The organism is Mycolicibacterium palauense, assembly GCF_002592005.1.
In the GTDB taxonomy this organism is placed as follows: Bacteria; Actinomycetota; Actinomycetes; order Mycobacteriales; family Mycobacteriaceae; genus Mycobacterium; species Mycobacterium palauense.
Window position 1 is genome coordinate 1 of sequence record NZ_NVQF01000017.1, and the last position, 56,367, is coordinate 56,367.

55 protein-coding genes (1 of these 55 only partly in view) are annotated in these 56,367 nt (G+C 70.6%); 24 read left to right on the plus strand and 31 right to left on the minus strand.

Features of this window, described 5'->3' with window-relative positions; genetic code table 11:
- Positions 1-81: 81 nt before the first annotated feature.
- The 4 genes from CSR00_RS09250 to CSR00_RS09265 all read right to left on the minus strand — a co-directional run bounded on the left by CSR00_RS09250 (position 82) and on the right by CSR00_RS09265 (position 4,182).
- Positions 82-801, minus strand: a complete 720-nt coding sequence (locus tag CSR00_RS09250) for an SDR family NAD(P)-dependent oxidoreductase (protein ID WP_218014453.1) — start codon at positions 799-801, stop codon at positions 82-84.
- Positions 802-904: 103 nt separating this feature from the next.
- A complete protein-coding gene (locus CSR00_RS09255) occupies positions 905-1,846 on the minus strand; it encodes an antibiotic biosynthesis monooxygenase (RefSeq protein WP_099022103.1) in 942 nt (313 codons plus the stop codon).
- A 33-nt stretch (positions 1,847-1,879) separates the two neighbouring features.
- Entirely contained in the window at positions 1,880-2,275 is a 396-nt protein-coding gene (locus CSR00_RS09260) for a RidA family protein (RefSeq protein WP_099022104.1), read from the minus strand.
- A 152-nt stretch (positions 2,276-2,427) separates the two neighbouring features.
- Positions 2,428-4,182, minus strand: a complete 1,755-nt coding sequence (locus CSR00_RS09265; RefSeq protein ID WP_245905915.1) for a hypothetical protein — start codon at positions 4,180-4,182, stop codon at positions 2,428-2,430.
- On the opposite strand from CSR00_RS09265, the gene CSR00_RS31225 reads away from it, so the two are divergent.
- Both CSR00_RS31225 and CSR00_RS09270 read left to right on the plus strand, forming a co-directional pair.
- A complete protein-coding gene (locus CSR00_RS31225; RefSeq protein WP_245905916.1) occupies positions 4,160-4,651 on the plus strand; it encodes a hypothetical protein in 492 nt (163 codons plus the stop codon). The genes CSR00_RS09265 and CSR00_RS31225 overlap by 23 nt on opposite strands.
- Positions 4,652-5,283: 632 nt before the next feature.
- Entirely contained in the window at positions 5,284-5,433 is a 150-nt protein-coding gene (locus CSR00_RS09270) for a hypothetical protein (RefSeq protein WP_099022105.1), read from the plus strand.
- Between the two features lie 78 nt (positions 5,434-5,511).
- Here the strand turns inward: CSR00_RS09270 and CSR00_RS09275 are convergent, their stop codons facing one another.
- Positions 5,512-6,723, minus strand: coding sequence for a hypothetical protein (locus CSR00_RS09275; protein ID WP_099022106.1), 1,212 nt, complete (start codon positions 6,721-6,723; stop codon positions 5,512-5,514).
- A gap of 127 nt (positions 6,724-6,850) precedes the next feature.
- Between CSR00_RS09275 and CSR00_RS09280 the strand changes: the two genes are divergently transcribed.
- The 6 genes from CSR00_RS09280 to CSR00_RS09305 all read left to right on the plus strand — a co-directional run bounded on the left by CSR00_RS09280 (position 6,851) and on the right by CSR00_RS09305 (position 10,806).
- The gene (locus CSR00_RS09280; RefSeq protein WP_099022107.1) at positions 6,851-8,437 is read left to right on the plus strand and encodes an allophanate hydrolase; all 1,587 of its coding nucleotides are present in this window, start codon (positions 6,851-6,853) and stop codon (positions 8,435-8,437) included.
- A gap of 183 nt (positions 8,438-8,620) precedes the next feature.
- Positions 8,621-8,902, plus strand: a complete 282-nt coding sequence (locus CSR00_RS09285; protein ID WP_099022108.1) for a hypothetical protein — start codon at positions 8,621-8,623, stop codon at positions 8,900-8,902.
- Between the two features lie 60 nt (positions 8,903-8,962).
- Entirely contained in the window at positions 8,963-9,322 is a 360-nt protein-coding gene (locus tag CSR00_RS09290; protein WP_099022109.1) for a heme-binding protein, read from the plus strand.
- Positions 9,323-9,533: 211 nt separating this feature from the next.
- Positions 9,534-9,842, plus strand: a complete 309-nt coding sequence (locus CSR00_RS09295; RefSeq protein ID WP_099022110.1) for a hypothetical protein — start codon at positions 9,534-9,536, stop codon at positions 9,840-9,842.
- Between the two features lie 99 nt (positions 9,843-9,941).
- Complete coding sequence (locus CSR00_RS09300) at positions 9,942-10,301, plus strand: heme-binding protein (protein WP_099022111.1); 360 nt, start codon at positions 9,942-9,944, stop codon at positions 10,299-10,301.
- A gap of 253 nt (positions 10,302-10,554) precedes the next feature.
- Positions 10,555-10,806: a heme-binding protein gene (locus tag CSR00_RS09305; RefSeq protein WP_099022112.1), complete on the plus strand. Its 252-nt coding sequence runs from the start codon at positions 10,555-10,557 to the stop codon at positions 10,804-10,806.
- Between the two features lie 32 nt (positions 10,807-10,838).
- Here CSR00_RS09305 and CSR00_RS09310 read toward each other — a convergent pair whose 3' ends face one another.
- Positions 10,839-11,522, minus strand: coding sequence for a GAF and ANTAR domain-containing protein (locus tag CSR00_RS09310; RefSeq protein ID WP_099022176.1), 684 nt, complete (start codon positions 11,520-11,522; stop codon positions 10,839-10,841).
- 297 nt (positions 11,523-11,819) lie between these two features.
- Between CSR00_RS09310 and CSR00_RS09315 the strand changes: the two genes are divergently transcribed.
- Both CSR00_RS09315 and CSR00_RS09320 read left to right on the plus strand, forming a co-directional pair.
- Positions 11,820-13,355, plus strand: a complete 1,536-nt coding sequence (locus CSR00_RS09315) for a carotenoid oxygenase family protein (RefSeq protein ID WP_099022113.1) — start codon at positions 11,820-11,822, stop codon at positions 13,353-13,355.
- Between the two features lie 128 nt (positions 13,356-13,483).
- Positions 13,484-13,933 carry an Hsp20/alpha crystallin family protein gene (locus tag CSR00_RS09320; RefSeq protein ID WP_099022114.1) on the plus strand — a complete coding sequence of 150 codons (450 nt, stop codon included), beginning with the start codon at positions 13,484-13,486 and terminating at the stop codon, positions 13,931-13,933.
- 10 nt (positions 13,934-13,943) lie between these two features.
- Here the strand turns inward: CSR00_RS09320 and CSR00_RS09325 are convergent, their stop codons facing one another.
- Genes CSR00_RS09325 through CSR00_RS09335 form a run of 3 tightly spaced genes read right to left on the minus strand, consistent with a single transcriptional unit; the run spans position 13,944 to position 16,591 of the window.
- Positions 13,944-14,543: a GNAT family N-acetyltransferase gene (locus CSR00_RS09325; protein WP_099022115.1), complete on the minus strand. Its 600-nt coding sequence runs from the start codon at positions 14,541-14,543 to the stop codon at positions 13,944-13,946.
- Complete coding sequence (locus tag CSR00_RS09330) at positions 14,540-14,980, minus strand: hypothetical protein (protein WP_245905917.1); 441 nt, start codon at positions 14,978-14,980, stop codon at positions 14,540-14,542. The genes CSR00_RS09325 and CSR00_RS09330 overlap by 4 nt, the downstream gene beginning before the upstream one ends.
- A gap of 6 nt (positions 14,981-14,986) precedes the next feature.
- A complete protein-coding gene (locus tag CSR00_RS09335) occupies positions 14,987-16,591 on the minus strand; it encodes an ABC-F family ATP-binding cassette domain-containing protein (RefSeq protein ID WP_099022117.1) in 1,605 nt (534 codons plus the stop codon).
- Between the two features lie 164 nt (positions 16,592-16,755).
- On the opposite strand from CSR00_RS09335, the gene CSR00_RS09340 reads away from it, so the two are divergent.
- On the plus strand, positions 16,756-17,196 hold the full coding sequence (locus CSR00_RS09340; protein WP_099022177.1) for a cupin domain-containing protein: 441 nt from the start codon (positions 16,756-16,758) through the stop codon (positions 17,194-17,196).
- On the opposite strand, the gene CSR00_RS09345 is transcribed toward CSR00_RS09340, so the two are convergent.
- Both CSR00_RS09345 and CSR00_RS09350 read right to left on the minus strand, forming a co-directional pair.
- Positions 17,193-17,915 carry a 3-keto-5-aminohexanoate cleavage protein gene (locus tag CSR00_RS09345; protein WP_099022118.1) on the minus strand — a complete coding sequence of 241 codons (723 nt, stop codon included), beginning with the start codon at positions 17,913-17,915 and terminating at the stop codon, positions 17,193-17,195. The genes CSR00_RS09340 and CSR00_RS09345 overlap by 4 nt on opposite strands.
- Positions 17,916-17,962: 47 nt before the next feature.
- Positions 17,963-18,724 (minus strand): VOC family protein, encoded by a 762-nt coding sequence (locus CSR00_RS09350; RefSeq protein ID WP_099022178.1) that lies wholly within the window; start codon positions 18,722-18,724, stop codon positions 17,963-17,965.
- 166 nt (positions 18,725-18,890) lie between these two features.
- On the opposite strand from CSR00_RS09350, the gene CSR00_RS09355 reads away from it, so the two are divergent.
- The gene (locus CSR00_RS09355) at positions 18,891-20,591 is read left to right on the plus strand and encodes an NAD-binding protein (RefSeq protein WP_099022119.1); all 1,701 of its coding nucleotides are present in this window, start codon (positions 18,891-18,893) and stop codon (positions 20,589-20,591) included.
- A gap of 12 nt (positions 20,592-20,603) precedes the next feature.
- On the opposite strand, the gene CSR00_RS09360 is transcribed toward CSR00_RS09355, so the two are convergent.
- Complete coding sequence (locus CSR00_RS09360; RefSeq protein ID WP_099022120.1) at positions 20,604-20,993, minus strand: phage holin family protein; 390 nt, start codon at positions 20,991-20,993, stop codon at positions 20,604-20,606.
- Between the two features lie 60 nt (positions 20,994-21,053).
- Here CSR00_RS09360 and CSR00_RS09365 point away from each other — a divergent pair, with 60 nt between their 5' ends.
- Positions 21,054-21,704, plus strand: a complete 651-nt coding sequence (locus CSR00_RS09365; RefSeq protein WP_099022121.1) for a response regulator transcription factor — start codon at positions 21,054-21,056, stop codon at positions 21,702-21,704.
- Positions 21,697-23,286, plus strand: coding sequence for a GAF domain-containing sensor histidine kinase (locus tag CSR00_RS09370; RefSeq protein ID WP_099022122.1), 1,590 nt, complete (start codon positions 21,697-21,699; stop codon positions 23,284-23,286). The genes CSR00_RS09365 and CSR00_RS09370 overlap by 8 nt, the downstream gene beginning before the upstream one ends.
- 36 nt (positions 23,287-23,322) lie before the next feature.
- On the opposite strand, the gene CSR00_RS09375 is transcribed toward CSR00_RS09370, so the two are convergent.
- Genes CSR00_RS09375 through CSR00_RS09405 form a run of 7 tightly spaced genes read right to left on the minus strand, consistent with a single transcriptional unit; the run spans position 23,323 to position 31,287 of the window.
- On the minus strand, positions 23,323-24,594 hold the full coding sequence (locus tag CSR00_RS09375; protein ID WP_099022123.1) for an SAM-dependent methyltransferase: 1,272 nt from the start codon (positions 24,592-24,594) through the stop codon (positions 23,323-23,325).
- On the minus strand, positions 24,591-25,028 hold the full coding sequence (locus CSR00_RS09380; RefSeq protein WP_099022124.1) for a type II toxin-antitoxin system Rv0910 family toxin: 438 nt from the start codon (positions 25,026-25,028) through the stop codon (positions 24,591-24,593). The genes CSR00_RS09375 and CSR00_RS09380 overlap by 4 nt, the downstream gene beginning before the upstream one ends.
- 4 nt (positions 25,029-25,032) lie before the next feature.
- On the minus strand, positions 25,033-25,290 hold the full coding sequence (locus CSR00_RS09385) for an antitoxin (RefSeq protein WP_099022125.1): 258 nt from the start codon (positions 25,288-25,290) through the stop codon (positions 25,033-25,035).
- A 34-nt stretch (positions 25,291-25,324) separates the two neighbouring features.
- Entirely contained in the window at positions 25,325-27,766 is a 2,442-nt protein-coding gene (locus CSR00_RS09390; RefSeq protein WP_099022126.1) for an HAD-IC family P-type ATPase, read from the minus strand.
- Positions 27,763-29,391 (minus strand): serine hydrolase, encoded by a 1,629-nt coding sequence (locus CSR00_RS09395; protein WP_099022127.1) that lies wholly within the window; start codon positions 29,389-29,391, stop codon positions 27,763-27,765. The genes CSR00_RS09390 and CSR00_RS09395 overlap by 4 nt, the downstream gene beginning before the upstream one ends.
- A gap of 21 nt (positions 29,392-29,412) precedes the next feature.
- Positions 29,413-30,552, minus strand: coding sequence for an MBL fold metallo-hydrolase (locus CSR00_RS09400; RefSeq protein WP_099022128.1), 1,140 nt, complete (start codon positions 30,550-30,552; stop codon positions 29,413-29,415).
- A complete protein-coding gene (locus tag CSR00_RS09405; protein WP_099022129.1) occupies positions 30,553-31,287 on the minus strand; it encodes an enoyl-CoA hydratase in 735 nt (244 codons plus the stop codon). It lies immediately after the preceding gene.
- Between the two features lie 73 nt (positions 31,288-31,360).
- Between CSR00_RS09405 and CSR00_RS09410 the strand changes: the two genes are divergently transcribed.
- Positions 31,361-32,848, plus strand: coding sequence for a carboxyl transferase domain-containing protein (locus CSR00_RS09410; protein WP_099022130.1), 1,488 nt, complete (start codon positions 31,361-31,363; stop codon positions 32,846-32,848).
- A gap of 25 nt (positions 32,849-32,873) precedes the next feature.
- Here the strand turns inward: CSR00_RS09410 and CSR00_RS09415 are convergent, their stop codons facing one another.
- From CSR00_RS09415 to CSR00_RS09430, 4 genes are all read right to left on the minus strand, one after another.
- Entirely contained in the window at positions 32,874-34,562 is a 1,689-nt protein-coding gene (locus CSR00_RS09415; RefSeq protein WP_099022131.1) for a GAF domain-containing sensor histidine kinase, read from the minus strand.
- Between the two features lie 69 nt (positions 34,563-34,631).
- Positions 34,632-37,052 carry a plasma-membrane proton-efflux P-type ATPase gene (locus CSR00_RS09420; RefSeq protein WP_099022132.1) on the minus strand — a complete coding sequence of 807 codons (2,421 nt, stop codon included), beginning with the start codon at positions 37,050-37,052 and terminating at the stop codon, positions 34,632-34,634.
- A gap of 75 nt (positions 37,053-37,127) precedes the next feature.
- The gene (locus CSR00_RS09425) at positions 37,128-38,969 is read right to left on the minus strand and encodes an ABC transporter ATP-binding protein (RefSeq protein WP_099022133.1); all 1,842 of its coding nucleotides are present in this window, start codon (positions 38,967-38,969) and stop codon (positions 37,128-37,130) included.
- Positions 38,947-40,932 carry an ABC transporter ATP-binding protein gene (locus CSR00_RS09430; RefSeq protein WP_099022134.1) on the minus strand — a complete coding sequence of 662 codons (1,986 nt, stop codon included), beginning with the start codon at positions 40,930-40,932 and terminating at the stop codon, positions 38,947-38,949. The genes CSR00_RS09425 and CSR00_RS09430 overlap by 23 nt, the downstream gene beginning before the upstream one ends.
- A gap of 210 nt (positions 40,933-41,142) precedes the next feature.
- Here CSR00_RS09430 and prrA point away from each other — a divergent pair, with 210 nt between their 5' ends.
- Positions 41,143-41,853, plus strand: coding sequence for a two-component system response regulator PrrA (gene prrA, locus CSR00_RS09435; RefSeq protein WP_099022135.1), 711 nt, complete (start codon positions 41,143-41,145; stop codon positions 41,851-41,853).
- Positions 41,854-41,883: 30 nt separating this feature from the next.
- A complete protein-coding gene (locus CSR00_RS09440; protein WP_099022136.1) occupies positions 41,884-43,227 on the plus strand; it encodes a HAMP domain-containing sensor histidine kinase in 1,344 nt (447 codons plus the stop codon).
- Positions 43,228-43,372: 145 nt separating this feature from the next.
- Here the strand turns inward: CSR00_RS09440 and CSR00_RS09445 are convergent, their stop codons facing one another.
- A complete protein-coding gene (locus tag CSR00_RS09445; protein WP_099022137.1) occupies positions 43,373-43,735 on the minus strand; it encodes an FKBP-type peptidyl-prolyl cis-trans isomerase in 363 nt (120 codons plus the stop codon).
- 51 nt (positions 43,736-43,786) lie between these two features.
- Here CSR00_RS09445 and CSR00_RS09450 point away from each other — a divergent pair, with 51 nt between their 5' ends.
- Together CSR00_RS09450 and CSR00_RS09455 are read left to right on the plus strand one after the other, a co-directional pair.
- The gene (locus CSR00_RS09450) at positions 43,787-44,050 is read left to right on the plus strand and encodes a DUF2630 family protein (protein ID WP_099022179.1); all 264 of its coding nucleotides are present in this window, start codon (positions 43,787-43,789) and stop codon (positions 44,048-44,050) included.
- The gene (locus CSR00_RS09455) at positions 44,047-45,630 is read left to right on the plus strand and encodes a phytoene desaturase family protein (protein WP_099022180.1); all 1,584 of its coding nucleotides are present in this window, start codon (positions 44,047-44,049) and stop codon (positions 45,628-45,630) included. The genes CSR00_RS09450 and CSR00_RS09455 overlap by 4 nt, the downstream gene beginning before the upstream one ends.
- Here the strand turns inward: CSR00_RS09455 and CSR00_RS09460 are convergent.
- From CSR00_RS09460 to pdxH, 5 genes are all read right to left on the minus strand, one after another.
- Positions 45,627-46,055 carry a MarR family winged helix-turn-helix transcriptional regulator gene (locus CSR00_RS09460; RefSeq protein WP_099022138.1) on the minus strand — a complete coding sequence of 143 codons (429 nt, stop codon included), beginning with the start codon at positions 46,053-46,055 and terminating at the stop codon, positions 45,627-45,629. The two genes, CSR00_RS09455 and CSR00_RS09460, sit on opposite strands and share 4 nt — an antisense overlap.
- Complete coding sequence (locus CSR00_RS09465; protein WP_407662411.1) at positions 46,033-47,508, minus strand: MFS transporter; 1,476 nt, start codon at positions 47,506-47,508, stop codon at positions 46,033-46,035. The genes CSR00_RS09460 and CSR00_RS09465 overlap by 23 nt, the downstream gene beginning before the upstream one ends.
- Before the next feature lie 97 nt (positions 47,509-47,605).
- The gene (locus CSR00_RS09470; protein ID WP_099022140.1) at positions 47,606-48,922 is read right to left on the minus strand and encodes a citrate synthase; all 1,317 of its coding nucleotides are present in this window, start codon (positions 48,920-48,922) and stop codon (positions 47,606-47,608) included.
- Positions 48,923-49,011: 89 nt separating this feature from the next.
- Entirely contained in the window at positions 49,012-49,662 is a 651-nt protein-coding gene (locus CSR00_RS09475) for a TetR family transcriptional regulator (RefSeq protein ID WP_176561981.1), read from the minus strand.
- A 91-nt stretch (positions 49,663-49,753) separates the two neighbouring features.
- On the minus strand, positions 49,754-50,425 hold the full coding sequence (pdxH, locus tag CSR00_RS09480) for a pyridoxamine 5'-phosphate oxidase (RefSeq protein WP_099022142.1): 672 nt from the start codon (positions 50,423-50,425) through the stop codon (positions 49,754-49,756).
- Positions 50,426-50,516: 91 nt separating this feature from the next.
- Here pdxH and CSR00_RS09485 point away from each other — a divergent pair, with 91 nt between their 5' ends.
- From CSR00_RS09485 to CSR00_RS09500, 4 genes are all read left to right on the plus strand, one after another.
- Positions 50,517-51,635 carry a citrate synthase 2 gene (locus tag CSR00_RS09485; RefSeq protein WP_099022143.1) on the plus strand — a complete coding sequence of 373 codons (1,119 nt, stop codon included), beginning with the start codon at positions 50,517-50,519 and terminating at the stop codon, positions 51,633-51,635.
- A gap of 11 nt (positions 51,636-51,646) precedes the next feature.
- Positions 51,647-52,321 carry a maleylpyruvate isomerase N-terminal domain-containing protein gene (locus tag CSR00_RS09490; protein ID WP_099022144.1) on the plus strand — a complete coding sequence of 225 codons (675 nt, stop codon included), beginning with the start codon at positions 51,647-51,649 and terminating at the stop codon, positions 52,319-52,321.
- 225 nt (positions 52,322-52,546) lie between these two features.
- Positions 52,547-53,032 (plus strand): NADPH-dependent FMN reductase, encoded by a 486-nt coding sequence (locus tag CSR00_RS09495; RefSeq protein WP_099022145.1) that lies wholly within the window; start codon positions 52,547-52,549, stop codon positions 53,030-53,032.
- Positions 53,029-53,526 (plus strand): flavin reductase family protein, encoded by a 498-nt coding sequence (locus CSR00_RS09500; RefSeq protein ID WP_099022146.1) that lies wholly within the window; start codon positions 53,029-53,031, stop codon positions 53,524-53,526. The genes CSR00_RS09495 and CSR00_RS09500 overlap by 4 nt, the downstream gene beginning before the upstream one ends.
- Positions 53,527-53,572: 46 nt before the next feature.
- On the opposite strand, the gene CSR00_RS09505 is transcribed toward CSR00_RS09500, so the two are convergent.
- Both CSR00_RS09505 and CSR00_RS09510 read right to left on the minus strand, forming a co-directional pair.
- Positions 53,573-54,811: a 3,4-dihydroxy-2-butanone-4-phosphate synthase gene (locus CSR00_RS09505; protein WP_099022181.1), complete on the minus strand. Its 1,239-nt coding sequence runs from the start codon at positions 54,809-54,811 to the stop codon at positions 53,573-53,575.
- Positions 54,808-56,037: an MFS transporter gene (locus tag CSR00_RS09510; protein ID WP_099022147.1), complete on the minus strand. Its 1,230-nt coding sequence runs from the start codon at positions 56,035-56,037 to the stop codon at positions 54,808-54,810. Before CSR00_RS09510 ends, CSR00_RS09505 begins: the two co-directional genes overlap by 4 nt.
- Positions 56,038-56,332: 295 nt before the next feature.
- Here CSR00_RS09510 and CSR00_RS09515 point away from each other — a divergent pair, with 295 nt between their 5' ends.
- On the plus strand, positions 56,333-56,367 hold the beginning of the coding sequence (locus CSR00_RS09515; protein WP_099022148.1) for an ABC transporter ATP-binding protein. It continues 1,039 nt past the right edge of the window; the window shows 35 of its 1,074 coding nt (coding positions 1-35); it begins with the start codon at positions 56,333-56,335; its stop codon lies beyond the right edge, outside the window.

A 56,367-nucleotide genomic window follows, 5' to 3' on the forward strand; every position in this document is an offset into this window, starting at 1 on the left:
GGACGGGCGGGCCTGACGAAGAACACTGGTTCTCGCACGGATAAGAAATATACAGCGCCCTATATTTCTGGAGGCGACGGCTCAGAGTCCGCCGGACGCGGTGAGAGTCTGGCCGGTGATCCAACGGGCCTGCGGGCCGGCGAGAAACGCGACGACATCGGCGACGTCGTCGGGTCGGCCGAACCGCCGCATCGGGGTGGCGTCGGCGATGCGCTCCCGTGTCCGGGGATCGGGGTTGGCGGCACGCTGCATGTCGGTGTCTGTCGGCCCGGGCCGCACCGCGTTGACCGTCACATCGTGGGGACCGAGTTCTATCGCCGCGATGCGGGTGAGCTGTTCGAGAGCGCCTTTCCCGGCGACGTAGGCCGCCACACCGGCGGCCGGCTGTGTGCTGGTGTTGATGGTGGAGATGTTGATCATGGCGGCACCGGGCCGCAGGTGCGCGATCGCATGTTTGATGATGAGAAACGGTGCGGTCGCCGCGATGGTCAGGTTGTCGCGCCAGGTGTCGAGCGTCGTCTCGGCGATGGGCGTCACCGGCGTCGCGATGGCGGCGTTGTTGACCACCACATCCAGGTGCGGAAGCCGCGGTCCGGGGATGGTCGCCAGCAGTGCCTCGATCGAGGCGAGATCGGTCAGGTCGGCCCGCACGGCGTGGGCGACACCGCCGCCGGCCTGCGCGCGCCGTTCGGTGTGCTCGGCGGAGCGCTCGTCGTTGACGTAGGTGAAGGTCACCTCGAAGCCCTCGGCGGCCAGCCGCTCGACGATGGCCGCCCCGATGCCGCGGGATCCCCCGGTCACGAACGCGAATCTGGTATCTGCTGCCACAACCGTCATCCTCCCGCGTTGCCCCTCGCCCCGCCCCGGGGATTCACTCTCAGCGAGCACGTGGCGCCTCGGGGGTTCAGCGGGTGACCAGCGCCCAGAATCCGAGGAGCAATCCGTAGAGGGCCACGACCAGGGCCGTGCCCCGCACCGTGGTCCGTCTCGGCGCGCCGGGATTGAGCCAGAAGCTCAGGGCCCGGGTGGCCAGGGGCATCAACACGAACCCGAGGGTGACCGTGCTCAGCACGTTGGAGGTGAAGGTCCGCAGGAACAACGGCGTGCCGAGGCCCTGCAGATAGGAGATGAGGTAGTTGATGCACATGATCGTGGGGTAGAGCATCAACAGCACCGTCATCGACTGTTTCCAGTTCGGGGTGTTCGCCCCGTCGACCTCGTTGAAACTGAACCAGCTGCCGAAGGCGCTCGGCACCGTGCGCACGGTGTTCCGTTCGGTGTGCTCGCCGAGATCATCCAGCAGCCCGGCGCGTGTGTCCGACGTCAGCCATGCGTCGGCGTAGCGCGGCTCGGCGAAGCGATACAGACTGGTCCACGCGCCGCCCTCGTGAGCCGGTTCGAGCAGCTCGTAGCCGGTGAAACCGTCGAAGGACCGCGCCGCCGTCTCCAGCGCCTTCTCTGCGGCCTGGAACTTCGATTCCCGCCCCGGCAACGGGGTCGCGCTGGCGACAACGGTGACCGAGTGCGGAGGCGGCCGCCCACCGACCATGGTGTGTTCGTCTGCGGGTGTTTCCAGCAGCCGGTCGCCCCGTTCGATCAGCTCGCGGCGCCGCTCGGACCGCATCCACAACGCCAGGTTTTCCCGGCAGTCGAACCGGAAGATGATCACCCAGTCGTCATGGACACCCGGCACCGGGGGAATCGTTTCGGTTCCGATGAACCCGGGGCTTTGTCTCGTCGCAGCGTCGATCTCGGATTGCCAAGCCCGGTAGGCCTCGACGTGCTCGGCACGTACCGTGCGGGCGATCACCGCCGTCGCGACGGCATCGCCGCCGGACGCGCTCATCTCCTGGCCTTCGGCCGGTGCCGGGCAGCCCGGCTACGGCCTGCGGGCAACGAAGTCGACCTCGACCAAGGCGTCCAGCGCGAGCGCGGTGACACCGATACAGGTTCGAGCGGGCAACTTTCCGGGTTCGAAGTAGGTCTCGTAGACGGCGTTGAAGGCGGCGTAGTCGCGTTTGAACTCGGTGAGGAAGGCGCGCGTCTGCACGACGTTGCCCAGACCGATCCCCAGCTCGCCCAGCACGATTCCCAGATTGTGCATGACGTTGCGGGTCTGGGCCTCGATCCCGTCCGGGAGCGGCTTCGTGTGATCGTCGGGATAGTTGGGCATCTGCCCGGTGATCCACAGCCATCCGTCGCTTTCGACAGCGTGGCTATAGGGCGCACACGCCTCGGGCGCCGCGTCGAACATCATGAATGTTGGAGTACCCATAGCCTTCGCCTCCGCTGCGCTATGTCAAAGGGGTGCAACTCTGGTGGGTACGCGTCAGGGTAACAACCGGACACGGACCGAATGGCCGGATTCTTGTGCCTCGGTGGTTGCGCCCACTGCCCGCCGACTGTGTCGAGGGTGGCCCGCCGGGATCACGCCTGCGGGTACGGCGCCCACCGCCGGTCGTAGCCGGCCTTACGAACGGCGAGCTGCTCCGCGCGCTCCGCGGGAGTCAGGTACACCGTGCCCGCCGGCAACTCGGCGGGAAGATCTTCGAGCTTGACCACCACCGACGCCACGGTGGGCAGGTCCATCGACTGCGGATCCAGGTTCTGGAACCGCATCGAGATGATGCCCTGATTCAGCCCACCGGTCGAAATCCAGTTGGCGACAGCGGGATCGGCGATCGACACCACCATGGTGTAGGTGCCGTCCGGGTTGGCGATCGCCTGGTCGTTGTTCAGGCTGGTCTGCTCATTCCAGTAGTCATCGGTGATCGTCCAGTCGTTGTACACCGGGACCGTCACGAACCCGGCATTGCCCGGGTCGATGGTCAGCACCAGCGCTTCGTCGTCGGCGAGCTGGAAATAGCCGTTGCTCTGCAGCTGATTGGCGAGGAATTCGGCGTTGCTGGCCGGCGGCGTCATCACGTTGGGCGGCCGCGGTTCACCGGTGTCGGGGTCGGTGGTGGCCAGCGCCATGTACTTGGCCTCCTCGGCACCCCGGACCGCCATGAGCAGCGCGGTCAGCGCGCCCCGCACCGGACGCGACTCGGCGATGCGCAGCGGCGGGATCACCGAGGCCACCGAGGTCAGAAACGGGCTGTCGTTGACCAGCCCACCGAGCAGCACGAACCCACCGAGCTGGGCGAACAGGCTGTTGCGCGGCCCCTCGACGCGGTGCACCGCGAGCTCCATGGGATCTTCGGTGTTCCAGTCCCCCAGGGTGTTTCGGGCGGCGATCAGGGTGGAGTGGGAGGTCAGTTGCAGATGGTTGGTCTGGCCGGGCGCCGCGGGGTCACCGCTGACGGTGATGACGAACGAGCCGTCGGGGTTGATGTCGAGATCCTGCAGACTCAGGATGGTCGACGTCGTGCCGGCGGTTCCCTCCAGCACGCTGAAGGTGGTGTCGGCGGGGATTCCGTCGTAGATCCGGCCGGTGAGCACGTACTCCGAGGTCTTGTTGACCGGGACGAAGCGGTAGATGGTGTCCGGGTTGTCGTAGAGCAGGCGTGAACCGTCGACGTCGATGCCGTACCAGCTGTGCGGGGGCGCGACCTGGGTGACCACCGCCGGGTCCATCGGGTTGAGGATCTGCTGCTGGAACGCTGCGGCCATCGCGTATTCGTCGACCGCGTTGGCCAGCGCCTCCCGGTTGGCCGCGTCGGGCCCGCCCACGAGGGCGAACTGCTGCCTGGCGGCGGCGAGGAAGCTGAGGCGGAGGAAGAACTTCATGAAGGCCACCGGAAGCGAGTGGGCGGTCTGCATGGCGATCCGTTCGCGGGCGATCTGCTGCGGGGTGCCCAGCGGACTGACCTCGTTGCTCAGCACGGCCTCGTCGACACCGACACCGGGCTGTGCCGATACCTGGTCCGCGGCGGCCCGGGCGGTGGGGTCGGCGGCGGCCTGGCGCCGCGGAGCCACCATCGCCGGTTCCATCGGCACGGTGTCCGGAGCCGGCTGCGGGTCGGCGTCCGCCGGCGCGGGATCTGATGGCGCCGGATCGGACGGTGCCGGATCTGACGGTGCGGGATCGGACGGCGTCGCGTCCGCCTCGGTGGCCGTGACGGCCACGGTCTGCACCGGGGAGTCCACGACGACGGCGGGGTCGTCGGCCGAAGCGCCCGCGGGGTCCGCATCGTCGTCGGAGGGAGCCGCCTCAGCGGTGTCGGAGACACCCGAATCCACGGTGTCGGCGACACCCGAATCCACGGTGTCGGAGACACCCGAATCCACGGTGTCGGAGACGGCACGTCTGCCGTCGTCCTCCGGTGAGCCGGACTTCTCGGCGCCGTCGCCATCGCTGCCGGCGCCGGCAGTGCCGCTGGTGTCGTCGCTCTCGGCCCCGTCGTCTCCGGTGCCGCCGCCGCGGGCGTTGTCGTGGTCTGCCCGCTCGGCGCGCCGCTCGGCCGCCGTTTTCCTGCCGGCCGGAGACCTCGACGGCGCTGACCGGGAGATGCCAGCGGAGGTGCCGGCATCCGCCGACGACGATCTCGTTGCCGGGCCGGATCTGCTTGTCGAGGAACTGCTCGACGACGACGAAGACGAGGAGGAGGAGGTGCCGTCGGTGTCGGCGTTCGCGGCCGGAATGGCCAGCATCGAGCCGACGCCGAGGAAAACCGCCAGGGCGCCGACCCGGCCGATGAACCGTGCGTAACCGGTTGCCGGGCGCGACGCCTCCTGTTCCACCGACTCCACCGGACGTCGCATCCCGCCTCCTGAAATGTGGGCTAGATCACTATGCCTACCAGGTGTAGCAGGCGCGATGTCGATAAAGCAACAACTGAGACCATCTGCCTTATCCATGCGACAGGAATGCGTTCGTGTATCGACGCCGGTCGTGGCACCCCGGCGGCCGCGGAGTGGGCCTGCACACGAAAGCCCCGACCCGGGACCGGCCGCCCCGGCCGGATATCGACACCGGATACCGACGGGGCCAGGCGGATCGGGCGACGGCGGCCGAGGCGCACCCCGGCTTTCGCCGCCGGCCCACCCACTCGGTGTGACCTCCACGGCAACGGCGGGCCCTGCCGGAGGCGATGCCCGCCGGCGTGGCGCCGTGGCAAAGCCGTCCGCCCTCGCACACGGGGCGCGGTCGGCGGTGTGAGGGAATCCGCGACCCACCCGCACCACCCCGGTGCTGTATCGAAACTCACACTAAAAAAGTTGATTTACCCAGAATTAACGTGGAGCATCGAGGCGTTGCACTCGTCGGGTGATCCTCGGCAGTGGACACCGTCAGCAAACAACGCCCCGCAATCCGGGGCGCATCTTGAGGAGTTGAGAGGAATGTCCTTCGCGCAGTTTCGCGCCGATCTGAAGCGCGCCGGCAACCGGCGGCGCCTCTATGCGCGGATCAATGCACTACCCGATTCGACCGTGCGTGACGAGCTGATCGCCGTCGCCCAGCGGTACGAGCGCGAGGGTGCAGATCACTGACGTCAATCATGACGTCGTCGAACGACCTGCCGACAGAGCCGGCACCCCACGGGGTGGCCGGCTCTGTCGCTTCCGGCGTCAGGTCAGGTCGTCCTCGTCGAGATCGCCCCGGGCCACCGCGTCCTGCACCACCGTCACCCGGTAGTGGTCACCCAGATCGTCGATGGCGACCAGCGCCTCATCGGTCAGCGACGCCCGGATCCCGCTGTGTGCATGCGCGAACGGCACGTAGGCGCCCAGCAGCTCCGGCAGATCCAGCTCGCACTCGAGGGGCAGCAGATGGTCGGCGCCGACCACCGACGCGTCCAGCAGCTGCTCCAGACGCGGGGCGCTCCACCGCAGCGGGTCCCCGGTGCCCTCGGCGATGCACAGTTCCAGCAACTCGCGGTGATCGAAGTCGTTGAACGCCTCGCCGGCCGGTGAGCTGAAGAACTCCTCGAGCAGTGCCGTGGTGTCCCCCGATGACGACGGGCCGACCTGCAGCACACCGCCATCGGGCAGCAACCCGATGAGCCACCGCACCAGCGCGTAGCCGCTGGGCCACGTCTCGGAATCCCCCGCCGGCGGCAGCCGCAACGACTGGTCCAGGCCGTGGCCGATGACGGCCCGCGCATCGGCCGGATCGAGATCGGTGAACCGGGTGTCGGGGTCGTCGTTGTTCTGCTCGGCCACGGCCAGCACCGCATCGATACCGTCCGGCACGAAGAAGGCGTCCTTGACGTCGGAGACCATCAGGTGGTCGATGTAGGCCACGCAGGTGAACTCCCGTCCGTCGGCCAGGCGGACACCGAGAATCACGTCGTCACCGTCGCCGAGGATGTGGGACATCCGCACCGCGCGGTACACGGTGGTCTGCGCCAGCCCGGCCAGCCACGCCGGAAGCGGATCCTCACGCGCCTCCGCGGCGCGGCGGCACCGGCTCCGCGGCCCGTCCTCACCCCCGTCGTCGTCGGTGAGCAACGCGGCCAGCACCGCCAGCAACGCGGTGGTCTCGCGAACCTCGAGGCCGATGAATCCGGCGACCAGCTCGTCCAGACCCGCCAGCTCCTCGTCGTCCGCGGCGCCGCGAACGGCGCGCAACGCCTCGTACCGCGGGTCGGTCGCCACGATCATCATGCTGACCAGGGACAGCAGGTCCAGCGGATGCCCCTCGTCGAGCATCTGCGCCACCCCGTCGATCAGACCGACTTCCTCGGGCGCCTCGGGAACCTCCTCGAGGGCCCGCGTCCTTCTCCGCCGGGCGTCACGGCGGGACTGTTTGGCGCGGCGGCGGTGGTGCCGATCGGTCATGGCTGCACACTACGGGCGCCGCCCGACACCGCGGCTCATCGCCGCGTCCGTCGTGATATACGAGGTGGTATCCGGCGGCTCATGCGTCGACGGGCACGTTGACCATGAGCCAGGAGGACCGCCGACCATGACGGTGTGGATCAGCAGACGCCCCGAAGCTCAGGTGAGCGCCGAGATCGCCGCCGCCGTGGGGCCGCTGGCCGGTCTGCGCGTGGCGGTCGAGGACAACGTCGACGTCGCCGGGCTGCCGACGTCGGCGGGCTGCCCGGAGTTTTCCCGCCGGCCCGACCGGGACGCCGCCGCAGTCGCCGCGTTGCGGGCCGCCGGTGCGGTGGTGGTCGGCAAGACCAACCTCGACCAGTTCGCCACCGGGCCGGTGGGTACCCGCTCCCCCGACGGTCCCGTCCCGGACAGCCGGCGCCCCGAATACGTCAGCGGCGGTTCCAGTTCGGGATCGGCGGTCGCGGTTGCCACCGGCACCGCCGATATCGCGATCGGCACCGACACCGCCGGTTCGGGCCGCGTGACCGCCGCGCTGCGCGGCATCGTCGGGATCAAACCCACGATCGGGGTGATCAGCACCGACGGCGTGGTGCCCGCGAGTGAATCCTTGGACTGCGTCACCGTTTTCGGCCGCGACCTGCACCTGGCGAACCGCGCGATGGCGGCGTTAGCGGCCGGGGCGCCCGACCGCCCCTGGCCCGCCGACACCAGGCTGGCGGCGTCGCCGCATCCCGTCGTCGCGATCCCCGACCGGCTGTCCGGCCTGGACCCGGCCTGGTCGGCCGCGTTCGACGCGGCCGCAGCGGAGTTGACACGGCACGGCGTGACACTGCACCGCGTCGCCCCGGAGCCGTTCCTGCGTGCGGGAGAGCTTCTCCGCAGCGGTGCTCTGGTCGCCGAACACTTCGCCGCGATAGTCGATCTCGTCGCCGGCCACCCCGACGCCACCCTGGATCCGAGCGTGCGCGAGGTGGTCGCCCGCGCCGGCGCCGTCCCGGCGCGCCGGCTCGCCGGGGATCGGCGCCGCCTGCGGCAGTGGCGCCGAGCCGCGCTGGCCGCACTCGACGGCACCGACGCGCTGCTGATGCCCACCGTGCCGATGCACACGCGGTTCGCCAACCTGCTCGACATGTGCGCGGTGGGCATGCCCGCCGGCACGGCCGGTGACGCCCGGTTCGGGGTGACGGTGCTCGCCAGAGCATTCGATGACGCCGTCGCCCTCGACATCGCCGCGCTGCTGGGCCCCGCCCCGATCTCCGACGCGGTCTGGCCGGCCGCGGCCGCCGACGCCGTCGAGCTCGTCGTGTTCGGCGCGCATCTGCGCGGCGGGCCGCTGGTGCACCAGCTGACCGACCGGGGCGCCCGCTTCGCCGGCGAGATCACCACCGCCGCGCGCTACCGGATGACGGCGTTGTCCACGACGCCGGCCAAACCCGCGGTCACCCGGGTCCCCGACGACGCACCGGGGGCCGCGCTGACCGGGCACCGCTGGCTGCTCTCGCCGGCCGCGCTGGGCGCATTCCTGGCGGACCTGCCGGCGCCGATGCAGCTGGGCAAGGTCGAGTTCGCCGACGGCAGCTGGCGCACCGCCTTCGGGTGCGACGCCGCCAGCGCGGCCGCCGGAATCGACATCAGCGGCTACGGCGGATGGGCCGCCGCGCTGGCCCGCGTTCCCGGGCTGGGCAGCGTGCCCACCGCCCCCGACATGTGAGAAATCTGGGTGGATCTGCGTCTTTCGGCCCGAACACCCGCCAAATAAATTTACGATGGCGTCAGCACAGCGTCGTGCCCCGTCGCCCGCGACCGGTGGTCCGGGACACGAACGATGTCCGCGACGGGGCAGGAGGCGACGATGCCACAGTCTTATCGATGCGCATATCACGCATATCAACGGGTGATTCCGATCCTGGCGGCGGGCACCGCCGCCGCGGTCGCGGTCGTTGCCGCGCCAGTGGCCGGCGCACAACCGCTGGCTCCCACGTCTCCCATGTCGCTGCCCGGGTCAGTGGCACCGCTGCCCACCAACAGCACGTTCTGCGATCTGGGCGTGTATTGCGACGACGACGAGATCGGCTCGGTGGTGGGGCCCAGCGGTAGTGGTAGTAGTAGTCGGCGGGGGGTCGGCCACGACTCCGCCACCGGCCCCGCGGCAGTTCCGCAGGTGCCCGGTTCGTGAGCGGCTCACAGCCGGACAAGTGATCGACCGTGTGCGTCGAGGCAACGTAGAGGAGTGGGAATGTCTGGAATCATCCGATCGGCAGCCATTGCGGCCCTCGCCGGCGCGGCCCTGCTGGGCAGCGCGGCCACCGCCTCGGCCGACGACCCACCACCACCGCCGAACTGCACCCTCGCCGACATGAGCGGGGTACTGGCCGGCGTCTCCACGGCCATGTCGGCCTACATGTTCACCCACCCCGAGGTGAACAACTTCATGACCGGCCTGGCCCACGAACCCTCCGAGGTCCGCAAGGCCGCCATCGACACCTACCTGGACGCCAACCCCCAGGTCAACGCCGAGATCGCAGCCATCCGCCAACCGATGAAAGACTTCCGCACCCGCTGCGGAATGTCCCAACCCGACGAGCCCCGACTCTGACGACGACTCTCCAACGCCACGGTGCGACACCGCGAATCCGGCTGCCCGATCCACCGCTCGCCACAAGCGCGAAAGCCCCCGAGCACACCAGCAGCTAGGATGGGGCCAGCCGAACGACGTGGCCCCGCACTCCCCTCCGACGGTTCGGAATGGATACCTCCCTCCGACGGTTGGGAATGAATGTTGTTCCCGACAGGGACAGGAGAGTGTGATGTCGAACTTCTATCAGCGCGTAATCCCAACCCTCGCGGCCGGTGTGGCCGCTGCCGGTGTGGGCGCTGCCGCCGTGCTGGCCGCGCCCGTGGCCGCTGCCGCCCCGCAGCCCGGCGCCCCCACGTTGACCGCCCCCACGTCGTTGACCGCCGTCGCGGCGCCGGCGCCCACCAGCAGCATGTACTGCGATCTCGGCTTCTACTGCGAGGACGACGAGATCGGCTCCATGGTGGATCCCAGTGCGCCCAGCACCAATCGACCCGGATTCGGCAAGGCGAGTCCGTGGGTTCCCGACTATGGCGACTAACCGGCGACGAGCTGGGGACAAGACGCCAAGACTGAGCGCGACCGGCGACACCGGTTGTCGGGCCTAGAGGACCCAAGAGGGCAACGTAGAGGAGTGGGAATGTCTGGAATCATCCGATCGGCAGCCATTGCGGCCCTCGCCGGCGCGGCCCTGCTGGGCAGCGCGGCCACCGCCTCGGCCGACGACCCACCACCACCGCCGAACTGCACCCTCGCCGACATGAGCGGGGTACTGGCCGGCGTCTCCACGGCCATGTCGGCCTACATGTTCACCCACCCCGAGGTGAACAACTTCATGACCGGCCTGGCCCACGAACCCTCCGAGGTCCGCAAGGCCGCCATCGACACCTACCTGGACGCCAACCCCCAGGTCAAAGGCGAGATCGCGGCCATCCGCCAACCGATGAAAGACTTCCGCACCCGCTGCGGAATGTCCCAACCCGACGAGGCCGGGCTGTAGTCCCGAGTCCCTGACGCCGACCCCTCCACCTCGAGGGGCGCCGAACCTCAGCCCCGGATGCGTGAGCGCGCACTCAGGTACGGTGTGGGCCCCTTTTCTCGTACCTGACTGTGCGCTGGTGACGGCTCGCCGCGGTGTCCGTTGCGCGGCTCGCCGCGGTGTCGCTACGCAGCTCGCCGCGGTGTCCGTTGCGCAGAGTGGACACCGCCGCCCACGCGCGCGCACCTGACCGGGGCAGCCCCCACATGCTGACATGAGCGGTGTGCTCGGCAATGTATCGACCTCGATGTCGGCCTATCTGTTCACCCACCCTGACGTGAACGACTTCATCACCGGCTTGGCCCACGATTCGGCCGACGACCGCAAGAAATCCATCGATGGCTACATGGCCGACAATCCCCAGGTCAACGACGAGATGAACGCCATCCGGCAGCCGCTGAAGGACTTCCGCACCCGGTGCGGCATGTCCGTACCGGCCCCGCTGCCGCCCGGCGAAGGCGGGTGACGGGAAGCTGCTGATTGCGGACCCGCGGCGGCTCAGCTGCCGCGGGTCTCGATCACCCGCTTAGCGATCTCGACGAGCTTGACGTTGGCCGACTGCGACAGTTCGCGCAGCATCTCGAAGGCGCGCACCGCGTCGACGTTGTAGCGCTCCATGATGATCCCCTTGGCCTGGCCGATCAGGTCGCGGTTGCTCAGGGCCGACTGCAGCTGCTCGCCTTCGCGGCTGGCGACGATGGCCGCCGCGGCGTGCGCGGCCAGCACCGAGCCCACCGCCTCGTCCTCAGCGCTGAACGCCTGGGGCTCGAAGCCGAAGATGTTCAGCGCCCCGGCGTTGCGCTGGGTGGTGTAGAGCTTGAACGACAGTGCGCTGCGCAGACCGAGCTTGAGGGCCTCCGCGGAGTAGTGCGGCCAGCGTTGTTCACGCTGAAAATCGTCGGTCCGCACGATCAGCTCGTCCACGGCGGCCTCCAGGCACGGCCCTTCCCCGTGCTTCACCTGCAGCGCGTCCAGCTTGAACATCAGGTCCGACGTGGGCGCCTGGGTCTCGTACTTGCCGGCCTTGGTGAACAACAGGAAGCCGGCCGCGTCGGCGCCGGGAAGCAGTTCGATGACACTCTTGGTCACCCCGGTCAGGACATCGGACAGGCTCAACGGCGCGGCGAGTTCACGGGCCAGTTCGGCCATCCGTGCGGCCAGGTCGGCTGAGGGCTCAGAGATCACGTGACAAAGATGGCACACCGACGCGCCGAAGGTGGCGGCGTTTGTGGGGCCGCGCCGACGGTTATGCACGGTGCACGTGAATACGGTGGTCGGCCACCGAGTTCACCAGGTCTCGTCGGTTCAGTCCCAGGAGCCGGCGGGACCGCCCGTCGAACACCCCGGTCGACACGCCGCGGCGGGGTACCGTCGCGATATGACCGGTGTCTGGATCCTCGGCGCATACCAGAGCGACTTCGCCGTCATCCTCACCCGGGAGAACCGTGGCCTCGCCCGGCCGGGGGAACGGGGGCGGCGGTGACCGGCTTTCAGACCGACGTCAACGTCGTCGGCAGGTTCCTGTCCACCCTGCCCGACGATGACGACCATCCCTACCGGACCGGGCCGTGGCGACCCCAGACCACCGAATGGGATGCCGACCACCTGGCGCCGGTGGCCGGGGAGATTCCCGCCGACCTGGACGGGGTCTACCTGCGCAACACCGAGAACCCGCTGCACCCGGCGCTGAAGTTCTACCACCCGTTCGACGGCGACGGAATGGTGCACGTCGTCGGGTTCCGCGACGGGAAGGCGTTCTACCGCAACCGGTTCGTACGCACCGACGGGTTCCTCGCCGAGAACGCCGCCGGCGGTCCGCTGTGGCCGGGTCTGGCCGAGCCCGTCACGCTGGCCCGGCGCGAGCACGGCTGGGGTGCGCGCACCCTGATGAAGGACGCCTCGAGCACCGACGTGATCGTCCACCGCGGTGTCGCGCTGACCAGCTTCTACCAGTGCGGTGATCTGTACCGGCTGGACCCGCTGACCGCCGAGACGCTGGGCAAGGAGGACTTCAACGGCGGGTTCCCGTCGGACTGGGGCGTCTCGGCGCACCCGAAGGTCGACGAGCGCACCGGCGAGCTGCTGTTCTTCAACTACAGCAAGCAGGCGCCCTACATGTCGTTCGGGGTGGTCGACGCCGACGACACCCTGGTACACCACACCGAGGTCCCCCTGCCGGGGCCACGGCTGCCCCACGACATGGCGTTCACGCCGAATTACGTCATCCTCAACGACTTTCCGTTGTTCTGGGATCCCGAACTGCTCAAGGCCGGCGTTCACCTGCCCGGTTTCCACCCCGACATGCCGTCGCGGTTCGCGGTGGCACCCCGCCGCGGTGGGCCCGGCGACATCCGCTGGTTCGAGGCCGCGCCGACGTTCGTGCTGCATTTCGCCAACGCCTACGAGGACGGCGACGAGATCGTGCTCGACGGGTTCTTCGAGGGCGACCCGACGCCCGCCGAGAGCGCGGACGGCTCCGACAGGTGGCAGCGCGCCTTCCGTTTCCTGGCGCTGGACCGGCTGCAGACCCGCCTGCACCGCTGGCGGTTCAACCTGGTGACCGGCGCCGTGCGGGAGGAAAGCCTGACCGACAGCATCACCGAGTTCGGGATGATCAACGCGGACCATGCCGGGGCCGACTACCGCTATGTCTACGCCGCCACCGGCAAGCCGGGCTGGTTCCTGTTCGACGGCCTGGTCAGGCACGACGTCAAGACCGGCGCCGAGGACCGGTACGCGTTCGGCCCCGGGGTGTACGGCAGCGAGACGGCGATGGCGCCGCGGCCGGGCTCGACCGCCGAGGACGACGGCTATCTGGTCACGTTGACCACCGACATGAACGCCGACGCGTCCTACTGCCTGGTCTTCGACGCCGCCCGGGTCGGCGACGGGCCGGTGTGCACACTGGCGCTGCCGGAACGCATCTCCAGCGGAACCCACTCGACGTGGGCACCGGGAAGCTCCCTGCGGCGCTGGCGATCCGCGGATTCTCCGGCCGCGGCGATCGGGCTCTGAACCCGGCCGGAAATCGCCCCGGAATTTTCTGGCACTCTCTTGCCGAGAGTGCTAAATTCGGGGTTGCACAGTGATTGGCTGCCCGCCAGGGTGGCGGGCTCTGGAAGCGATCTAGGAGGTGGATTGCTGTGCTTCGCTTTGATCCCTTCAGTGATATCGACGCTCTGACCCGCGGCCTGCTCACCAACCAGGCCGGATCGAATCGCAGTCCCCGGTTCATGCCGATGGACCTCTACAAGGTCGACGACCACTACGTGCTGACCGCCGATCTGCCCGGGGTGGATCCGGGTTCGATCGACGTCAACGTCGACAACGGCACACTCACGCTGACCGCGCACCGCTCGGCCCGTTCCGAGGAATCCGTGCAGTGGCTGGCCAGCGAGAGGTTCTTCGGCACCTACCGCCGCCAACTGTCCCTCGGCGAGGGCATCGACACCACCGGCATCAACGCCACCTACGAGAACGGCGTGCTGACGGTGACCATCCCGATGTCCGAACGCGCCAAACCCCGCCGCATCACGGTGTCGCACACCGGAAACGAACGCTCCATCGAACCGACCACCGTCGAGGCGGACTGACCCGCACCGCTCAGCCGTGCCGGGCCAGCCGGAACTGAAGGTTGGCCCGCACGGCTGGCCACTCGATGTCGAGGACCGAGTAGACGGCGGTGTCGCGGCGCGAGCCGTCGGCCAGCAGTTGGTGGCTGCGCAGCACGCCGTCGAGCTTGGCGCCCACCCGTTCGATCGCCGCGCGGCTGGCCGTGTTGAGGAAGTGCGTGCGGAACTCCACTGCGACACAGCCCAGCACATCGAAGGCGTGGCCGAGCATCAACAACTTCGTCTCGGAGTTGACCCCGGTACGGCGCGCCGATCCGACGTACCAGGTGTGCCCGATCTCGAGCCGTCGGTTGGGCGCGTCGACGTGAAAGAAACTCGACGAACCCACCAGCGCACCGCCGTCGAGGCGGCGCACCACGTAGGTGACGCCCTGGTCGCGGGATTGGATGTCCAGCAGGCGGTGCACCCAGGACGCGGCGGTGTGCGGCGAGGGCGCCGAGGTGAACCACAGCGCACCGGGGTCGCCGTCGGCGGTGGCCCCGGCGATCTCGTCGATGTGCTCGGCGTGCAGGGGCTGCAGACGCACCCAGCGTGATCCGGTGAGCTCGACCGGCTCGACGAACCGGCTCACCGCCGGGCCCGCACCCGCGCGCTGCGGGCGGTGTCGGCGAGCGCCCAGACGGAGAACCCGACGGCGCCCAGGGCGCCGGCCGCTCCGATGTACCAGCCGTAGCCCGCCGACACCGACGCCGAGACGTTGAGGTAGTAGTACCACCCGGTGAGCACCGCGATGAGCAGCGAGATCAGCAGCGCGGCAACCGAAGCCCAGCGCACCGACAGGCCGCGGGCGCTCATCGCCCCCGCGACGAGCAGCGTCGAGGACAACAGGACGATCAACTGACCCAGGTCGAACCGTGCCGGCAGCACCAGGCTGCCCACGGTGCCCCCGATGGCCGAGGCCCGGCCGCCACCGTTGACCGTGGTGGTCAGCCACGGCAGCCATGCGCTGACCACCAGCACGGCCGCGCAGAACGCGACCAACCAACCGGGACGCAGGCGGGCCATCACCTAAACCTAGCGTGCTTCACCGATTTCTCCGCGCCGTGTCATCGTCAGTGTCCGGTGCGGGCCGAGCCGGCCGAGGAACTCCTCGTCGTGGCTGACCACCAGCACCGCCCCGCGGTAGGCCGCCAACGCGTCGACGAGCTGCCCGGCGCTGGTGATGTCCAGGCTGTTGGTGGGTTCGTCGAGCATCAACAGCTCGGGCGGCGGTTCGGCCAGCAGCAGCCGGGCCAGCGCGACCCGGAAGCGTTCCCCGCCGGAGAGTGTCCCGACGGCGCGGTGCACGTCCTGTCCACGCAGCAGGAACCGCGCCAGCTGCCCGCGTACCCGTTCCGGTGGGGACGACGGCGCCGCGGCACGCACGGTGTCGAGCACGCTGGCGGTGTCGTCGAGACCGTCCAGCCGCTGCCGCAGATAGCCCACACGCCCGGTCAGCAGGCGCCCCGCCGCGGGGTCTCCCGCCAGCAATCCGTCGAGCAGCGCCGTCTTGCCGACACCGTTGGGCCCGACCAGCGCCACCCGCTCGGGTCCCGCCACCACGATCGTGCGGTCGGTGCCGCGAATTTCGACCAGCCGGCGTCCGGCACCGACGCGGGGATCGGGCACGTCGATGCGGATGTGCTCGTCGTCGCGGACCCGGCCTTCGGCGGCCTCGAGCGCGGCTCGGGCCGTGCGGACCCTGTCGTCGAGGCCGGTACGCAGCCGGCCGGCCGAGACCTGCGCGGCCGAGGCCCGCAGTCCGGCAGCGATTCTGGGTATCCGGTTCTCGGCGACGGCCCTGCGCCCGGCGCGGTTGCTCCGGGCGATCTTGACCTCGGCCTCGGCCCGTTGCCGACGCTGCACTCTGAGGTCCTGCTCGGCGGTGCGCACGGCCCGGGCCGCGGCCTCCTGTTCGCCGGCCAGGTGGGCGCGCCAGGCGGTGTAGCTGCCGCCGAAGACCCGCAGCTCGCCGCCGTGCAACTCGGCGGTGCCGTCGAGCCGGTCGAGCAGCGGGACGTGGTGGCTGACCACCACCAGCGTCCCGGGCCACCGGTCCACCATCCGGGTCAGCGCCGCCAGGGCGTCCCGGTCGAGGTTGTTGGTCGGCTCGTCGAGCACCGAGATGGGCGGCCGGCTCAGCCACAGCCCGGCCACCGCGATCAGCATCGCCTCCCCACCGGAGAGCGTCCGGACCGGCCGCTGCAGGCCGATGTCCAGACCGATGTCGGCCAGCGCGGCGCCGGCCCGCGCCTCCACGTCCCAGTCCTCACCGACGGTGTCGAAATGCACCGCGGCGGTGTCGCCGGACTCGATGGCGCGCAGCGCACGGATCACCGGGGCGACGCCGAGCAGTTCGGCCACGGTCGTCTCACCGGCCAGGGTGAGGTTCTGCGGGAGGTAAGCCACCGGGCCCGTGGTGGTGAGCGTGCCGGCCGTCGGTGTCAGCTCGCCGGCGATCAGGCGCAGCAGGGTCGACTTGCCCGACCCGTTGGCACCCACCAGTCCGGTGCGCCCGGTCCCGAAGCTGCCGTTGAGCCGGTCGTGCACCACCGATCCGTCGGGCCAGTGGAAACCGAGATCGTGCAGGACGACGGCCGGTGTGCCGGAAGAAGAAGGGCAGGAAGAGGACACAGGCATGGGGGTCTCCGGGGTTCGACGGGATACGCGCCGGACCGGAGCCGAGAATGCGACGGGCCGGTCAGCGCGCGAAGTGCGGCACGGAACCGTGATTGCCTGTCATGGCCGCCACGCTAATGACGGAGCTCGCGGGATGCAACGGAATTTTCACCTACGCTGAGGCGATGACCGAGCTGCCGGACTGGGCCCGCGAACTCGACCTCGAACCGCACCCGGAGGGCGGCTGGTACAAGGAGACCTGGCGCAGCGAGCTCACCATCGCCCCGGGTGCGCTGCCCGTCGACTACGCCGGCCCCCGCAGCGCCGGCACCGCGATCCTGTTCCTGTTGATGCCGGGTCAGCAGTCCGCCTGGCACGCGGTGCGCAGCGCCGAGGTGTGGCTCTACCACCGCGGCGGGCCGCTGCTGCTGGAGATGGGACCGGGAACCGACAGCGCCGCAGAGCATCTGCTCGGCAGCGATGTCGGCGCCGGCGAGCAGCCGCAGATCGTGGTGCCGCCCGGGCACTGGCAGCGGGCCCGTCCCCGCGACGACGAGCCCTGCCTGGTCAGCTGTGTCGTGGTGCCCGGATTCGACTTCGCCGACTTCACGATGCAGGCGCCCTAGCTCAGCAGCTTGACCGCGGCGGCCACCAGTTCGGCGTTGCCCGGGGCCGTGGAACCGTCGGGCAGCCTGAGGGTGTCCTCCATCCCGATGCGGGTCTGCACATTGCACCGGCCGGCGTGCTCGAGCAGCGGCCAGCAGCTCTCGTCGAGACCGTGCAGCAGGATGGGCGCCGGCGAGCCCGCCGAGCGCACCCGCTCCAGCAGGTCGTCGGCCAGAGCGGTGTCGGCGTCGGCCTGCAGCTCGATCATCACCCGCATGCAGTGCTGGGCGATGTCGGAGGCCGCCCAGGATTCGGCGGCCTCGGCATGGAAGATGCCGACCTCGACCCCCAGCCCCTTGCCCAACAGCACCTCGGCCAGCTCGGGGGAGCCCGGCTCGTGCCAGTTCAGCGACGCGAAGTCGGGGAGCACCGTCCAGGACCGCACGGCCGCCAACCGTTCGGCGGCATCGGGCAGCGCCCAGTATCCGGTGGTGACCCCCAGGGGCAGGCCCGGCAGGGTGCGCCGCACCGCGGTGACCGCGGCGGCGACCGTCTCGGGCAGCAGGGAGTCGACACCGTCGGCGGTCTTGGGGTGCATGTGCACCGCGCTGGCACCGGCGCGGTGCGCGGCCACGGCCTCGGCGGCCAGCTGGTCGGGGCTGACGGGCAGGTTCGGGTGCTCGGCCGGCGTGCGCGCACCGTTGATACAGGCCTTGACGAAGATCTTGGCTCCACTCATGGGGTCCATCTTCGCGCAGACGCCGGCCGGGCACCGCCCCCATGTGCTTACACGGAACAGAGGTTGAACCCGGCGCCGGTGGGGTCGGCGGCCGCGGCCAGCCGGCCGTAGGGGGTGTCCTCGGGGGCGCGGAGCACCGACCCGCCGTTGTCGGTGATCACCTCGAGTGTCCCGTCCACGTCCTCGACGCCCCAGAAGCACGTCCACTGCGACGACTCGGCGGGCAGCACGCTGCCGTCCATCACACCCAGCAGCGGTTCACCGTCGAATACCGCGTTGCTGTAACGGAAGTCGTCGGTATCGGACTCCACGGCGGTGTCCCAGCCGAAGACCTGCCGGTAGAACGACAACGCCGCCGGATAGTCGCGGGTGGTCAGCTGATGCCACACCGGGGCGCCGGGCGCCCCGGTGAGTTCGAACCCCCGGTGGCCCCGTGGCTGCCAGAGTCCCACCATCGCCCCGGTCGGGTCGGCCAGCATCGCCATCCGGCCCTTCCCCTCGACGTCCATCGCGCCACCGCAGCAGGTGCCGCCCGCGGCTTCCACGGCCGAAAGGGTGGCGTCGACGTCGGCGGTGTGCAGGTAGGTGCTCCAACGGTCCGGGCTGTTCCACTGCGGATCGTTGGGCATCAGCCCGGCCACCTGCAGTCCTTCCCGAGTGGCGTTGAGGTACCCGCAGTCGCGGGGTCCGGGCGTGCTCACCGTCCAGCCGAACACGGCGGTGTAGAACCGTGCGGCCCGATCGATGTCGGTCGTGGCCAGGTCGACCCAGACGGGTGCTCCCAGTGGTGTGGTGGGTCGGACTGCCATGGTGGTCTCCTCTTCGACGGTGGTGACGGTGGTGACGGCGGTAGAGCGTCTCCGGGTTCGACTCCCCGGTTCACCGAAACTCATCGCCGACTCATCGCCGACTCGTCGCCGTGCCCCGATCGCCGCTCGGTGGCGGCGCCGGGGCACCCTCAGTAGCCTCCTCAGAATGCAGGGACACACCATCGTTTGCGGCGACGATGGCCTGGCCGTGCGCATCGCCGAGGAACTCGCCGGCACCGGCACCCCGGTGGTGCGGCTGAACGAGCCCGCCGAGCTGGCCGGCGCCGAGATCGATACCGCCATCGCCATCATCTGCGCCGGTCCCGACGACGCGGTGAACCTCGAAATCGCTCTGCTGGCACGACAGCTCAGTGCGGACGTGCGGGTGGTCGCCCGGGTGGCCAACAGTGTGCTGCGCGAGGCGGTGGCGGTGGGCAACGGTCCGGGCGCAGTCCTCGACGTCGCCGACCTGGCGGCCCCGCTGGTCGTGGAGGCGCTGCTCTCGCGCACCACCCACACCATCTCGGCCGCCGGGGTCGACTTCGTGGTCTCCGGGACCGACACGCCCCGGGACGGCACGCTGCGCGACGTCTACGGCGACCTCGCCCCGGTGGCCGTCGTGCACGGCCAGGACTCGCCCGTACCGGGCGAGGTGATCGCCTGTCCGGGACGGGACCTGCAGGTCCGGCGGGGCGACTGGACCGCGGTGATCGGCACGGCGAACCAACTCGCCGACCACGGTATCGCCGTCAGCGCACCCACCCGGGCGCCCAGTTCGCGTCGCCCGGTCCCGGCCCGTGCGGTCAACATGGTGCGGGCCCTGCGCGACGACCTCAACCCGAACTTCTTCAAGGCGATGGCGGTCTCGGCCTCGCTGTTGCTGTTCGCGACGGTGCTGCTGCGCTTCACCTACGTCAAACCGGGCATGAGTTTCGTTGACTCGCTGTACTTCTCCACCGAGACCATCGCGACGGTGGGCTACGGCGACTTCAGCTTCGTCGATCAGCCGACCTGGTTGCGGCTGTTCTCCATCGGCCTGATGTTCGCCGGCGTCACCACCACGGCGATTCTGGTGGCGTTCATCGCCGACCTGCTGTTGTCCCGCCGCCTCGCGGAGTCCCGGGCGCGCCGGCAGGTGCGGTATCTGTCGGGCCACATCATCGTCGTCGGACTGGGGACCTTCGGTATCCGGGTGGTCGGCGATCTCAAGGCCGCCGGCTATGACGTGGTGGCCGTCGAACGCGACGGTGACAACCGGTTCCTGTCCTCGGCGGCCGAGTTGGGCATCCCGGTGATCGTGGGTGACGCCACGCTGCGCCAGACCCTCGACGACGCCCGGGTCGACAAGGCCGCGGCGGTGGCGGTGCTGACCCAGGACGACATGGTCAACATCGAAACGGGGATCGTGCTGCGCGAGGTCCTCGGCGAGCGCTGGATGGGCACACCGGAGTGCCCCGGGGTTCCGGTGGTGCTGCGCATCTACGACCGGGCGCTGGGCTCGGCGGTGGCGCAACGGTTCGGTTTCGCCAACGTCCGCTCCACCGTGGAACTGGCCGCACCGTGGTTCATCGGCGCGGCGATGGGCCTGCAGGTGTTCGGCACCTTTTCGGTCGGGCAGCGGTCGTTCATGCTCGGCGGCGTCCGCGTCGAGCCCGGCAGCGAACTCGACGGGCTGAGGATGGCCGACCTGGACACCCGGGTCCGGGTGGTCGCGCTCAGCGGCGCCGACGGCGAGAAGGTGCTACATCCGCGCCGCGCCACCACGATGTCGGCGGGCGATACCGCCTATCTGGTCGGCCCGTACCGGGAGCTGCTGGAGACACTGCGCAAGGGGCAGCGCCTGCCGGCTCCGGGACGCCGCGCCTAGCCGTTCCGGCGGTCACGCCGAGTCGGGCTTCTTCTCGTTCCGGTCGAAGACCACCAGCGGCAGCAGCACCGTCGCCAGTGCGGTGACCAGCCACACCACCACCGTCGCCGCGATCCACGACCCGATCCCGGTGATGGTCAGGCCCTCGGTGAGCACCGAGGCCAGGATCAACGCGACCAGCGTCGAGACCACACCGATGCCGCCCAGCAGGGCCGAGGCGTACCGGTCCGCCATCCGGGCGAACAGCGGGGAGAGCAGGGCCTGGGCGAGGGCGAACACGACGACGACGAAGACGAACCCCGTCACCGAGACCGACACCCCCGGCACCAGCAGGGCCGCGGCCAGCAGCCCAAGCGCCGACGAACCCAGGAACACCGCGGTACTCAGCAGGAATCGGACCACGGCAGAAGCCTAACGTCCCTCGTCCCCGGATCGGGAGTAATACCGCACTAGTCTGGGTACGTGATTTCTGTGTTCCTGGTGGACGACCACGAAGTGGTGCGGCGCGGGCTGGTTGACCTGCTCGGCGGCGATCCGGAGCTGACGGTCGTCGGTGAGGCCGGCACCGTCGCCGAAGCCAAGGCCCGGATCCCGGCGGCGCGCCCCGATGTGGCGGTGCTCGACGTGCGCCTGCCCGACGGCAACGGCATCGACCTGTGCCGTGACCTGTTGGCCACCAACGACGCATTACGCTGCCTGATCCTGACCTCCTTCACCGACGAGCAGTCGATGCTCGACGCGATCCTGGCCGGGGCCAGCGGCTATGTGGTCAAGGACATCCGCGGCATGGAACTGGCCCAGGCGATCAAGGAGGTCGGTGCGGGCAAGTCGCTGCTGGACAACCGGGCGGCCGCGGCACTGATGTCCAAGCTGCGCAAGGACACCGACGAGGAGACCGAGGACGTTCGGCTGCGCGATCTGTCCCCGACCGAGCGGACCCTGCTGGAACTGCTCGGCGAGGGCCTGACCAACCGGGAGATCGGCGAGCGGATGTTCCTCGCCGAGAAAACGGTGAAGAACTACGTGTCGCGACTGCTGGCGAAACTGGGCCTGCACCGACGCACCCAGGCCGCGCTGCTGGCGGCCGAACTCCGACAGAAGCGCGATGACTGACCGGACGTCGTCCGAATCCCGCCAGGTCCACATCCGTGACGGCCTGGTCGACGCCATGCTGGCCGTCACCAGCGGGCTGGACCTGGAACGCACGCTGCAGACGCTGGTGCACACCGCGATGCGGCTCGTCGACGCACGGTACGGGGCGCTGGGGGTGCGCGACCGCGAAACCGGCGTGACGCTGGAGCGTTTCGTCTACCAGGGCATCGACGACGAGACCCGGGCCCGGATCGGGCCGCTGCCCACCGGGCACGGCATCCTCGGTCTGCTGTTCGACACCCCGCATCCCGTTCGCCTCGAAGACCTTTCGCAGCACCCGGCCTCGGTCGGGTTCCCCGAGAACCACCCCCCGATGCGCACCTTCCTGGGCGTGCCGATCCGGATCCGCGACACGGTGTTCGGCAACCTGTACCTGACCGAGAAGGCCGGCGGCGCGGCGTTCAGCGAAGAGGACGAGGTGCTGGTGCTGGCGCTGGCCGGTGCGGCGGGCATCGCCATCGCCAACGCCCGGCTCTACGAGGCCGCACGCAGCCGGCAGGACTGGATCGAGGCGACCCGCGAGATCACCACCAATCTGCTCGCCGGCGACGATCCGGTGGAGGTGCACGGCCAGATCGTGGACAAGGCCGCCCGCCTGACCCGCGGGGCGTTGTGCGCGCTGTTGGTTCCCGCCGAGGGCGCCGGGGAACTGGTGGTGACGGCCTCCACCGACGAGGCCGCCGTGGGGACCGAGGTGGCCGTCGACGGCACCGTCCTGGGCGAGGTGTTCCGCACCGGAATTCCACAGCGGGTCAAGGAATTCGCCGAGTTGAGCGACGAACGAACGCCCGCGCTGGTGCTGCCGCTGCGCGACTCCGGGTCGGTCTCGGGGGTGCTGGTGTGCCTGGCGGGCTCCGAGGGAGCCTGCACCGACGAACAGCTGGACCGGATGGTGGGGTTCGCCGACCAGGCGGGCCTGGCGCTGCAGCTGGCCTCCGCGCAGCGGCGGATGCGGGAACTGGACATCCTCTCCGACCGCGACCGCATCGCCCGCGACCTGCACGACCACGTGATCCAGCGGTTGTTCGCCATCGGGCTGTCGCTGCAGAGCGCGCGCACCGAGGACGCCGCGGGCACCCGCCAGCGGATCTCACGGGCGCTCGACGAATTGCAGGACGTGGTGTCGGAGATCCGCACCGCCATCTTCGATCTGCATGGCGGCAGCGTGACCCGGCTGCGGCAGCGCCTCGAGCAGGCCGTCGATCAGATGACCGCGCACTCCCCGGTGCGCGCGGTGCTGCACGTCAGCGGACCGCTGTCGGTGGTGGACGCCACCCTGGCCGACCACGCCGAGGCGGTGGTGCGCGAGGCGGTCAGCAACGTGGTCCGCCACGCCGGCGCCACGGCCGTCAGCGTCAGCGTGGCCGTCGACGACAATCTGACGGTCACCGTCAGTGACGACGGCACCGGGATCCCCGCCGGGATCACCCCCAGCGGGCTGGACAACCTGGCCCGGCGCGCCGACGAGTGCGGCGGGTACATGGATATGGGCAACGACCCCGAGGGCGGCGCCCGGGTGATGTGGCGGGTGCCGCTGCCCTGAACGTCCCGACCACCGACGGCAGGCAGCGTTGCGTGTTCAGCTCTCGATCCGGGCAGTCTGTGTCACCAGTTGGGGTTTGGGCGCGGTGGCCAGGATCTGGTCGACCCCCATGCGGCCCTCCTCGAAGGCCAGTCGCCCGCCGACCAGGTAGAGCCGCCACACCCGGGCGGTCTCCTCGCCCTGCAGCGCGACGAATTGGTCGTAGTGGGTATCGAAGGTGTCGAGCCAGCGGTCGACGGTGCGCACGTAGTGTTCTCGCATCGCCTCCACCCCGAGCACCTCGAAATCGGCGTCCTGCAGGTAGCGCACCGACTGCCAGAGTGGGCGCATGTGCATGTCCGGGGCGATGTAGCGCTCGATGAACGCCCCACCGCCCGGGGCGGCGTCGGCGCGCCGCGACATCTGTTGCAGCAGGAGCCGACCGGACGGTTTCAGCGCCCGATGCATGATCTGCGCGTAGGCCGGGTACTGCGCCTCGCCGACGTGCTCGCCCATCTCGATCGACGCGACGGCGTCGAAACCACCTGCGGCCTCCGGAGTTTGACCGAAATCCCGGTAATCCTGCAGCCGGACCTCGACGGAGTCGCCGAGACCGCGTTCGGTGACCCGGATGGCGATGAAGTCCCGCTGCTCGCTCGAGAGCGTGATGCCGGTGGCGTGCACCCCGTAGTGCTCGGCGGCGTGCAGCAGCAGCGAGCCCCAACCGCAGCCCACGTCGAGCAGCCGCATACCCGGCTTCAGGCCGAGCTTGGTGCAGATCAGGTCCAGTTTGGCGGTCTGCGCCTCGTGCAGGGGCTGGTCGGGGGTCTGGAAGTAGCCGCACGAGTAGGCCATGTGCTCGTCGAGCAGCAGTTCGTAGAAGGCGTTGGACAGGTCGTAGTGGTGGGCGATGGCGGCGCGGTCCCGCGTGCGGGTGTGCCGGCGGCCCGACAGCCGGGCCTCGGCGACCGGCGCCGGCGGTGGCGCGCCCAGGGCACCCAGGCGCAGCGCGGCGACCGCCATCCGGGCCCGCGCAGCCACCGAGGGCCGCACCCGGGTATGGGTGCGGGTGCGGGCGGCCTGCCAGGCCCGGCGGAAGCCGTCGGCCAGATCGCCGTCGACCTCGATATCGCCGCTGACGTAGGCGCGGGCCAGACCCAGCTCGCCCGGTTCCCAAAGCAGGCGGCGCAACGCCCGGCGGTTGCGGATCACCACGACGGGGGCGTCGCGGGGCCCCGCCTCGGTGCCGTCCCAGGTGCGCACCCGCACCGGCAACGGTCCGCCCGTGACCTCGCGGAGCAGGTCGGCAAGGCGTGCGGCGCTGGTCACGCGGGCGCGAAGACCGACTTGAACCGCTCCAGCGATTCGCGGATGTCGCTCCTGAGGGCTCCGGCGACCACCATGCCGATCGGCCCGAACAGCGCCGGACCGCCGAGGTGTACGTCGAAGATCACCGTGGAGCCCTCGTCGGCGGGTTTGACCTTGCCGATCAACTTGACCTTGACCCCGCCGCGGCCGTCCCCGTTGAGCGTCATCGCCTCCGGCGGCTTGAAATGCACGATCGTCCAGCTCACCCGGTTGAGCATGCCCTTGACCTCGACGATCGAGTCGATCCTGGTGCCCTTCTCCAGGGTGTCGGGCAGCGGGCTGCGCCAGACGCGGTGGATGGACAACCACTCCCGGTAGCGGGACAGATCGGAGGCGCACTCCCAGGCCTGCTCGGGCGGCAGGGGGACGTCGACGGAGACGGAAAGCTTGGCCATGGCGTCAGCTCTGGGGTTTGTCCTGGCCGCCGGCGCCGGGCTGATCGGTGCCGGTCTGCTCGGTGCCGGTCTGATCGGTGCCGGTCTGATCGGAGATGGCGTTCTTGGCCGCCTCCTGCACCTTGTCGACGGTGTCGGCGTACTTGCCCTGCGTCTTCCGGTCGACCATGTCGCCGGCCTTGTCGATCGCCTGGTCGACCTTGTCGGAGTTCTTCGCGAGCAGGTCCTTGCCCTTGTTGAAGGCGTTGTCGAGGAATCCCATGACTGTCTATTGTTCCCGCCGAGGCGGACCCGAATCAAACCGCCGTGCGCCACAACCTGCGCTGTTCGCCCAGGATCCGGCCCTGGACCCACCACAGCGCCTCCACCAGCGCGGCACCGACCAGGCCGATCGCCAGTGCGGTCGTCGTCACGGTCACATCCGAGGGGTCGAGCATGAACTTCTCCCGGGCCAGCGGTATCGAGAAGATGACCACGTAGGCCAGCCCGGCGGCCACCACCAGGGCCACCCGCCACCACTCGTAGGGCCGGGCCACGCACGACAGCACCCACACCGCGGCGACCAGCAGGGTGATCAGCGCCGCGGTCGAGGCCTGCATCTGTTCCTGCGGCGGTGCGTCGTGGCCCCGGTAGGCCACGAGATAGGAGACGAAGGTCGACAGCCCGACCACCAGGCCCGTCGGCAGGGCGGCGGTCATCACCCGCCGCACGAAGCCGGGGTGCGCACGCTCGTTGTTGGGGGCCAGCGACAGGATGAAGGCCGGAATGCCGATGGTGAACCACGCGGCGATGGTCACGTGGATCGGCTGGAACGGAAACAGCAGCGGGTCGTAGTGGAAGATCTTCGAGCCCAGGCCCACGATGCCCACCAGCAGGGCCAGCAGCACCGAGTAGACGGTCTTGGTGAGAAACAGGTTGGACACCCGCTCGATGTTGCCGATCACCCGGCGCCCCTCCCCCACCACGAACGGCAGGGTGGCGAACTTGTTGTCCAGCAACACGATCTGGGCGACGGCGCGCGAGGCCTGGCTGCCCGAGCCCATGGCCACCCCGATGTCGGCGTCCTTGAGCGCCAGCACGTCGTTGACCCCGTCGCCGGTCATGGCCACGGTGTGCCCGCGTGACTGCAGGGCGTGCACCATGGAGCGCTTCTGGTCGGGGCGGACCCGACCGAAGGTCGTGTAGTGCTCCAGGGTGTCGGCCAGCTCTTCGGTCTCGGTCGGCAGGTGGCGTGCGTCCATGGCCTCGCCGCCGAGACCCAGGGACCCGGCCACCGCCCCCACCGACACGGCGTTGTCCCCGGAGATCACCTTGACGGCGACGTGCTGGTCGGCGAAGTAGTCCAGGGTGTCGCGGGCGTCGGGGCGAACCCTCTGCTCCAGCACCACCAGTGCGACCGGTGTCACCCGGCCCGGCGCGTCGGCGGCGTCCACGGGACGGTCCGAGGCGCCCAGCAGCAGCACCCGCAACCCCCGCGCGCCGATCCGCTCGGCCTCCTCGGCCGCCGCCGAGGCCGGGTCCAACAGCACGTCGGGAGCGCCGATGACCCAGTTGCCGTGGTCGGCGTAGGTGGCCCCGCTCCACTTGGTGGCCGACTTGAACGGCGCCAGCGCGGTGGCCCGCCAACCCGGCGCGTCCGGGTAGGCCTCGCCGATGGCCTGCATGCTGGCGTTGGGCCGGGCGTCGTCGGCGGCGAGCGCGGCCAGCGCCCGCGCCGCCGACGCGGCGCCCCCGGCGGTGGTCGAGCCGGCCGGGCCGGAGGACGGTTCCGGATGGAGTCCGGTCACGTCCGAGACCCGCATGCCGTTCTCGGTGAGGGTGCCGGTCTTGTCGGCGCAGACCACGTCCACGCGGGCCAGGCCCTCGATGGCGGGCAGCTCGTTGACCAGGCACTGGCGTCGGCCCAACCGCACCACGCCGACCGCGAAGGCGATCGAGGTCATCAGCACCAGGCCCTCGGGCACCATCGGTACCAGCGCGCCGACCATGCGCAGCACCGATTCCCGCCACCCGACGTTGGTGGTGAACAGCTGGGTGTAGATGGTCAGGATGCCCGCCGGCCACAGCAGGTAGGTGATGAACCGCAGGATCTGGTTGATGCCGCTGCGCAGTTCGGACTTCACCAGGGTGAACTTGCTGGCCTCCTCGGCCAGCCGGGCCGCGTAGGCCTCCCGCCCCACCTTCGTGGCCCGGTAGGCCCCGGTGCCCGCGACCACGAAGCTGCCCGACATGACCGGGTCGCCGACCACCTTGGCGATGGCGTCGGCCTCGCCGGTGAGCAGCGATTCGTCGACCTCGAGATTGGCGTCCTCAACGATCTCGCCGTCGACGACCACCTGGTCACCGGGACCCAGCTCGATGATGTCGTCGAGCACCACCTCGTTGGGCAGCAGCGGCTGGGTCACCGACCCCGACGCGGTCAGCCGGCGCACCATCGGGCGGGCCTGCCCGACGATCGCCAGCTTGTCCAGGGTCCGTTTGGCGCGGATCTCCTGGATGATCCCGACCCCGCTGTTGGCGACGATCAACAGCCCGAACAGTCCGTTGATCAGCGACCCGGTGGCCAACACGATGAGAAACAGCACACCGAGGATGGCGTTGATGCGGGTGAGCACATTGGCCCGCACGATCTCGGAGACGGTGCGCGCGGCGCGGGTCGGAACGTCGTTGGTGTTGCCGTCGGCGATCCGCCGGGCCACCTCGGCCTCGGAGAGGCCGGCCGCCAGTGAGGTCGTCATCGGGTGAAGGTTCCCTTGCCGTTGTCGTCGAAGTACTCCAGGGTCAGGCGGTCACCGTCGAAGGTGGCGGTGGAGATGCTGCCCGGCGGAGAGTTCTCCGAGACGAAACCGAAGGTGAACACGTCGCCGTCCCAGTGTGTCAGGGGCCAGACCTCGCCGCGTGGGCCCAGCGACAGGCCCAGTTCGCCGCCGCGCTCGGTGACGGTGGCCGGGCCCCAGTACTCGTTGGCATAGGTCCCGACGTAGGAGGCGGCCGGGGCGGCCGGGGCCGGGTCGGCCGGGGGGTTCTTGCCGACCAGTGAGCCCACGGGCCGGTCCATGGCGGCGAAGGCGTCGCCGTAGAGGGTGGGCCAGTCCTCGCGGATCTCGCCGAACTGCACGAGGTCGGCGAACTCGGCGGTCAGCGCCTCGGGCACCCCGGAGGGGGTCGCGTTGGTCAGCGCGACGATCGCCACGTCGGCCGACGGAATGGCGACGAAGTTGCTGCCCGCGCCGAGCAGGAAGGCCCCCGAATGGCTCAGCTGAACCCGGGCACCCGAGGTGGTGCCGACGTTGAAGCCGTAGCCGTAGAAACCCGATCGTGCCGCGGGCTCGTCGGGCGGGCTGGAGACGATCTGGGGAGTCAGCGCGGGCAGCAGCGCCGCGGTGTCGACGACCTGTCGCCCCCGGTACTTGCCGTCGGCGAGCAGCATGGACAGCCAGTGGGTCAGGTCGTTGACGGTGGAACTGACACCGCCGGCCGGTGCCTGCGGGTCGGGGTCGCGGACCTCGGCGGGCTCGTAGTGTCCGCCGGTGCGCAGGTGGCCGACGGCGCGGTCGGCGCGGTCGGCGTAGTCGGCGAACTCCGAGCTGGTCGAGGACATGCCCAGCGGCTCGTAGAGCACCCGGCGGCTCAGCTCCTCCCAGCTCTCCCCGGCACCGGAGGCCACCGCCTCGGCCGCGGCGGTCACTCCGAAGTTGGTGTAGGCGTAGGAGATCCGGAACGGGTCCAGCGGCTCCTGGCCCAGCCGCTCCAGGATGGTGCGCCGGTCGTAGCCGAGGTCCTCCAGTTTGTCCCCGGCATGGTCGGGCAGACCGGATCGATGGGCGTACATGTCGCCGACGGTGACCATCCGGGTGGCGGCGGGATCGGACAGGGCGAACCAGGGCAGCTCGCCGACGATCGGGGTGTCCCAGCCGATCCGCTTCTCGCCGACCTGTTGGGCCACCACCGTGGCGCCGATCGGCTTGCTCAGCGAGGCCAGCTGGAAGACGGTGTCGGGGTCGACCCGGTTGTCCGGGTCGTCTCCCCTGCGCACGTCCTTGACGCCGAAGCCCTTGGCATAGACGGTCTTCCCACCGTGTACCACCGCGACGGCCAGTCCCGGCACGCCGGAGGACTTCATCAGTTCCTCGGCCAGCCCGTCCAGACGGGCCACCGCCTCGCCGACGGCGTCGTCGGGCAGGGCCAGCGCCGGCACCAACGGCGGCGGCGTCCCGTCGCCGGCCGGCGCCAGCTCCGGCGCCGGGGTGACGGCCAACCCCGGCGGCTGGTCCGTCGGCCCGACGGCCGAGTCGCAGCCGGCGGCCAGCAGCGTCAACGGGATCACGGTCGCCGCGGCGACGACTCTGGCCAGCACACTCATCACAGCCGAAACGGTAGCGGGTTATCCGCGCCACCACGGGTCTAACGCCGGGTCGGCGCGCGTGCCCGGCGCCGCAGGCTCGACCCGTTGACCCGGCCGGGGCACCGCCGCCCCGATTCCCGCCTCGGCCGCGGCGCTCAGCATGCGTTCCACCGGCTCGGACCAGGGGTGCGGGGCCAGCCGGAAGGTTCCCCAGTGGATCGGGACGAACAGGCCGGCGCCGGGGTCGGTGACGTCGCGGTGAGCGCGCACCGCCTCCTCGGGGGTCATGTGGATATCCGGCCAGCCGTGGTGGTAGGCACCGACCGGCATCAGCGTCAGGTCGAACGGACCGTGCTCGGCTCCGATCTCGGCGAAGGAGCGGGTGTATCCGGTGTCGCCGCCGAAGAACGCGCGGTGCCGCGGACCGGCCAGCGACCACGACGACCACAGGGTGGTGTTGCGGGTCAGGAACCGTCCCGAGAAGTGCCGGGCGGGGGTGCACGTCACGGTCAGCTCCCCCACCCGGCCGCTGCCGCCCCAGTCCAATTCCACGATCCGCTCGTCGGGGATGCCCCACTGGCGCAGGTGCGCGCCGACACCGAGCGGCACGAAGAACACCGCGCGCTGGGTGCCGGCCAGGGCGGCGACGGTCTCGATGTCGAGGTGGTCGTAGTGGTCGTGGCTGATGACGATCGCGTCGACGGCGGGCAGCGCCGCCAGCGGGGCGGGCACCGGGTGCAGCCGCTGCGGGCCCACGGTGCGCGACGGGGAGCACCGTTCACTCCACACCGGGTCGGCCAGCACGCGGTAGCCGTCGATCTCGATGACGGCCGACGAGTGGCCGTACCAGGTGACCGCCAGCTCGCCGGCCCGTTCCCCGGTGGCCGGGGTGACCAGGGGCACCGCGGCCGGCGGGTGCTGCGCGGTGCTGCCGCGAAACATCTGGTGGACCAGTTTCCACTGTTCCTCGCGGGTGAGGCTGATCGCCGAGGCGGGCTCGGCGTTGGCGAACGCCCCCTCCCCGTAGTTGGCCGAACCCCCGGCCCGCGCTACCACCCGGGCGATCTGTGCGGGGCCCGCGCCCAGCGCGGCCGGCGCACCGTGCACCGCCCGCAACACCCAGCCACCGGCGGCCAGGGTGGCCGTGCCGGCGGTGAACCGCAGCGCCCGCCGAAGCACCTAGGCGCCCCGGAAGTTGGGGGTGCGCTTCTCGATCCGTGCGACCTGGGCCTCGATGACATCCTGACTGCCCCAGGCCCGGTCGAACATCTCCTTGTGCAGGGCGGGCCAGTCCTGCTGGTAGGCCCCGTCGTCGTTGAGCACGCGTTTGGAGTGCTGCAGCGACAGCGGGGCCAGCCCGGCGATCTCGGCGGCCCAGGCCTGCGCGTCGGCCACGGCCCCGAGCCGGTTGGCCATCCCGGTCTGCAGGGCGACCTCGGCGGTCAGCTTCTCCGCGGCCAGCAGCATCCCGCGCGCCCGCCCGTATCCGGCCAGCGACGCCAGCCGACGCACGCTCCAGTTATCAAGAGCCAAGCCGTATCTGGCGATCGGGAACTGGAAGTAGGCCTCCGGCGCCACCACCCGCAGGTCGCAGATCATGGCCAACTGCACCCCGGCGCCGATGGCCGGGCCGTTGATGGCACCGATCACCGGCACCGCAACCCTGTCGATCGCCAGGTTCAGCGCCAGCGCCTTGTCCGGGAAGTCGGCGGCGAACACGTCCCCGGACAGGTCGGCCCCGGCACAGAACACGGTGCCCTGCCCGGTCAGCACGATCGCCCGGACGTCCTCGTCGACCGCGTGCTCGATGGTCTCCCGGAGGCCGTCGACGAGTTCGCTGTTCAGTGCGTTGCGCCGTTCGGGCCGCTGCATCTCGATGGTCAGGACATTGCCGTCACGGGTGAGACCGATCATGGCGACGAGCCTATCTCGGCTCGCCCGCGGCCCTGCTGGGCGTGCACCACCGGCCCCGATAGCCTCGAGAACCGTGAGTCGGATCAGCGCGATGGACCTCCGCGACGCCGTGTTGGACCCGGGATCGTTCCGCAGCTGGGACACCACGCCGCTGGAGGTGGCCACCACCGCCCGCTACGCCGCCGAGCTGGCGGCGGCACGGGCGGCCACCGGCCTGGACGAGGCGGTGCTCACCGGCGAGGGCACCGTGTTCGGGCGGCGGGTGGCCGTGGTGGCCGGGGAGTTCGACTTCCTGGCCGGCTCGATCGGGGTGGCCGCGGCCGAGCGGATCACCGCGGCCGTCGAGCGGGCGACCGAGCTGCGCCTGCCGCTGCTGGCCTCGCCGAGTTCGGGTGGCACCCGCATGCAGGAGGGCACGGTGGCGTTCCTGCAGATGGTCAAGATCGCCGCGGCGGTGACCCTGCACAAGGAGGCACACCTGCCCTACCTGGTGTACCTGCGCCACCCCACCACCGGCGGGGTGTTCGCGTCCTGGGGGTCGCTCGGCCACATCACCGTCGCCGAGCCGGGGGCACTCGTCGGCTTCCTCGGGCCGCGGGTCTACGAGAAGCTCTACGGTGAGCCCTTCCCGTCCGGGGTGCAGACCGCCGAGAACCTGCAGCACCACGGCGTGATCGACGCCGTGGTGCCGCTGGCGGGACTGCGCGGCGCCCTGGACCGGGCCCTGCAGGTGGTGTCCGACGACCCCGCGCCGGCGCCCGCCGCGCCACCGCACGAACCCGTTCCGGACGTGCCGGCCTGGCAGTCGGTGGAGGCCTCCCGCCGCGCCGACCGCCCGGGGGTCGCCCAGCTGCTGCGGCACGGCTGCACGCAGGCGGTGCTGTTGTCGGGTACCGGGCAGGGCGAGCAGTCCTCCGCCACGGTGCTGGCACTGGGGTTGTTCTGCGGTCAGCCCGCGGTGGTGCTGGGCCAGCAGCGCACGGTGGGCGGCCTGATCGGCCCGGCCGCGCTGCGGGAGGCGCGCCGGGGCATGGCGCTGGCCGCCGGGCTGCGGTTGCCGCTGGTGCTGGTGATCGACACCGCCGGGCCCGCCCTGTCGGAGCAGGCCGAGGAGGGCGGACTGGCCGGGGAGATCGCCCGGTGCCTGTCGGAGCTGGTCACCCTGGACACCCCGACGGTGTCGGTGCTGCTCGGGCAGGGCAGCGGCGGGCCGGCGCTGGCGATGGTGCCGGCCGACCGGGTGCTGGCCGCCCTGCACGGCTGGCTGGCCCCGCTGCCGCCGGAGGGCGCCAGCGCGATCGTGTTCCGCGACACCGATCACGCCCCCGAGCTCGCCGCCGCCCAGGGCGTGCGCTCGGCGGATCTGCTGCGCCACGGCATCGTCGACCGGATCGTGCCCGAACATCCCGATGCCGCCGAGGAACCGGTCGCATTCTGTGAACGGGTGGCCGTGGCGGTGGCCACCGAGGTCGCCGCGCTGCGCGACCAACCGCGATCGGCGCGGATGGCCGCACGGCTGCGGCGCTACCGCCGGCTGGGGCTGGCGGGCCTGGGCGGCTGACCGACACCCGGCTTCAGGACCGGCGTCAGGTGAGGGGCGCCGACCACCGCAGCGCGGTTCCCCCGGTCGCGGGTCGCTCGATCGCGAACGCGCCGCCGACCTCGTCGGCGCGTTGGCGCAGGTTGGCCAGACCACTGCTGGTGACGCTGTCCGGGATGCCCACCCCGTTGTCGACGACGTCGATGGTCAGTTCGTCCTTGACGGTGACGGTGACCGTCAGCGTGGTGGCCGCGGCGTGGCGTGCGGCGTTGCTGACCGCCTCCCGGAGCACGGCCTCCGCGTGACCGGCCAGGGTCGCGTCGACCACCGACAGCGGGCCGACGAACTGCACGATGCTGCGCAGGCCCGGGCCGGAGAACTGCGCGATCGCCTCCTCCAACCGTTGCCGCAGCCGGGTGGAGCCCGATGCCTGGCCCTGCAGGTGGAAGATGGCGGTCCGGATCTCCTGGATCACGGTCTGCAGATCGTCGACGTAGTCGGAGAACCGCTTCTGCGTCTCGGCGGAGCGCACCCGGGGAATGGCACCCTGCATCCCGAGACCGATGGCGAACAGCCGTTGGATGACGTGGTCGTGCAGGTCCCGGGCAATTCGCTCCCGGTCGGTCAGGACGTCGATCTCGCGCATCTGGCGTTGGGAGATGGCCAGCTGCCAGGCCAGCGCGGCCTGGTCGGCGAAGGCGGCCATGGTCTGCAGTTGTTCGTCGTCGAACGGTGGCGCACCGACCGGCCGCGCGGCGATCAGCACGCCGGCCACGGTGTCGATGGCCCGCAGCGGCAGCAGCAGCGCGGGCCCGAACTCGTCGCGGCCGTCGCCGGCGACATCGAGGACGTCCACCCGAAGCGCCGCACGGTCGCGGTAGGCCCGGCCGATCGCGGTCGTGCGCGTGGGTATCGACGCGTGGTGCAGGTGCGGCGGGGTCTCGCCGGCCACCTCGGTGACGACCAGATCGCCGACGTCGGCGGGCGCCGGCTCGTCGTCGAGGGGCAGGGCCACCAGCGCTGCGGTCGTCCCGGTGAGCTTGAGCGCCTCGGAGGCGACGAGGCGGAAGACGGCGGCCGGCTCGGTGCCCGAGAGCATCTCGGCGGTGATGTCGCGGGTGGCCTCGATCCAGGACAGGCGGGTCTGGGACTGCTCGTAGAGCCGGGCGTTGTCGATGGCGATCCCGGCGGCGGCGGCCAGCGCCTCGACGAGCACCTCGTCGTCCTCGGTGAACGGCTGGCCGTCGGCCTTCTCGGTGAGATAGAGGTTTCCGAAGACCTCGTCGCGGATGCGCACCGGCACCCCCAGAAAGGTGCGCATCGGCGGATGATGCGGTGGAAGTCCGACGGAGTCGGGGTGGTGCGCGATGTCGTCGAGGCGGATCGGCTTGGGGTCGTCGATCAACACCCCGAGGACCCCGCGTCCGCCGGGCAGGTGCCCGATGCGCTGCCGGGTGTCCTCGTCGACGCCTTCGAAGATGAAGTCGGCGAGGCCGTGGTCCTGGCCGCGCACCCCCAGCGCGCCGTAGCGGGCGTCGACGAGCCCGATCGCCGTGCGCACGATGGTGCGCAGGGTGACGTCGAGCTCCAGCCCCGAGGTCACCGTGAGCATCGCCTCAACCAGGCCGTCGAGGCGGTCCCGGCTGCTGATGATCTGGGCCATCCGATCCTGGACCTCGTTGAGCAGCTCACGCAGGCGCAGCTGGGACAACGTGTCACGAAGTGGGTGGTGCATGCCGCCAGGGCCCCCCGGCCCCGTTCCGGAAGTCACCGGCTCATAATTCCACTCGCGCCTGAAAATGTCCTAAGAGTGCGCATGGTTCGCCGTGGCACGGGACGCGGCCGGCGTGCCGAAGAAGTGCAGGGTGATCAGTTTGGCGCGGTCCTCGACCAGGAACCAGAACAGCGAATAGCCCCACACCAGCGCGGCCAGCGCCCATCCGATCGGGGTGATCAACAGCCCGAAGACGGCGATCGTGGTCGCCAGGGCCTGGGTGCCGATCACCGCCCCCAGCAGGACCGGCGAGGGCGCCGGCGGCGTCCAGAACGGTTTCGGTGTGCGGGTGACGAACACGGTGAGATGACCCGACACCGACAGCTTGAGGTAGATCAGGGTGCGCAGCGCGTCCTCGTCGAGGTGCAGGCCGTCGCGGGCCAGGAACAACAGGCCCAGTGTCTCGGCCACCCCGAGGGTGCCCAGGACGCAGGCCACCACCAGCACCCGGCGCATGTCCCAGGACACCGGCGCCGGCGCGCCCCGCACCCGGTCGTAGGCGATCGCCAGGATCGCCCCGTCGTTGAGCACCGCGAGCAGCACGATCATGATGGCCGTGACGGGAAAGAAGTTCAGCGCCACGATCGAGATGGTGATCAGCAGCAGCACCCGGATGGTCTCGGTGATCCGGTAGGTGGCGTAACTGGTCATCCGCTCGAAGATCTCGCGCGCCTGCCGGATCGCCTCGACGATCACCGACAGCCCGGGCGCCAGCAGCACGACGTCGGCGGCGGCGCGGGCGGCGTCGGTGGCCCCGGCCACGGCGATGCCGGCATCGGCCTGCTTGAGCGCCGGCGCGTCGTTGACCCCGTCTCCGGTCATCCCGACGATGTGGTGTTCGGACTGCAGGGCCTTCACGATGGCGTACTTGTGCTCGGGGAACACCTGCGCGAACCCGTCGGCGCTCTCGATCAGTGCCGGTGTCGCCTTCTCCCCGTCGGCGCCCAGCTCGTCGGCGGCCATGATCCGGTCGCCGATGCCCACCTCCCGGCCGATCTGGCGGCCGATGGCGACCTGGTCCCCGGTGACCATCTTGACGTCCACCCCGAGCTGCTTGGCCGCCGCGACGGTCTCGGCGGAGTCCGCGCGGGGCGGATCGGCCAGGGCCAGCACACCGAGCACCCGCCAGCCCGAGCCGTCGTCGCGGGCGACGGCCAGGGCCCGTTGCCCGCGCTGGGCATAGCGTTGGGCGACCCCGTCGACGTCGGCGGCCTCCGGATCGGCGGCGGCCAGCGCGGCGATGGCCTGCGGAGCCCCCTTGGACAGGGTGATCCGCCGGCCCGTGGAGTCGACGACGGTGGCCTCGGTGCGCTTGTGCACCGGATCGAAGGGCAGGTAGGCGGCCGGGGTGGCGTCCATCGGCTGCGCGGCGGCCAGCACCGCGGTGTCGATGGGGTCGCGGTCCTCGGCGCGCGAGGCGGTCGCGGCCGCGGTCATCAGGGCCTCGCGCTCGACCCCGGGTGCGGTCCAGGCGTCGGCGACCGACAGGGCGTTCTGGGTCAGCGTGCCGGTCTTGTCGGTGCACAGCACGTCCATGCCGCCGAGTTCCTCGATGGCCGGCAGGTGGCTGACCACCGCGTGGCTGCGCGCCAGCTTGCGGGCGCCGACGGCCATGGTCACCGACAGCACCGCCGGCAGCGCCACCGGGATGGAGGCGATGGTGACCACCAGCGCGAACTCGACCGTCTCCAGCGCGGCATTGCCGCGCAGCAGCGACACCGCCACCGTGATCGTCACCAGCACCAGCGCGGCCACGATCAGCGCGTGCCCGATCCGCAGCACCGCCCGCTGGAAATGGCTGATGGTGCCGGCGGTCTCGACGAGTTTGGCGGTGGCACCGAAGTACGACGAGCCCGCGGTCGCGTACACCAGGGCGTCGCCCTCGCCGCGCACCATCACCGAGCCGGAGTACATCACCCCACCCCGGGTGCGCTCCACCGGCAGGGATTCGCCGGTCAGCGCCGACTGGTCGACCTCGACGGTGACGTCGTCGATGAGCCGGGCGTCGGCGGGGACCACGTCGCCCAGACGCAGCCGGATCACGTCGCCGGGCACCAGGTCACGGACCGCGATCTCGGTCCAGGCGCCGTCGCGACGCGCCGCGGTGGTGCCGGCGAGGCGTTGTTTGAGCGCGGCGATCGCGTTGGCCGCCTGATGTTCCTCGATGAAGGACACCAGACCGTTCATGGCCAGCAGCACGCCGATGACGATGGCCTCCGGCCAGTGTCGTACCACCAGCGACAGCACGAGGGCGACCTCGATCATCCAGGGGATGGGCGCCCAGAAGTAGCCGAGGAAGGTCAGGATGGGGTTACGGGCCTTCTCGGCGATCTCGTTGGGTCCGTAGTGGTCGAGGCGCCGGCGTGCCTGTTCGGAGCTCAGCCCGGCCGGGGAACTGTCGAGCTGGCCGAAGACGTCGGCGAGTGCGGGTTCGGTGCTCTGCTCACTCACCGGTCCAGTCCACCAGCCTCGGCTGTGTGTTTCCAGGGACCGGGGGAACAGCCTCGGAGTCAATTGGTCACGTGGTCACGCCAGCGAGTTGACCCACGCCTCGTGCAGGGCCGCGTAGTGCCCGTCGCCGGTGATCAGCTCGGTCGGCGGACCGTCCTCGATGATGCGCCCGCCCTCCAGGACCAGCACCCGGTCGGCCACCTCGACCGTCGAGAGCCGGTGCGCGATCACCAGCGCGGTGCGGTCGGCCAGCACGGTCTCGAGTGCGCGCTGGACCAGGCGTTCGCTGGGGATGTCCAACGACGATGTCGCCTCGTCGAGGATCAGCACGGCCGGATCGGCCAGGAAGGCCCGGGCGAAGGCGACGAGCTGACGCTGCCCGGCCGACAGCCGTCCCCCGCGCTTGGCGACGTCGGTGTCATAGCCCTGGGGCAGCGACGCGATGAACTCGTCGGCGCCCACCGCCGCGGCCGCCGCCCGGACCTCGGCGTCGGTGGCGTCCGGCCGGCCGAACCGGATGTTGTCGGCGACGGTCCCGGCGAACATGAAGTTCTCCTGGGTGACCATCACCACGTGGCGGCGCAGCTGGCTCTGGTCCAGGTCGCGCAGGTCGATCCCGTCGAGGGTGACCGCACCGGCGGTCGGGTCGTAGAACCGGGCGATCAGCTTGGCGATGGTGGTCTTGCCGGCCCCGGTGGTTCCCACCAGCGCGACGGTCTGCCCGGCGGGCACCGTGAGGTCCAGCCCCGGCAGCACCGGGCGCCCCGGCGTGTAGCCGAAGCCGACACCGCGGAACTGCACCTCGCCGCGGACCCTCGTCAGCGGCACCGGGGTGGCCGGGTCGGCGATCGCCGGACGTTCGGCCAGCACCCCGGCCAGTTTCTCCAGCGCCGAGGCCGCCGACTGGAAGGTGTTGAAGAACTGTGTGATCTCCTGCATCGGTTCGAAGAACATCCGCAGGTAGAGCAGAAACGCGGCCAGGGTGCCGATCGTCATCTCGCCGTGCAGGACCCGGTAGCCGCCGTAGAGCAGCACCACACCGGTGGTGAGGTTGCCGACCAGTTTGACCCCGGGCATGAAGACGGCGATCAGTTTGAAGGTGCGCTCGTTGATGTCGCGGTAGCGGTCGGCCAGCCCGTCGAAGATCTCGGCGTTGCGCGGTTCGCGGCGGTAGGCCTGGACCGCCTTGATGCCGGTCATGGTCTCGACGAACTGCACGATCACCAGCGCCGCGCTCTCGCGCACCTCCCGGTAGGTCTTCGACGATTCGGCGCGGAACCATGTCGCCAGCAGGACCAGGATCGGGAAGGCGACCAGGCACATCAGGCCCAGCCGCCAGTCCAGCACCACCAGCAGCACCGCCGTGCCGAACAGGGTCAGTACCGCGGTGATCAGGCTGTCGAAACCGGTTTCCAGCAGCTCCTGGATGGCCTCGACGTCGTTGGTGGACCGGCTGACCACCCGCCCCGAGGTGTAGCGGTCGTGGAAGGCGATGTCCAGGCGCTGGAAGTGCCGGAACAGCCGGCGCCGCAGCTCGAGCAGCACCGAGTTTCCGACGCGGCCCGACGTGCGCAGGAAGACCATGCGGCTCAGCGCCTGCAGGGCCACCACCGCGGCCAGCACGGCGACGATGACCAGCAGATGCCGCGACGATCCCTGTTCGACGATGGGCGGTATGCCGTGGTCGATGCCCCGCTGCACGAGGATGGGGACCGACAGCCGCGCCGCGTTCTCCACGACCACGACGACGGCCAGCACCGCGACGGTCACCCGGAACGGGCGCAGCAGCGAGAACAGCAGTGCCCTGGCCTCGCGGCGCTGCGGCACGGCCGTCTCGGCCGACAGCCCGACGGCGGGGTCGTCGTCGGCGGCGTCGTCGAAGCGGCCGCGCCAGTCAGCCGACCGGTCGCTCGACATCTCGTTCGGTTTCTCGTTCCGCAATGGCGTCCACCTCCTCACCGCCGTCGGTGTAGACCCGCTCGAGCCGGTCCCACTCGTCGTCGTTCTCCCACACCGGTTCCCGTTCGGCGCCGTCGTCGAGGTCGACGCCCAGACCGGGCTCGGCCGCCAGCAGCGACCGGTAGGCCGGAACCGTGGCCAGCAGCTCGGCGTGGGTGCCGATGTGGGTGATGGTGCCGCCGGACAGCAGCGCCACCCGGTCGGCCAGCAGCACCGTCGACGCCCGGTGCGCCACCACCACGGCGGTGACCTCGTGCAGCACCCGGCGCAGCGCCTCGGTGACCCGGGCCTCGGTGTGCACATCGAGGGCCGACAGCGTGTCGTCGAGGACCAGCACCCGCGGCGCGGACAGGATGGCGCGGGCCAGTGAAAGGCGTTGCCGCTGCCCGCCGGACAGGCTCATGCCCTGCTCCCCGATGCGGGTCTGCAGCCCGTAGGGCAGGTCGTAGACGAACTCGGCGGCGGCGACCTCGATCGCGCCGGCCAGTTCCCGTTCGTCGGCCGGGTTCTCCGGCCCCCGGCCCAGCCGCAGGTTCTCGGCCACCGACATCGAGAACAGCGTCGGGTCCTCGAACGCGGTGGCCACCGCCGCCCGCAGCGAGGCCAGCGTCAGCTCGCGGATGTCGGTGCCGTCCAGCAGGATCTGGCCCTCGGTGACGTCGTAGAGGCGCGACAGCAGGGTGGCCAGCACCGTCTTGCCGGATCCGGTGGCGCCGACCAGCGCGATCGTCTCGCCGGGCGCCACGGTGAGGTTGACGCCGCGCAGCGCCCATTCCGGGGAGTGCGGGGATGAGCCGGGGGACGTGTCGGAGAGAGAGTCGGGGAAACGGAACCCGACGTCCACCAGCTGCAGCGCTCCGCGCCGCGGGACGGCGGTCTGCGGGCCGTCCGTGATCTCCCGGGGTGCGTCGAAGATCTCCACGATGCGGTCCGAGGCGGTGAAGGCCTCCTGCATCATCGACAGCAGAAAGCCCAGCGAGGCGATCGGCCAGACCAGGGAGAGCATCATCGTGATGAACGCGACCAGGGTGCCCATCGTCACCATGCCGTTGCCCGCCGCGTAGGCACCGAAGCCCAGCACGACGATCAGCGTCAGGTTGGGGATCACCTCCAGCAGCGTCCAGAACCGGGCCGAGACGTCGACCTTGCGGACCTGGGTCGCGTACAGCCTGCGGGCCTGCTCGTCGAACCGGTCGAACGTGTACTGCTCGCGGCCGAAGGACTTGATCACGCGCATGCCCAGCGCCGATTCCTCGACATGGGTGGCCACGTGGCCGGACTGGTCCTGGGCCAGCCTCGACAGCCGGGTGAACTCCCGCTCGAAGTGCAGCACGGTCGCCGTGATGGGCAGGATCGAGACGAGCACCACCACCCCGAGCGGCCAGAACATGGCCAGCAGGATGCCGGTCACCACCACGATCTGAACGACGTTGAGCAACAGGAAGACCAGGCCGAACGACAGGAACCGCCGGACGGTGCCCAGATCGTTCATCACCCGGGACAGCAGTTGTCCGGACTGCCAGCGGCCGTGGAAGGACATCGGCAGGATCTGCAGCCGGGAGTACAGGTCCTTGCGGATGTCGGCCTCGACGCCCATGGTGGCGCGGGCCACCAGCCAGCGACGGATGAACCACAGCACGGCCTCGGTGATGCCCACACCCATGGCCGCCGCTCCGAGGATCCACAGGCCCTGTTGATCCTGATGCCGCACCGGTCCGTCGATGACGGCCTTGGTCATCAGCGGAATCGAGATGGTGGCCGCCAGGCTGACCACCGCGATGACCAGCATCGCCAGCCAGCGCGCCCGGTAGGGCAGCAGGTAGGGCAGCAGCCGGACCAGCGCCGATCCGCTGCGGATGCGCGCCGGCGGCGCCCCCACCGCAGGGGTGCGCGCGGGCTGTCGCCCAGGCTCGACGCGCATGCGGCCCCCTGCCGTGAATCGTGTGTTTTCCGGATCGGGTCTCGGCCCCGTCTTCTCTACCCCGCCCGTGCGACATCAACGTCGCGATGGCTACCCCAATTCCGATGGTCGCACGCCGGGCAAGCGGGTATCCGCTGCGCACGGCGGGGCCGTCGCCGCGGCGCTCCCGACTCCCGCGCCTACCGCGTCGAGGCGGATTCATCGGGCAAAATGGCGGACATGGACAACGGTGCGGCCTCACCCCGGGTTCTGGTGGTTGACGACGACGCCGACGTGCTCGCCTCCCTCGAGCGCGGTCTTCGGCTCTCGGGTTTCGAGGTGTCGACCGCGGTGGACGGCGCCGAGGCCCTGCGCAGCGCCACCGAGACCCGGCCCGACGCGATCGTCCTCGACATCAACATGCCGGTGCTCGACGGGGTCTCCGTGGTGACCGCGCTGCGCGCCATGGACAACGACGTGCCGGTGTGCGTGCTGTCCGCCCGCAGCTCCGTCGACGACCGGGTGGCCGGGCTGGAGGCGGGCGCCGACGACTATCTGGTCAAGCCGTTCGTGCTGGCCGAGCTGGTCGCGCGGGTGCGGGCGCTGCTGCGCCGCCGCGGGTCCACGGCGACATTCTCCTCGGAGACCATCTCGGTGGGCCCGCTGGAGGTCGACATCCCCGGCCGGCGCGCCCGGGTCAACGGCGTCGACGTCGACCTGACCAAACGCGAGTTCGACCTGCTGGCGGTGCTCGCCGAGCACAAGACCGCGGTGTTGTCCCGCGCGCAGCTGCTCGAACTGGTGTGGGGCTACGACTTCGCCGCGGACACCAACGTGGTGGACGTGTTCATCGGCTATCTGCGGCGCAAGCTGGAGGCCGGCGGCGCACCGCGGCTGCTGCACACGGTGCGCGGTGTGGGGTTCGTGCTACGGACGCAGTGACAGTGACGCAGTGACGAAAGGCTCGCGGTGATGGACGGCCCGTCGCGGATCTTCGCCAGGACGCCCTCGCTGCGGACCCGGGTGGCCTTCGCGACCGCCATCGGCGCGGCGATCGTGGTGGTCATCGTCGGCACCATCGTCTGGGTCGGGATCACCAACGACCGCAAGGAGAGGCTGGACCGGCGCCTCGACGAGGCGGCGGGCTTCGCGATCCCGTTCCTGCCGCGCGGGCTCGGCGAGATTCCGTCCTCGCCCAACGACCAGGACGCGGTGATCACCGTGCGCCGCGGCGGCGAGGTGAAGTCCAACTCCGATGTGGTGCTGCCGCACCTGGACACCGACTACGCCGACACCTACGTCGACGGGGTGCGCTACCGGGTGCGCACCGTGGAGATTCGCGGCCCGGAGGGCCCGATGTCGATCGCCGTCGGCGACACCTATGACGACACCGTCGCCGACACCAACAACCTGCACCGGCGTGTGCTGGTCATCTGCGTGTTCGCCGTCGGCGCGGCCGCGCTGCTGGGGTGGCTGCTCGCCGCGTTCGCGGTGCGCCCGCTCAAGCGGCTGGCCCAGCAGACGCGGTTGATCGATGCCGGCGGGGAACCACCGGACGTGGAGATCCGCGGCGCCACCGAGGCCGTCGAGATCGCCGAGGCCATGCGCGGCATGCTGCAGCGGCTCTGGGACGAGCAGGACCGCACCAAGGAGGCCCTGGCCTCCGCCCGGGACTTCGCCGCGGTCTCCGCCCACGAACTGCGGACCCCGTTGACGGCCATGCGCACCAACCTGGAAGTGCTCGACACCCTGGACCTGCCCGACGAGCAACGCAAGGAGGTGCTGGCCGACGTGATCCGCACCCAGTCGCGGATCGAGATCACCCTCGGCGCCCTGGAGCGGCTCGCCCAGGGCGAACTGTCCACCTCCGACGACCACGTACCGGTCGACATCACCGAGCTGCTCGACCGCGCCGCCCACGACGCCACCCGGATCTACCCCGACCTGGACGTGTCGCTGGTACCCGCACCCACGGTGATCATCGTCGGGCTGCCGGCCGGGCTGCGGCTGGCCGTCGACAACGCCATCGCCAACGCCGTCAAACACGGCAACGCCACCCGGGTGCAACTCTCGGCGGTGCCGTCGCGGGCCGGCATCGAGATCGCCATCGACGACAACGGCACCGGCGTGCCGCCCGAGGAACGCGACGTCGTCTTCGAGCGCTTCTCCCGCGGCTCGACGGCCTCCCACTCCGGCTCCGGACTGGGACTGGCGCTGGTGGCCCAGCAGGCCGAGTTGCACGGGGGGACAGCGTCTCTGCAGGAGAGCCCGCTCGGCGGCGCCCGGCTGCTGCTGCGGCTGCCGGGGCCGCGTTGAGGCCGGTGCGCCAGCGCACCGCAAGCAGTCCCGTGCGCCCGCGCACCGCAAGCAGTCCCGTGCGCCCGCGCACCGCAAGCAGTCCCGTGCGCCCGCGCACCGCGAGCAGGCCGGGACGCTAGCGCACCGCGAGCAGGCCGGGACGCTAGCGCACGGCGAGCAGGTCGATCACGAAGATCAGGGTCTTGCCGGAGAGCCGGTGTCCGCCGCCGGCCGGGCCGTAGGCCAGCGCCGGCGGCACCACCAGTTTGCGGCGGCCGCCGACCCGCATACCGGGAATGCCGTCCTGCCAGCCCTGGATCAGCCCGCGCAGCGGGAACGCGATGGGCTCGTTGCGGCTCCAGGAGCTGTCGAACTCCTCCCCGGTGTCGTACTCGACCCCGAGGTAGTGCACCTGGACGGTGCTGCCCGGGGGCGCCTCGGCCCCCTCCCCCACCACGAGGTCTTCGATCACCAGCTCGGTCGGGGCCGGGCCGTCGGGGAATTCGATCTCAGGTTTGGTCGTCATCGACCGACCTTAAACCGTCGGCGGCGATTCCCGGTCGGGCACACTGGTGGCGTGGCTGAAGACAGAAAATCCACTGAGCAGGACACGCTGGCCCGCATCCACGACCTCGTGGCCGAGGAACACGAACTGCGCTCCCGGCTGCAGCGTCACGAGATCAGCGAGTCGGTCGAGCACGACAGGCTGCGCGCCGTCGAGGTCGAACTCGACCAGTGCTGGGATCTGCTGAGGCAGCGCCGGGCACTGCGGGAGACCGGCGGAGACCCGCGGCAGGCCGAGGTCCGCCCGGCCGGCGAGGTCGAGGGGTACCTGGGCTGACCGGACCCGACCGCGCCTGCGACGTCGCGATCGTCGGCGGCGGGCACAACGCCCTGGTGGCCGCGGGCTATCTGGCGCGCGCCGGCCTGCGGGTGCGGGTGCTGGAGCGCCTTCCGGCCCCCGGGGGCGCCGCGGTCTCGGCCCGCGCCTTCGACGGTGTCGACGCGCGGCTGTCGCGGTACTCGTATCTGGTCAGCCTGCTGCCCCGGCGGATCATCGAGGATCTGGGGGCCCCGATCCGGCTGGCCCGTCGCACCCATTCGTCCTACACGCCGGATCCGGTGACCGCCGGGCGCACCGGCCTGCTCGTCGGCCCCCGGAGCACCTTCGACGCGATCGGCGCCGCCGCCGACGCGCCCCGCTTCGCGGAGTTCTACCGGCGCGCCCGGCTGGTGACGGTCCCGCTGTGGCCGACACTGCTGGAGCCGCTGCCCACGCGCACGGCCGCACGTGACCGGGTGATCGGCGCGGACCCGGCGGCCGCCGGCGCCTGGCGGGCCCTGATCGACGAGCCGATCGGGCGGGCGGTGACCGCTTCCGTCGACCACGACCTGGTGCGCGGTGTGCTGGCCACCGATGCACTGATCGGCACGTTCGCCGACCTCGACGACCCGTCGCTGCGCCAGAACGTCTGTCTGCTGTACCACCTGCTGGGCGGGGGCACCGGGAACTGGGACGTCCCGGTCGGCGGGATGGGCGCGGTGACCGACGCGCTGGCCGCCGCGGCCACCGGCCACGGCGCCGACATCGTCACCGGCGCGGAGGTTCACGCCATCTCACCCGACGGCGAGGTGCGCTACCGGCAGGGCGGCGCGGACCGGGTCACCACCGCCGGCTTCGTGCTCTGCGGGGCCACCCCGACGGTGCTGGCCGACCTGCTCGGCGAGCCCGCGGAGGCACCGGCCCCGGGCGCCCAGATCAAGATCAACCTGATGCTGCGCCGGCTGCCCCGGCTGCGCGACGGCGCGGTCGGCGCCGAAGAGGCCTTCGGCGGGACCTTTCACATCAACGAGACCTGGACGCAGCTCAACGATGCCTACACCGCCGCGGCGGCCGGCCGGGTTCCCGACCCGCTGCCCTGCGAGATCTACTGCCACTCGCTGACCGACCCCAGCATCCTGTCGCCGGGTCTGCGCGCGGCCGGGGCGCACACCCTGACGGTCTTCGGGTTGCACACCCCGCACGCCCTGGTGGCCGGAACCGACGACCGCGACGGGGCACGGCGGCGGCTGACCGACGCGGCGCTGGCCTCGCTGAACTCCGTGCTCGCCGAACCCGTCGAGGAGGTGGTGATGAGCGACGCGCACGGCAGGCCCTGCGTCGAGGCCAAGACCACGCTGGACCTCGAGGACGGTCTGCGGATGACGGCGGGCAACATCTTCCACGGTGAGTTGCGGTGGCCGTTCGCCGAGGACGACGAGGAACTGAACACCCCGGCCCAGCGGTGGGGGGTGGCGACCTCGCACCGCCGGATCATGCTGTGCGGCTCGGGGTCCCGCCGCGGCGGCGCGGTCTCCGGCGTCGGTGGACACAACGCGGCGATGGCCGTGCTGGCCGAACTGGGCCGCCCCGGGCGCTAACCGGTCTTCGCGCCGGAGAGCCGCTCCAACACCGCCAGCAGAACCTTCAGGTCGTCGTCGGCGAGCGCGGCCAGGACGTCGGGAGCCGGGTCGTCGACCGCGTCGATCGCGGCGACCGCGGCGCGACCGTCCTCGGTCAGCGAGACCAGCTTGGAGCGCCGGTTGGACGGGTCGACCTCACGGACGACCAGCCCGCGCTGCTCCAGATCGTTGATCGCGACCGTTGCCGCGGGTGCGTCGATGGTGGCGTGATGGGCCACCTGCTTGACCGTCAGCGGTTCGCGCGCAAGACGTTTGAGAATGCGGATCCGGCTGAACGGCAGCCCGGTCTGCTCGACGACGGCCTTGCGCCAGCCGTCCTTGTGGTCCAGGACGAGCCTGGACAGGGCCCGCCAGACCTCGTCAGCGAGCGGATTGCGGTTCATGGCTCCTCCCGTACTCCGGCGTCGAACCCGCGATGAGCGGCGCCAACCGGTCGGCCGACCGGATGGCGCGAGACGATGTGGAGAAGATACCGAGGGCCAGGATCACCACGCCGAGGATGGCGCAGACCACCCACAGCGGCCGCGCAGCGGCCACGAAGGCGGCGTCCGGGCGGGCGATCGCGGTCGCGGCGATCGAGCCGCACAGCGCCACCCCCAGGCTCACCCCGACCTGCCGGCTCGTCGAGGCCACCGCCGAGGCGGCGCCGGCTCGGTCCAGGGGCATCCCGCTGACCGCCGCGGTGGTGATCGGCGCGTTGACCATGCTGAAGCCGATGCCGAAGATCGCGAACACCACGATCAGCTGCCACAACGGTGTGGCACCCGACAGCAGGGTCATCAGGGCGGTGGCCGCGGTGATGAGCACACCGGCGGTGACCAGCGAGGGCCGCGCCCCGTACCGGCCGACCAGTCGCCCCGACAGCGGGGAGAAGATCACCGAACCCACCGCCAGCGGGAGGTAGAGCAGCCCGGTGTGCATCGCCGAGTAGCCGCGGTAGCCCTGCAGGTACAGCGACATCATGAACAGGAAGGCACCCCAGGCGGCGAACGCGCACACCGCCATCACCGTCGCCGAGGCGAACGGGATACTCCGGAAGAAACGCAGGTCGATGAACGGGTCACGGTGGCCGGACTCGACGTAGACGAAACCCACCAGCGACACCGCCGACACGGTCAGCAACGCGAGGGTCGGCGCGGCCGTCCAGCCCACCGAGGGTGCTTCGATGAGGACGTAGACGACTCCGAAAAGCGTTGCCATTCCCAGCAACTGACCGAGGGGATCGAACGCGCGAACGGAGGAGGAGCGGCTTTCCGGCACGAACAACGCGGTCAGCACGATCGCCAGCGCACAGACCGGCAGGTTGATCCAGAACACCGAGCGCCAACCGACCGTCTCGATCAGGGCACCACCGACGATCGGGCCCAACGCCATCGAGATGCCCACCACCGCACCCCAGACGCCGATCGCCCGGGCGCGCTCCTCGCGGCCGGTGAACACCTGGGTGATGATCGACATCGCCACCGGGTTGAGCATCGACCCGCCGATGCCCTGGACGAGACGTGCGGCGATCAGCAGCTCGATGCTGGGGGCCATGCTGCACAGCAGCGAGCCGGCCGCGAACACGATCAGCCCGGCCTGGAACACGCGGCGCCGGCCGAACCGGTCACCGGCGGCACCGGCCAGCAACAGCAGCCCGGCCAGCACCAGGGTGTAGATGTCGATCACCCATTGCAGGTGCGCGGCCGACGCCGCGAACTCGCTCTGGATGGAGGGGATCGCGACGTTGACGATGGTCATGTCCATCGACGCGATGAGCAGGCTCAGACAGCACGAGGCGAGGATCACCGCCTTGCGCCGCCGACTCAACCCGACGACAGCGTCATTCACAGTCATTCACACAATAATTGTGTAACTACAACTGTCTTTCTGGCAAGTCGAGGTCAGCGTTGATCCATACCGACCGGGTCAGCGTTGACCCATGTCGACCGGGTCAGCGTTGACCCATGTCGACATAGTCGCGCTCGGTGTAGCCGGTGTAGATCTGGCGCGGCCGGCCGATCTTGTTCGGCTCGCTGTGCATCTCGCGCCAGTGCGCGATCCAGCCGGGCAACCGGCCGAGCGCGAACAGCACCGTGAACATGCGCGTCGGGAAGCCCATGGCCCGGTAGATGACCCCGGTGTAGTAGTCGACGTTCGGGTAGAGCTTGCGCTCGATGAAGAAATCGTCGGTGAGCGCGATCTCCTCCAGCGCCTTGGCGATGTCGAGCAGCTCGTCGTCGCCGCCGAGCTTGCCGAGGATCTTGTCGGCCTGTTCCTTGACGATCCGGGCCCGCGGGTCGTAGTTCTTGTAGACGCGGTGCCCGAACCCCATCAGCTTCACGCCGTCCTCGCGGTCCTTGACCTTCCGGACGAACTCCTGGACGTCCCCGCCGCTGGCGCGGATCTTCTCCAGCATCTCCAGCACCGCCTGGTTGGCGCCGCCGTGCAGCGGGCCCCACAACGCGTTGATGCCGCCGGAGATCGAGGTGAACAGGTTGGCCTGCGACGAACCCACCAACCGCACCGTCGAGGTGGAGCAGTTCTGCTCGTGGTCGGCGTGCAGGATCAGCAGCATGTCCAGCGCCCGCACGGTCTCGGGGTCGATCTGGTACGGCTCGGCGGGGAAGCCGAACGTCATCCGCAGGAAGTTCTCCACCAGCGTCAGCGAGTTGTCCGGGTAGAGGAAGGGCTGCCCCTCGGACTTCTTGTAGGCGTAGGCGGCGATGGTCGGCAGCTTGGCCAGCAACCGGATCGTCGACAGCTCGACCTGCTCGTTGTCCAACGGGTCCAGGGAATCCTGGTAGTAGGCGGACAGCGCGTTGACCGCGCTGGAGAGCACCGGCATCGGATGCGCGTTACGCGGGAAGCCGTCGAAGAACCGTTTGAGGTCCTCGTGCAGCATGGTGTGCCGCTGGATCTGGTGGGTGAACCGCTCCAGCTGCTCGGAGGTGGGCAGCTCCCCGTGGATCAACAGGTAGCTGACCTCGATGAACGTCGAATTCTCGGCCAGCTGCTCGATCGGGTAGCCCCGGTACCGCAGGATCCCGGCGTCACCGTCGATGTAGGTGATCGCCGACTTGGTGGACGCGGTGTTGACGAAGCCGCCGTCGAAGGTGGTGTAGCCGGTCTTGGCCAGCAGAGACCCCAGCGCAATGCCGTCCGACCCCTCGGTGGCTTTGACGATGTCCAGGTCGATCTCACCACCCGGGTACCCCAGGGTGGCTTTCTCTGAGTCGAGGGATGAATCTGGGGATGTACTGCTGGCCACAAGAACCCCTTCTGCGCTCGTCGGCAGCGACCGTGCTGTCCTTTCCTAGCTGAAGGTAGTCGGTCTTGCGGCGGCTCGCCTGCGGGGGGCTACCCCGGCCCGGTGGACAGACCCACGGTCAGCGCGGCGAAATCCGCGAATGCACTGTCGATCCGTTCGATCATCAGTTCAGGTCCCAGCACCGTCCCGTCGGTGTCGGCGACCAGATCTCCGCAGGCGGTGGTGATGATCGAGGACCACACCGCCGTGACCAATCGCACCTTCCGGTCCTGCGGACGGACACCGAGCCGCTCGGCCAGCAGCGCGATGTTCGTCGGCGGCCAGAACCCCGCGGCGGCGGCCTGCAGCGCCGGAGTGGAGTTGATGATCTGCAGCATGGCCACGATGTTGTTGCTCGTCAGGCCGGGCACGGTGCCGGAGGGCACGGCGTTGAGCACGTCGACGTGCACCCGCCGCAGCGCCTCCAGGGCGGGCACGCCGGCCGGGATGGTGGGCAGTCCGCGCGCGACGGCGTCGGTGAGCCCCTCCAGCAGGGTCAGGATGACCGCTTCCTTGGTGGCGAAGTAACGGCTGAAGGTGCGGGTGGACACCTCGGCCAGCGCGGCGATCTGTTCGACGGTGGTCTGCTCGTAGCCCTGCGCCAGACACAACCGCACGGCGGCGTCGATCAGCGTGGCCCGGGTACGCAACTTTTTGCGCTCCCGCAGGCCCACTGTGGTGTCGGTCAGCAGGTCGACCACATCCGCGATCCTAGCCTCCAGGGCATCGACCGGCGGGAACACGCCGTGGCGTGCCCGCCCGATCCTGTCCGAACGGCCAGGGCCGGGACCCTCAGGGCTGCAGACGCACGGGACGTCCGTCGGTGACGCGAATCCGGTTGTGCACGCGATTCTCGCGGCCCTGCCAGAACTCGACGACCTCCGGCGCGATCAGGTAGCCGCCCCAGTCCGGCGGCACCGGGACGTTCTCCACGCCGGAGAACCGCTCGGTGACCTCGGCGAGCTGGGCCATCAACGCCTCGCGTGAGGCGATCGGCTGTGACTGCCGCGACGCCCAGGCCCCCAGCTGCGAACCGCGCGGGCGTTTGGACCAGTACTCGGCGGTCTCCTCGGGGCTGACCTTGCTCACCGTCCCGCGGAGGTGGACCTGGCGGCCCAGCTGATACCAGGGGAATGTCGCCGACGCGTAGGGCGTGACGGCCAGATCCCCGCCCTTGTCCGACGAGTAGTTGGTGAAGAAGGTGATCCCGCGCTGGTCCACGCTCTTGCACAGCACCGAACGGCTCATCGGCCATCCGTCGCGGACGGTCGCCAGCACCATCGCGTTGGGTTCGGCGACCCCGGCGCGCTGGGCCTCGGCCAGCCAGGCGCGCAGCAGGTCCAGCCAGCCCACCCGTGGGTCGCCGCCCAGCCAGTCGACGTCGAGGTCCGGGCTGCCGTCCTTCTCCACCGAGCCGTATTCGACACGCATGGCCGCGAGGTCCTCGCCGCGGGGATCGCTCATCCGGCATACGCTACGCCGTCGCCGGGATCGGCCCACCCCCTTATTACCGACCGGTAGTTCCCCGCTCCGGTCGAAGTGCGACAATCCCCTCATGGCTGAGATACCGAAGGATTTCGTGCCAGGTTTGGCGGGCGTGGTGGCCTTCTCGACCGAAATCGCCGAACCGGACAAGGACGGCGGTGCCCTGCGGTATCGCGGCGTGGACATCGAGGATCTGGTCGCCCAGCGGGTGACGTTCGGCGACGTCTGGTCACTGCTCGTCGACGGCAGGTTCGGCGACGGCCTGCTGCCGGCCGAACCGTTCCCGCTGCCGATCCACACCGGCGATGTCCGCGTCGACGTCCAGGCGGGACTGGCGATGCTGGCCCCGATCTGGGGGTACAAGCCGCTGCTGGACATCGACGACGCCACCGCCCGCGACCAGCTGGCGCGCGCGTCGGTGATGGCACTGTCCTATGTGGCCCAGTCGGCCCGCGGCATCTACCAGCCCGCCGTGCCCCAGCGGGTGATCGACGAATGCACCACCGTCACTGAGCGATTCATGACGCGGTGGCAGGGTGAACCCGACCCCCGCCACGTCGAGGCGATCGACGCCTACTGGGTGTCGGCGGCCGAGCACGGGATGAACGCGTCGACGTTCACCGCCCGGGTGATCGCCTCGACCGGAGCCGATGTCGCCGCGGCGCTGTCCGGGGCGATCGGCGCCATGAGCGGTCCCCTGCACGGCGGCGCCCCCGCGCGGGTGCTGCCGATGATCGAGGACGTCGAGCGCACCGGCGACGCGCGCGCGGTGGTCAAGGGCATCCTGGACCGCAACGAGAAGCTCATGGGGTTCGGTCACCGCGTCTACCGCGCCGAGGATCCACGCGCCCGGGTGCTGCGCGCCACGGCCAAGCGCCTGCAGGCGCCGCGCTTCGAGGTGGCCGCCGCACTCGAGCAGGCCGCGCTGGCCGAGCTGCGCGAACGCCGCCCCGACCGTGCGATCGAAACGAACGTCGAGTTCTGGGCCGCGGTGATCCTGGACTTCGCCGGGGTCCCGGCGACCATGATGCCGGCGATGTTCACCTGCGGGCGCACCGCCGGCTGGTGCGCGCACATCATGGAGCAGAAGCGCCTCGGCAAGCTGGTGCGCCCGTCCGCGATCTACGTCGGGCCGGGACCGCGCAGCCCCGAGTCGGTGGCGGGCTGGGACAAGGTGGTCCGGGACTGACCGGGCCCACCATGGCCGCCACCGGGGAACCCCCCGATAAAGGCACCGAGAGAGCCACCGGGAACGCCATCGCCGTAGCGACGTTCGAGGCGGCGGCGCGCGCGTTCGCCGCGCTGGTGCACCGCATCCCGCCCGAGCGCTGGACGGCACCCGGTCTGGGCGAATGGGATCTGCGCGCGCTCGTCGGACACACCTCACGCTCGCTGAGCACCGTGCACACCTATCTTGGGGACACCGCTGCCCAGCACATGGCCGCCGACCTGCACAGCCCACAGGAGTACTACCTGCGCATCCGGACACTGTCGGCCGAGCTGGGCGCCGAGGCCATCGTGGAGCGGGGCCGACAGGCCGGCCGCGACCTCGGCGAGCACCCGGCCGCCGCGGTCGACGACCTGCTCGAGCTGGTGCTGGCCGATCTCGCCGGGGCCGCCGACCCGGTCATCACCGTGATCGGCGGCCTGCGGATCCGGTTGTCGGACTACCTGCCGACCCGCACGTTCGAGCTGGCCGTGCACGGGTTGGACATCGCCGCGGCCGCGGAGCTGGACTTCCGCCCACCCGAGGTGGTGCTGTCCGAGGCGACCGCGCTGGCCGCCCGGGTGGCGGTGGTGGGCGGTGACGGGCCGATGCTGTTGCGCGCGCTGACCGGCCGCGGCCGGATACCCCCGGACTACTCGGTGGTCTGAGCACCGGCGGGCGCCCACCGTGGCACGGCCGCACGCCGCGGGTGTCGCCGGTATCGACAGGCCGACAGGCCGCCAGTGCGGAATCGCCTGCGGCGCCGGCGGGTTCCACCCGAACCCGCTGTTCGGCGGCATTCCGCGGTTCCCGCCGGCACCGCACCGCGCGGCGCAATCCAGGCTTTACCGCCACGGCTGGACTTTCGGATCCATTCCTCGTTGACTGCGGATATGACAGTTGTCGTTGTGGGAAACCCCAAGCCCATGTCGCGCACTCGGGCGGCCGCGGAGTTGGTCGCCAAGGAGCTGACCGGATCCGAGCCCGCCCACGTCATCGACGTCGTCGACCTGGGCGCCGGGCTGCTCGGGTGGGGTGACGCGGGTGTGGCGCAGGCCAAGGAGATCGTCACCTCCGCCGACTGCCTGGTGGTCGCCTCGCCGACGTTCAAGGCCACCTACACCGGCCTGCTGAAACTGTTTCTCGACCAGTTCGGGGCCGGCGAGCTCGGCGGGGTGACCACCTTCCCGATGATGCTCGGCGGTGCGTACAACCACGCGCTCGCACCGGAATTGACCCTGCGCCCGGTGCTCGTCGAGATCGGGGCCAGCTGCCCGGCACCGGGCCTGTATCTGCTCGACTCGGACTACGAGACCTCACCGGATCTGGACAGGTGGCTTCACGTCGCGCGCCGGTTCGTCCCCGGGGCATCGGCATGATCGGGGCGAGCCAGTTCGATCAGGCGCTGTTGCGGAAGGCGTTCGGCTGCTTCCCCAGCGGCGTCACCGCGTTCTGCGGCCTGGTGGACGGCGTGGCCGAGGGGATGGCGGCAAGCTCGTTCACCACCGTTTCCCTCGATCCGCCGCTTGTCGCGGTGTGCATGGCCAACACCTCCACCACCTGGCCCAAACTTGCTTCGCTTGCGCGGCTGGGCCTTTCGGTGCTCGCCGACGCGCACACGCCCACCGCCCGGGCGTTGTCGGCCAGGGACGCAGACCGGTTCGACGGCGTCGACTGGACGGCCGCCGACAGCGGCGCGGTGTTCGTGCGCGGAGCGACGCTGTGGCTGGAGTGCGCCCCGTTCAAGTGCGTCGAGGCCGGCGATCACGAGATCGTCCTCCTCGAGATCATGGCGCTGTCGTTCAACCCCGAGATCGAACCGATGGTATTCCACCGCAGCGCTTTCCGGGAACTCGCGGCTCCCCCGCGCTGAGACGGCCGGCCCCGGCGGCCTCGGCGGGCGTGAACCACGCGCGCGTTCAGGACCCGGCGCGGGCCGGGGTGGGCCAGGGCCCCAGGCTCACCGATCCGGTGACCTGGAGACCGTAGGCGGCCAACCCGATCCGCTCGACCGGACTGTCCGTCAACAGGCGCATGGCCCGCACACCGAGATCGGCCAGCATCTGCGCCCCGATGCCATGATCGGTGACCTCCGAGGATGGACACCGCGGCGACGGCGCCGCCGCCCCGGCATGCGGCACCCGGCCGCCCTGCCGCGGGTAGCCGCGCACCAGCCCCAGGGTGCGGGCCTGCTGACCGCGCAGGTAGATCACCGCACCGCGGCCCTCGCCGGCCACCATCCGCAGGGCTCGATGGAGCCGGGGCCCGCAGTCGCAGCCCACCGAACCGAGGGCGTTTCCGATCACGCACTCCGGATGCAGCCGCACCAGCGGTGGCGCACCGTCCGTCCCGGCACCCGCCGCGGTGGGGTCTCCCATCACCAACGCGATGTGCTCGCCACCGTCGAGCAGCGACCGGAACCCGTGCGCCCGGAATTCGCCGTAGCGGGTCGGCAGCCGGGTGGAGGCCCTCAGCTCCACGAGCCGCTCGCAGCGTTGTCGGTGAGCGATCAGGTCGGCCACCGTCACCACGACCAGGCCGTGGGTGGCGGCGAAACGGCGAAGCCGGTCCCCGCGCAGGACCACCCCGTCCCCGTCGACGAGCCCGCCGGTCACCGCCACCGGGGCCAGTCCGGACAGCCGCGTCATGTCGACGGCCGCCTCGGCGTGACCGGCGCGACGCAGAACGCCGCCCTCGGCGGTTCGCAGCGGAAACACGTGCCCGGGCCGGCTCAGCTCCGCGGGCCCGGTCTCGGGATCGGCGAGCACCGAGATCGTCCGCGCCCGGTCGGCCGCGGAGATCCCGCTGGTGGTCCCGGTCCGGGCGGTCACCGACACCGCGAAGTCGACACCCCCACGGTCCTCGGTGACGGCGACCATCGGCGGCAGCAGCAGGCGGTCGAGGTCACCGGCCGGCATGGGGACACACAGGATCCCGCTGGTATGGGCCAGCATGAATGTGACGTTGCGCGGGGTCGCATGCGCTGCGGCCAGGACGAGATCCGGCGCGGCGCCGGAGTCCTCGGCATCGGCCAGCACGACCATCTCGCCGGCGCCCAGCCGGTCGATCGCGGTCTCCACCGCGCGCCCGGCCGAGCCGGAGCCCCCGGGCCGATCACCGGGCCGGTCACCGCGTGGACCACCGGGACAGGCGTTCATCGGCATTCCTCGGGAGCCGGCACACCCACCGCGTGGACACGCGCTGGCCGCAGGCCGCGGGCGGCCAGCAGCACACCCCCGGTGACGGCCGCCACCGCGGCCCCGGCCAGCAGGGCGACGCGGGTGCCCGAGACGTCGGCCAGCAGCCCGATCACCGGGTTGCCGAGGGCCCCCGTGCACAGGAAGACGATCGAGAGCAGCGCGGACACCCGGCCCCGCATCGCCGGCTCGGCGGCCACCTGGACCTGGGCGCTGGCCACGGTGACGATCATCATCACCAGCACCCCCACCAGGGCGGCGGCCACGGTGGCGGTTACCAGGGTCGGGGACAACGCCAGGGCGGTGTTGGCCACCCCGAAGGCGACCGCGAGCCAGTTCAGCGCCCGCGTCGAGCCGAACACCGGTCGCGCGCTGAGCACGGAGCCCACCACCGAGCCGACGCCGAGGGCGGCGAACAACACGGTGTAGGTCCCCTCGTCACCGGCAAGCTCACGCTGGGCGAACAGCGGCAGCAGCACCTGGTGTGCCCCCGTGCTGAACAGCCCGAGCGCGGTGAGCAGCACCAGCGGCGAGCGGATCGCCGGGGTGCGGGCGACGTAGGCCAGGCCCTGCCGCAACTGCCCGGGTTCCCGCGGCACCCGCACCCAGGGACGCAGATCCGGGCGCCGGATGCGCAGCAGCAGCGCCAGCTGCGGCACGAAGGTGACCGCGCTGAGGGCGAAACACCAGCTCATTCCCGCGGTGGTGATCACGAACGCGGTCAGCGCCGGGGTCAGCAGTTTCGCCACGGTCATCACCGTGGCGTTGAGCGCGACCGCGGCCGGCAGGACCTCGTCGGGCACCAGGTCGGCGACGAACGCACGCCGGGGCGGGTTCTCCAGCGCGGTGATCACCCCGCCTGCGGCGGACAGCAGCAGCACCACCCACGAGCTGGCCGCCCCGACCGCCACCGCCACCGCGAACACGACCGCCACGAGGCCGTTGAACACGCCGACGACCAGCAGCAGCGTGAGCCGGTGGAACCGGTCGGCCAGCACACCCGCCCACGGGCCCAGCACCAGCATCGGCGCGAACTGGGCCAGCGCGACCAGCCCCACCAGCAACCCCGAATCCGTCAGCTGCAGAACCAGCAGCCCCGCGGCGACCATCCGGGTCCAGTTGCCCAGCTGGACGATGAGCTGGCTCGCCAGAAACAGGCGCATGTTCGGGATCGCGAGCGGTCGCATGGCCGCAGACGCTGCTCTCCGATCGTTTCGGGGAGATTTCCGGAATCGGGCCGCGACGTTGCGCCGCCGGCCCACTGTGTCGCTGCCCACTCCGCCTGCACCGATACCCCGCGCACGGCCGATTCCGCCTCACCGCAAAACCACGTCCGCGGCACGCTGACCTGCACGAAGACCCTATCGACAGGCATCTATCGGGGAACCACCTGGTCAGTGCGGCGGCCGACCGGCGCAACCGGCAGGCAACGGACCGTTGATATCGGCGAAATAGCCCACGGCCAGACTCTGCTCGGTGCAGATGACCACACGGACCGATCCGCTGACCGACGATCC

Bases quoted from the DNA above. Each gene is read 5' to 3' on its own strand.
- CSR00_RS09495 (WP_099022145.1), top strand. From the start codon at position 52,547: ATGACAGTTGTCGTTGTGGGAAACCCCAAGCCCATGTCGCGCACTCGG.
- CSR00_RS09290 (WP_099022109.1), top strand. From the start codon at position 8,963: ATGTCTGGAATCATCCGATCGGCAGCCATTGCGGCCCTCGCCGGCGCG.
- CSR00_RS09380 (WP_099022124.1), bottom strand. From the start codon at position 25,028: ATGGCCAAGCTTTCCGTCTCCGTCGACGTCCCCCTGCCGCCCGAGCAG.
- CSR00_RS09390 (WP_099022126.1), bottom strand. From the start codon at position 27,766: ATGACGACCTCACTGGCGGCCGGCCTCTCCGAGGCCGAGGTGGCCCGG.
- CSR00_RS09415 (WP_099022131.1), bottom strand. From the start codon at position 34,562: ATGCACCACCCACTTCGTGACACGTTGTCCCAGCTGCGCCTGCGTGAG.
- prrA (WP_099022135.1), top strand. From the start codon at position 41,143: ATGGCGGACATGGACAACGGTGCGGCCTCACCCCGGGTTCTGGTGGTT.
- pdxH (WP_099022142.1), bottom strand. From the start codon at position 50,425: ATGAGCGATCCCCGCGGCGAGGACCTCGCGGCCATGCGTGTCGAATAC.
- CSR00_RS09465 (WP_407662411.1), bottom strand. From the start codon at position 47,508: ATGACTGTGAATGACGCTGTCGTCGGGTTGAGTCGGCGGCGCAAGGCG.
- CSR00_RS09405 (WP_099022129.1), bottom strand. From the start codon at position 31,287: ATGATCGGTCTCACCCGTGACGGCAATGTCCTGACCATCGAGATGCAG.
- CSR00_RS09260 (WP_099022104.1), bottom strand. From the start codon at position 2,275: ATGGGTACTCCAACATTCATGATGTTCGACGCGGCGCCCGAGGCGTGT.
- CSR00_RS09385 (WP_099022125.1), bottom strand. From the start codon at position 25,290: ATGGGATTCCTCGACAACGCCTTCAACAAGGGCAAGGACCTGCTCGCG.
- CSR00_RS09510 (WP_099022147.1), bottom strand. From the start codon at position 56,037: ATGCGACCGCTCGCGATCCCGAACATGCGCCTGTTTCTGGCGAGCCAG.
- CSR00_RS09485 (WP_099022143.1), top strand. From the start codon at position 50,517: ATGGCTGAGATACCGAAGGATTTCGTGCCAGGTTTGGCGGGCGTGGTG.
- CSR00_RS09335 (WP_099022117.1), bottom strand. From the start codon at position 16,591: ATGCCTGTGTCCTCTTCCTGCCCTTCTTCTTCCGGCACACCGGCCGTC.
- CSR00_RS09255 (WP_099022103.1), bottom strand. From the start codon at position 1,846: ATGAGCGCGTCCGGCGGCGATGCCGTCGCGACGGCGGTGATCGCCCGC.
- CSR00_RS09295 (WP_099022110.1), top strand. From the start codon at position 9,534: ATGTCGAACTTCTATCAGCGCGTAATCCCAACCCTCGCGGCCGGTGTG.
- CSR00_RS09350 (WP_099022178.1), bottom strand. From the start codon at position 18,724: ATGGCAGTCCGACCCACCACACCACTGGGAGCACCCGTCTGGGTCGAC.
- CSR00_RS09490 (WP_099022144.1), top strand. From the start codon at position 51,647: ATGGCCGCCACCGGGGAACCCCCCGATAAAGGCACCGAGAGAGCCACC.
- CSR00_RS09500 (WP_099022146.1), top strand. From the start codon at position 53,029: ATGATCGGGGCGAGCCAGTTCGATCAGGCGCTGTTGCGGAAGGCGTTC.
- CSR00_RS09305 (WP_099022112.1), top strand. From the start codon at position 10,555: ATGAGCGGTGTGCTCGGCAATGTATCGACCTCGATGTCGGCCTATCTG.
- CSR00_RS09275 (WP_099022106.1), bottom strand. From the start codon at position 6,723: ATGACCGATCGGCACCACCGCCGCCGCGCCAAACAGTCCCGCCGTGAC.
- CSR00_RS09300 (WP_099022111.1), top strand. From the start codon at position 9,942: ATGTCTGGAATCATCCGATCGGCAGCCATTGCGGCCCTCGCCGGCGCG.
- CSR00_RS09445 (WP_099022137.1), bottom strand. From the start codon at position 43,735: ATGACGACCAAACCTGAGATCGAATTCCCCGACGGCCCGGCCCCGACC.
- CSR00_RS09440 (WP_099022136.1), top strand. From the start codon at position 41,884: ATGGACGGCCCGTCGCGGATCTTCGCCAGGACGCCCTCGCTGCGGACC.
- CSR00_RS09395 (WP_099022127.1), bottom strand. From the start codon at position 29,391: ATGAGTGTGCTGGCCAGAGTCGTCGCCGCGGCGACCGTGATCCCGTTG.
- CSR00_RS09370 (WP_099022122.1), top strand. From the start codon at position 21,697: ATGACTGACCGGACGTCGTCCGAATCCCGCCAGGTCCACATCCGTGAC.
- CSR00_RS09425 (WP_099022133.1), bottom strand. From the start codon at position 38,969: ATGTCGAGCGACCGGTCGGCTGACTGGCGCGGCCGCTTCGACGACGCC.
- CSR00_RS09430 (WP_099022134.1), bottom strand. From the start codon at position 40,932: ATGCGCGTCGAGCCTGGGCGACAGCCCGCGCGCACCCCTGCGGTGGGG.
- CSR00_RS09460 (WP_099022138.1), bottom strand. From the start codon at position 46,055: ATGAACCGCAATCCGCTCGCTGACGAGGTCTGGCGGGCCCTGTCCAGG.
- CSR00_RS09340 (WP_099022177.1), top strand. From the start codon at position 16,756: ATGACCGAGCTGCCGGACTGGGCCCGCGAACTCGACCTCGAACCGCAC.
- CSR00_RS09355 (WP_099022119.1), top strand. From the start codon at position 18,891: ATGCAGGGACACACCATCGTTTGCGGCGACGATGGCCTGGCCGTGCGC.
- CSR00_RS09505 (WP_099022181.1), bottom strand. From the start codon at position 54,811: ATGAACGCCTGTCCCGGTGGTCCACGCGGTGACCGGCCCGGTGATCGG.
- CSR00_RS09270 (WP_099022105.1), top strand. From the start codon at position 5,284: ATGTCCTTCGCGCAGTTTCGCGCCGATCTGAAGCGCGCCGGCAACCGG.
- CSR00_RS09280 (WP_099022107.1), top strand. From the start codon at position 6,851: ATGACGGTGTGGATCAGCAGACGCCCCGAAGCTCAGGTGAGCGCCGAG.
- CSR00_RS09345 (WP_099022118.1), bottom strand. From the start codon at position 17,915: ATGAGTGGAGCCAAGATCTTCGTCAAGGCCTGTATCAACGGTGCGCGC.